This is a genomic window from Pseudomonas sp. MTM4 (assembly GCF_019355055.1).
Taxonomy (GTDB): domain Bacteria; phylum Pseudomonadota; class Gammaproteobacteria; order Pseudomonadales; family Pseudomonadaceae; genus Stutzerimonas.
Genome location: NZ_CP048411.1, coordinates 4301512 through 4358229, shown reverse-complemented (window position 1 = coordinate 4358229; position 56718 = coordinate 4301512). Strand labels below are relative to the sequence as shown.

The window sequence follows — 56718 nt, the reverse complement described above, 5'->3', positions numbered from 1 at the left end:
GCACCGAAGGCCGTCTGCAGTTGCAGCTGTTCGAGTCCGGCGCTCTGTTCAAGCCGCAGGAGACCTTCAACGCGGTCAGCCGCGGCATCCTGCAGATGGGCACCATTTCGCCGGGCTACGCGCAAGACAAAATCAGCCTCGCCGGCATCGCCTCGGGCCTGCCCTTCGCCTTCCAGAATGTCTGGGAAACCGCCTACTTCCATAAGCACATGGGCTTCGAGGACATGCTTCGTGAAGAAGCGGCTCAGCATGGCGTTTACTGGTCGACCGACAAGGTCTACCCGACAGAGATGGTGGTAAAGAAGCCGATCAACAGCTGGGAGGATTTCACCAAACTGAAGATTCGCTCCTCCGGCGCGTTGCAGAAATTCCTCGACGATGCCGGCGCTTCGACAACTTACCTGCCAGGCGGCGAGCTGTATCCGGCCCTTGATACCGGCGTGGTCGACGGTGCCCACTGGGGCGCGGTGCAAGGTGCGGCGAGCATGAGCTTCTACGAGGTGGCGAAACATCACGTCAAGCCCGCCCTCAACATCGCTGGCACCGATGTGATCATCGTCAGCCAGAAGGCGCTGGACAAGCTGTCCGCGCGCGATCAGGAAGTGGTTAAGCAGGTCCTAGACGAGCAGTTCTGGTACCGCACCAACGAGTATTTGTATCAAGAGCAGATCGCACTGAGAAAAGCGATCAGCGAACAGGGTGTTCAGGTCAACACGCTGCCTGACGATGTGCAGAAGCGCCTGAGAGAGGTGGCACAGAAGTCTTGGGAAGAAGAAGGCAAGCGCAGCGACAAGGCCGCAGAAGCCCTGCAAATGCTCAAGTCTTTCCTTGGTGATCTCGGTTATCTGTAAACCCCTCGTCTGATTATTCGCCCGACGCGGCCTTCCACGCCGGGCGAATGATTTGCTTAATCCTTGCTCGTGGGGCTCGTCATGCGCCTGATCCATGCCTACATCAACGGCATCACCTGGCTCAACGAATTCATCGGCCGCCGGGTGGCCTACCTGATTTTCCTCATCTTCGCGCTACTGCTGCTCGAAGTGTTCATGCGCTATCTATTCACGAGTCCGACTTCCTGGACCAACGAATTGGGGCAGATGCTCTTCGGTGCTTATGTGGTGTTATCGGGCGGCTACGTGATGGTGCACCGTGACCACGTAAACGTGGACCTGTTGTATTCATCGTTCGGCCCACGCACTCGCGCTTGGATCGACATTTTCACCTCCAGCATGTTCTTCCTGTTCATGGCCGCGCTGTTGTATTTCGGCAGCTCCATGGCATGGGAGTCGATCCAGAGCATGGAGACCTCCTACTCGGCGTGGAACCCGCCGATCTGGCCGATCAAGGCCATGATTCCCCTCGGTACGTTGCTGCTGTTGTTGCAGGGCATCGCCAAGCTGTTGCAAGACATCCTCATCGCCCTGGGCCGCGAACCGGCCAGCGACACCAAGCACGCGGAGGATGCCCAATGAGCATCGAAGTCACGACGCTGCTGTTCTTTCTCACCCTGATATTTTTCCTCGTGCTCGGTCTGCCGCTGGCCTTCGTGCTGGGTGGCGTCTCGGTGCTGTTTCTGTACTTCACCTGGGGCGCAGACGCCTTCTATATGGTCGCCTCGCAGATGTGGGGCACGATGGAAAGCTTCACCCTGGTGGCCATCCCGTTGTTCGTCTTCATGGCCATGCTGCTGGAACGAACAGGCGTGGCGCGCGACCTCTACCGCATGATGCACCTGTGGTGCGGTGGCATGCGCGGCGGGCTGGCGATCGGCACGCTGGGCATCTGCGCGGTGTTCGGTGCCATGGTTGGCATCAGCGGCGCCGCGGTGGTGGCGATGGGCACCATTGCACTGCCGGCAATGCTCGAGCGCGGCTACGACAAGCGCATGGTGTTGGGTTGCATCAACACCGGCGGCGGCTGGGGCATCTTAATTCCGCCGAGCATCATGATGATCCTCTACGCCATGATCAGCGGCCAATCGGTCGGCAAGATGTTCGCTGCCGGCGTGCTGCCGGGGCTGCTGCTAGTCGCTCTGACGGTAACCTACGTGCTGGTACGTTCATTCCTGCAACCCCACCTCGCACCCGCCTTGCCAAAGGAAGAACGCGGCAGCTGGCCGGAAAAATTCCGTGCCGTACGCGCCGTGCTGCTGCCGATCGGGATCGTGGTAATGGTGCTCGGATCGATCATCGGCGGCGTGACCACACCGACCGAGGCGGCGGCGATGGGCGTGCTCGGTGCGCTGATCTCCGCGGCGCTGTATCGCAAGCTCGACTGGCCAGTGCTCCAGGAAGCGGCCATCCGCACCTTCAAGCTGACAGGTATGATCGCGTGGATTCTGTTCGCGGCCCACGCCTTCAGCTCGGCCTATCAGGGCATGGGTGCGCAGTCGTTGATCGAAGGCTTGATGATGGATCTGCCGGGCGGGCGCTGGGCGATCGTCATCTTCATGATGGCCATCGTCTTCGTCATGGGCATGCTGCTCGATCCGGTGGGGATCATGCTGATCACCCTGCCGGTGTTCCTACCGATCATCGCGTCGCTCGGCTTCGATCCGATCTGGTTCGGCGTGCTGTTCGTGATCAATATGGAAATCGGCTACATGACGCCGCCGTTCGGGTTCAACCTGTTCTACCTCAAAGGTATCGTCCCGCCCGGCATCACCATGAAGGACATCTACTGGTCGGTGATACCTTTCGTGATCGTCAACATCATTGGCATGGGCCTGATCATGGCTTTTCCCCAGATCGCGACTTATCTGCCGAACACGCTGTTTTGATACAGGGCCGATGAACAAAAAAGCCGGAGCAGATGCTCCGGCTTTTTCATGCGCGTCGCTCAGATGATGTTGGCGTAATCCGCTTCGATCCGGTCCAGGCTCAGGTGGTTGAGGAAGTTGGAAAAGCACATCCAGGCCGACAGCGCGTTCAAGTCTTGGAACTGCTGAGGCAGGTACTTGGGCGGTACCACCATGCCCTCGTCCACCAACTGGCGCAGGGTGCGCATGTCTTCCAGGGTGGTCTTGCCGCAGAACAACAGCGGAATCTGCTCCAACCGACCTTTGCGCACCGCAAGCTGAATGTAGTTGTAGATCATGATGAAACCCTTCAGATAGGACAGGTCCTTGGTAAAGGGCAAACCATTCGGGAGCGAGCCGCGGAAAACCCGGCTGGCGTTGCTGTAGCACTCGTCCTCGGCGTAGCCCTGGTCGCGGAAGAAGGCGAACACGTCGAGGAAGTCCGCGCCCTCCTCGGCCATGTGGATGGCGCGGGTGCGGTTGGTCAGCTTACGCAGACGCGTCGGGTAGGAGGCGAAGGCGATGACTTCCATCAGAATCGCCAGGCCTTCCTGCGTCACGGTAGAAGACGGCGGGCCCTTCGCAAGGAAGGTGCAGATCGGCTGGTTCTGCCCGTTGAGCGTGGTGCCCACATGCACAAGGCCTTCGTGCACCTCCAGCGCACGCACGTCGCGCTCGTTGAACATCGCATCGCTGCGGATCTTGATGTAGTCGGCGCCGGCTGCGGCATCGGCGAGGATGCCGTCGGACTCGAACACGCGGATCACGCCCTCGCCTTCGCCGAATACCAGGTCCAACCGCCGCTGTAGCATCTCCACCGCCTGCGGGGCGTCCAGCGTCTTGGCTTCGTCCTTGAGATCACCCCGGTCGGCGATGTTATTCAGGTAATCGGAAAGCATCAGGCCGAGGTCGGATAAGGTCGGGTCGCCGGCATGGAAGGCATCCGAAGCGGCGCCGTAGAGTTCCTGGGAGATCAGACCGAAGTCGGCAGTACCGCGCGCTTCGAGCATGCGGATCACCATGCGGTATTCCTTGCACATGCGGCGCATGATCTGCCCGACTGGGTTGAACTGACCCAGCTGACGGGTGATGTCACGCTCGATGTTCTGGAACTCTTCCTTCTTGGCGCTGGAATCAAAGGCCAGTGGTCGGCCTTCGTAATAGGCGCGATCGACCTTGGGCAGCTCGCGCCCCCCTGCGGCGAAAAAGCCCTGACGGACATTCTCGTCCCACTTCACCGCATCGAGCACCCGCACAGGGGTTTGTGCCTCGACGATGCGGTCGGACAACGCACGAACCGTGCTCTGGTACTCATCGAGATTGTTACGGGTATTCATCCGTACCTCGTCAGTGATCCGTAGCCTTCAACTTATACATCAGCGGACCCTCGCGATCCGTGTCCGGTTCGCGAACAGCCTCGCCAGCGATATAAAGCTGTCGGCAGGCGGTGACCGATCTGAAGCCATCGAGCCGGTGGCGATAGATGCAGACGCCATGCGGCAACTGCAGTGATGCGGAGGGTTGGCGTTCGGTGCGGTGCATTTCCGGTTCCGGTGCGACCGCCAGATACATACAGCGGAACAGCACCCGCTCGGCGAATCTCACCGAGCGGGAACAGCCGAGGTCAGACCTCGGGACGCATGTGCGGGAACAGGATCACGTCGCGGATCGACGGCGAGTTGGTCAGCAGCATCACCAGGCGGTCAATGCCGATGCCCTCGCCGGCGGTCGGCGGCATGCCGTATTCCAGCGCGCGGACGAAGTCAGCGTCGAAATGCATGGCTTCGTCGTCGCCGGCGTCCTTATCACGCACCTGCGCATGGAAGCGCTCGGCCTGGTCCTCGGCGTCATTCAGCTCGGAATAGGCGTTGGCAATCTCGCGGCCGCCGATGAACAGCTCAAAGCGGTCGGTGACGCTCGGATCGTCGTCGCTGCGCCGGGCCAGTGGCGAGACTTCGAACGGATAGCGAGTGATGAAGTGTGGCTGCTCCAGCTTGTGCTCGACCAGTTCCTCGAAAATCATCACCTGCAGCTTGCCCAGCCCCTCGAAGCCCAACACCTTGGCGCCGGCCTTCTTGGCGATGGCGCGTGCGGTATCGACGTCCTGCAGGTCGGCGGCGCTGATGTCCGGGTTGTATTTGAGGATCGAATCGAACACCGACAACCGCGCAAAGGGCTCGCCGAAGTGGAACACCTTGTCGCCGTAAGGGACGTCGGTGGTGCCCAGAACCAGCTGCGCCAGTTCGCGGAACAGCTCTTCGGTGAGATCCATGTTGTCTTCGTAGTCGGCGTAGGCTTGGTAGAACTCGAGCATGGTGAACTCGGGATTGTGCCGGGTCGAAACGCCTTCGTTACGGAAGTTACGGTTGATCTCGAACACGCGCTCGAAGCCGCCCACCACCAAACGCTTGAGGTAGAGCTCCGGCGCGATGCGCAGGAACATCGGCAGGTCCAGCGCGTTGTGATGAGTCTCGAACGGCTTGGCCGCAGCGCCGCCTGGAATGGTCTGCAGCATCGGCGTCTCGACTTCGAGGAAGTCGCGCTCGTTGAGAAACTTGCGGACGTGGCCGATCACTTGCGAACGCACGCGGAAGGTGTGGCGGGTTTCCTCGTTGACGATCAGGTCGACGTAGCGCTGGCGGTAGCGCTGCTCGGTGTCGGTCAAGCCGTGGTGTTTGTCCGGTAGCGGACGCAGCGACTTGGTCAGCAACCGCACGTCGGTCATCTCGACATAGAGGTCACCCTTGCCGGAACGCGCCAGCGTGCCCTCGGCGGCGATGATGTCGCCCAGGTCCCAGTGTTTAATGGCTTCTAGCGTCTCGGCTGGCAGAGTCTTGCGATTGACGTAGACCTGGATGCGACCGGTCATGTCCTGCAACACCATGAAAGCGCCGCGGTTGAGCATGATGCGCCCAGCGACTTTTACCGGGATCGCCGCTTCTGCCAGCTCTTCCTTGGTCTTATCCGCGTACTTCAGCTGCAAGTCGTTGCAATAGCTGTCGCGACGGAAGTCGTTGGGGAAGACATTGCCCTTGGCGCGCTCGGCGGCCAGTTTTTCCTTGCGCTGAAGGATCAGGCTGTTTTCTTCCTCTTGGATGGCGTGCTGGTTCAGCGGTTGTTCGCTCATAGTTTCAAATGCCTGGCGCGTAATGGTGAATCGAAATGGGTGATCTCGTAGGTGGGGCTGGAGGACGTAGGGTGGGCCGAGCGGCGTTCCGCTTCAGCCCACCAGTATTGCCCGTTCCGGTGGGCTGAAGCCCACCCTACGCTCCGGAATCGCTTCGGCCAGACGCTCCCGCGTCGGGAAGGTCCGTGGCCATCGAATGTTCTGCCTTACAGCCCTTGTTTCAGGCTGGCTTCGAGGTACTCGTCAATATCCCCGTCCAGCACCTTGTCGCAGTCGCTGCGTTCTATTCCGGTACGCAGGTCCTTGATCCGCGAAGCATCGAGCACGTAAGAACGAATCTGGTGGCCCCAGCCGATGTCCGACTTGGTGTCTTCCAGCGCCTGGGAGGCGGCGTTGCGCTTCTGCATCTCCTGCTCGTACAGCTTGGCCCGCAGCATTTTCATGGCGGTGTCCTTGTTGGCGTGCTGGGAACGTTCGTTCTGGCAGCTGACCACAGTGTTGGTCGGCACGTGGGTGATGCGCACTGCCGAGTCGGTGGTGTTGACGTGCTGACCGCCGGCACCGGATGAACGGTAGGTGTCGATGCGCAGGTCCGCCGGGTTGATCTCGATCTCGATGTTGTCATCGATTTCCGGCGAAACGAACACAGCCGTGAACGAGGTGTGACGGCGATTACCGGAGTCGAACGGGCTCTTGCGCACCAGGCGGTGCACGCCGATCTCGGTGCGTAGCCAACCGAAGGCATATTCGCCCTTGATATGCAGCGTGGCGCCCTTGATGCCGGCAACTTCGCCCTCGGACAGCTCCATGATGGTCGCGTCGAAGCCGTGCTTGTCGGCCCAGCGCAGGTACATGCGCAGCAGCATGTTGGCCCAGTCCTGAGCCTCGGTACCGCCGGAGCCGGCCTGGATATCGAGGTAGGCGTTGTTGGGGTCCATGTCGCCGCTGAACATGCGGCGGAATTCCAGCCCTTCGAGGATGCCGCGCAGACGGTCCAGCTCGGCGGCGACGTCGTCTACCGCACCCTGGTCGTCTTCTTCGACGGCCATGTCGAGCAGGTCACGGGAGTCGGCCAGACTGCTTGTGAGGTCGTCGATGGTTTCGACGATCAGTGCCAGGGTGGCGCGCTCACGGCCCAGATTCTGGGCGTACTCAGGGTTGTTCCAGACGTTAGGGTCTTCGAGTTCGCGGTTTACTTCGACGAGACGATCATGCTTTTGATCGTAGTCAAAGATACCCCCGAATTGACTGGGTGCGGTCGGACAGGTCCTTGATGCTGTTGAGGATCGGGTTGATTTCCATAGATAGGCAGCTCTCAAGCGGACGTTTTGAAAAGCCGACGATTATAGCGCAGCAGACTGCGGCTGACAGCCCGTGCGGGATCGCTGGCGCGATGAATGTCAAGCTCGGTTGAAAAGCCAAAAATGGTGGGGGCCATAATCAGGCCCCCTGACCGACATTAGGCCGAGACGCCGCGCACCTGGCTTTCCAGTTCGGCTTTCAACCCTGCGTCGAGCTTGAGCTGACGGGCCAGTTCGTCCAGGTAGGCGCGTTCCATGAAGTGCTCTTCGTCGACCATCAGCACACTGGCCAGATACATTTCCGAGGCCATTTCCGGCGTGGTGGCGGCAGCGGCGACTTCGACCGGATCCAGCGGCTTGTTCAGCTCCGCTTCGAGCCAGTGCTGCAGCTCGGGGTCGCCGGTCAGCTGTGCGAACTCTGCCTCGATCATCTTGCGCTCCTGATCGTCGACATGACCGTCAGCCTTGGCCGCCGCGACCAGTGCTCGGAGGATGCCCCGACTGTGCTCTTCCACCTGTTCGGGCGGCAGCCGATCGACCGTCTTCGGTTCGGCCTGCATAGTGCTCGTTCGCGCCGCGCCGGCCTGCTGCGCCTGCCAGTTGCCATAGGCCTTGTAGGCCAGCATGCCGAGTGCGGCCAAGCCGCCATAGGTGACAGCCTTACCGCCCATGCGGCGCCCACTCTTGCTTCCCAGCAACATCCCGAGCGCTCCGGCCGCCATCGCGCCACGCCCGCCACCGCCGCCACCTAGAATCCCACCGAGGGAACCACCCGCTCCCGAGAGAATGCCGCCGAGCGAACCGCCGCCCGGGGGATTCGATTGCCGCGAAACCGACCCCTGCTGTTTCTGCAGTAGATCCTGACCGGACTTAAGCAACTGATCGAGCAAACCGCTGGTTTTCATGAGTGTCTCCTGCAAAAAAGAATGAACCGGATTCAATCGAGCGAATCGGGAACCTGCCGAATCGGCGTATTTCGATGGGCGGCGCGCACGTATTGCGCAGGCCAGGGCACTGAGTTATCACGCAGATCTTCGGCGGCATGCAGCGGCCAATACGGATCGCGTAACAGCTCGCGGGCCAGCAGGATCAAATCGGCCTGCCCAGTGCGCAGAATGTGTTCGGCCTGGACCGCCTCGGTGATCATCCCGACGGTACCGGTGGCGATACCCGCCTCGCGCCGGACCTGTTCGGCGAACTGCGTCTGGTAACCGGGCCCAACTGGAATCTCGGCATTGACGGCGGTGCCGCCAGAAGACACGTCGATCAGATCCACGCCTATGGCTTTGAGGCGACGGGCCAGTTCGACGGTTTCTTCGGCGTTCCAGCCGTCCTGAACCCAGTCGGTCGCCGACAGCCGGACGAACAATGGCAACTCTTCCGGCCACACGCCCCTCACCGCCTGAGTCACTTCCAGTAGCAGTCGAATGCGGTTGTCGAACGAGCCGCCGTAGCCATCCTGGCGCTGGTTGGACAAAGGCGACAGGAACTGATGCAGCAGATAGCCGTGGGCAGCATGCACTTCGGCGATCTTGAAGCCCGCCGCCAGCGCGCGTTCGGCGGCGCGCACGAAGGCCTGAATGACCTCCTTGATCCCCGCCTCGTCCAGCGCAGTAGGCACAGCATGCTCCGGATCGAAGGCAATGGTGGACGGGCCGACCGGCGTCCAGCCGCCAGCAGCGATCGGAACGCTGCCGTGCCGCCCAAGCCAAGGCTGCCAGGTGCTCGCCTTGCGCCCGGCATGGGCCAACTGAATCCCGGCAACCGAGCCTTGAGCATGTAGGAAGCGCGTGATTCGGCGCAGCGGCTCGACATGGTCGTCAGACCAGATGCCGAGATCTTCTGGAGAAATACGCCCGTCGGCGGTAACGGCGGTCGCCTCGATGATGACCAGGCCCGCACCGCCTACCGCGCGGCTGCCCAGATGCACCAGATGCCAGTCGTTAGCCATACCGGCCTTGGCCGAGTACTGGCACATGGGCGAAACAGCAATGCGGTTGGGCAACGTCAACTGGCGCAGAGTGAGTGGTTGGAAAAGCTGTGTCATGGAAACCTCGACTGCGTTGGATGCGGGTTGGACATCCCTCAGTACAGACTGTTTCGACGATCTTGCCTGGTCACGGCTGCGCTTGGTGAATGAATCGGTGACGGCGTGTTGCGGGGTTGATGGTGGACTGGATGTGGCTGCGGGCTAGAAGCGCATGCGTGTTTGGCGTGGGCTCTGCGTAGTGGGTTGCCACGCTCCATCGCCCCAGCCCTCTCCCCGGTGGGGCGAGAGTTAGATCGGTGTTGTTTCGAACGGCTGCGTGCCTAGCCTGATTATGCTGGAGTGATCGTTTCGCGTGAGGGCAATTTATGCGGCTGCCTTACTGCCCTCGTTCGGTCCAACGCTATAGGCCATGCGAACTCGGACCAGTCCCCTGAGGGAGAGGGCTAGGGTGAGGGGAAAAGGTCGTCACGACACCCAGGCGGCGGATGCCCACGCATCAAAACGCAATACTCAACGCGCCGCGATATGCGCGACCAACAACTGCACGCTTTCGCGCCCGCGAAATTCGTTGACGTCCAGCTTGTAGGCCAGATCGGCCCAACGCACATTTGGGTTGGGCCAGATGTCCCGGTCGATATTAAAGGCGATGCCATCTAGGCTCAGAGAGCCGCATTCGCTCTTGAGCACCAACTTCAGGTGCTTTTCGCCGACCAGGCGCTGTTGCACCAACTGAAACACCCCATGGAATACCGGCTCGGGGAAATGCTGCCCCCAGGGTCCCGCATTGCGTAGCGCCTTGGCCAGCTCCAGATGAAATTCTTCGATGCTGAGCTGACCATCGGTCAGCAATCGACCGGTGAGGTCGTCCTCGCACAACTGGCGCCGAACCTCGGCATCGAACGCCGCCGCAAAGGTGTCGAAGTTGGCTTGCGGCAACGACAGACCGGCCGCCATTGCATGGCCGCCGAATTTGCTGATCAGACCGGGATGGCGCGCTGCGACTGCATCCAGCGCATCGCGAATATGGAAGCCCGGCACCGAGCGCGCCGAGCCTTTTAGAATCCCGTCCCCCGCATCGGCGAAGGCAATCGTTGGCCGGTAATAGCGCTCCTTCAGACGCGAAGCGAGGATGCCAATGACGCCTTGGTGCCAATCCGACTCGAACAGACAAAGGCCGAACGGCATATCGTCGTGCGGCAAATCCTTGAGCTGCTCCAGTGCCTCGCGCTGCATGCCCTGCTCGATACCCTTGCGGTCCTGGTTGAGCTGGTCGAGCTGTACGGCCATGTCGCGCGCCAGTGCTTCGTCTTCACAGAGCAGGCATTCGATGCCCAGCGCCATGTCGTCCAGGCGCCCCGCCGCGTTCAGCCGTGGGCCGAGGATGAAACCAAGATCGGTTGAAGTGATGCGCTTGTGGTCACGTCCGGCGACTTCGAGGATCGCACGCAAGCCGGGGCGCGCCCGCCCCGCGCGAATCCGTGCCAAACCTTGATGCACCAGGATGCGGTTGTTCGCATCCAAAGGGACCACGTCGGCGACGCTGCCCAGCGCCACCAGATCCAGCAGCTCGGCCAGGTTCGGCTCGGCCCAACCATTACGGTTGAACCAGCCCTTTTCACGCAGCGCCGCGCGTAGAGCCAACAGCACGTAAAAGATCACCCCGACGCCAGCGATGCACTTGCTGGGGAACGCGCATTCCGGCTGGTTGGGATTGACGATGGCATCAGCCGTCGGTAGCTCGTGCCCCGGCAGGTGATGGTCGGTCACCAGCACCTTGAGCCCCGCCGCCTTGGCCGCAGCCACGCCGTCCACGCTGGAAATGCCGTTGTCCACCGTCACCAGCAGGTCGGGCTGACGCTCGAGCGCCACGGCAACGATTTCAGGCGTCAGGCCGTAGCCATATTCGAAGCGATTGGGGACGAGATAATCCACATGCGCCGCACCCAACTGGCGCAAGCCGAGCACGCCAACCGTACTGGCGGTGGCGCCGTCCGCATCGAAATCGCCGACGAACAGAATACGCTGACGCTGCTCAAGCGCCTCGGCCAATAGCGACACGGCCGCATCGATGCCCTTCAGTTGGCCATAGGGAATCAGCCGCGCCAGACCCTTATCCAGTTCGGCTACCGACTGAACGCCGCGCGCCGCGTACAGGCGCGTCAGTAGCGGAGGCAGGTCGCCCAGGTCAGGCAGGGTCGCAGGCAATGAACGGTGTTCTATACGCATTTTTCGGTCAACAAATCGAAGGGACAGGAGAACTCAACGCTCGCCGAGCAGCCATTGCAGGGAAACTTCGAACTGGCCGCGCTCGTCGGTGATGAACAGCGTGCCGTCACTGATCATCACGCCCCACTGAATACTGCGCGGCAGATCCTTGACCAGCTCGGCGAGACTGTCCGACTCGATGGCGGCGATGGACAGGTTCTTCAACCCTTTCACCGCATCGACCACCTTGCCCTGCCAGACTCGCAGGTTGCCGTAGGCCACCAGGCTGACACGCTCGGCACGCCGGGAGCACCAGGTCAGGCGTTCGGCATCCGGCTGGCCGACTTCAATCCAGTGCAACACGCGGCCATCCAGGCTCTTTTCCCATAGCGCCGGCTCGTCCACATCGGAAAGCCCTCGGCCGAAGGCCAGCTGCTCGCCGTACCACAGCGCATAGGCGATCAGCCGGATACCCAGGCGCTCCTCGGTTTCGGACGGATGGCGCGCCACGGTGAAGCGCAGGTTTTCGTAAACGCCGCGATCGAGATCGGTCAGGTTGAGTTCGACCTTATAGGGAGTCGCTTGCAGGGCCATGGGAGCGTCACCTGGAAAAAGGGGCGCAGTCTAGCAAACCGCGGCGGCAGGCTGCTGGCTTAACAGGCCGTTGAAAACGTAGGCGAGGCAGGCAAGACAAGGCGCAACGACCAACGGGAGTAACAGCCGCAGGCTGGCCCGAAGGGTGAGCGTAGCGAATCAGACAGGCGAGAGACACGGAGTCTAGTGGTCTAGGTGAGCAATACCCACTTCGTTCGCCCTCCGGGCCGCGCTAAAGCGCGTTAGCCGCAAGCGGCTCGCCGAGCCTGTTTTTAACGCAGTACTGCCAACGCAGGTAGTTTTTCAGCGGCCTGTTAAATGGCCACCCGGACACAATTACGCCCCGCCGCCTTGGCCTCATAAAGGGCCCGATCTGCTTCGCCCATTAGGCGGTCCAGGCTGTAGCCGGCACGCGCCGTATCACTCACGCCAATGCTGACACTAAGGATGCCGGACTGACTGAATGGCAGGTTGGCGAACTCGCTGCGGATGCGCTCGGCCACGTCGCGGGCGACCCGGGCATCGGCATCCGCCAGCAGGCAGGCGAATTCTTCACCGCCTATTCGTCCGAAGACATCCTGCCGGCGCATGCGCGACTTCATCACCTGACAAAAGCTGATCAGCGCATGGTCGCCGGCCTTGTGGCCAAAGGTGTCATTGAGGCGCTTGAACTGATCCAGGTCGCAGAGCAGCAACATCACCTGCTGTCCAGAGTCGCGACAACGCAGCAACAGCCGCTCGCCATGCTCGACGAAGGCCCGCCGATTGCCGACTCCAGTCAACGGATCGCTGAGCGACGCCTGGCGGTACTCCAACTCGGCTCGCTCGCGCACCATAGCCAAGGTCACGAAGGCGATGCCCACTGCGTAGAGCATGGTTTCGAAGATCACCAGAGCGAAGAAGTTGAACTGCCCGGACGCCTCGAAGGGACGGCCATGATCGAATGGGATGCGCAAGGTATAGACCGCGATATGCATCGCCATCAGCACCAGGGCCGGGTGCAGGGAAACCTGGATCACCTGCCGGCTACGCCACAGTTCCGCCATGGCCAGGCCTATATAAATGATGGTGAACAGCGACAGCGTAGCGATCCGCAACCGCAGCGCATCCGCATCGAAGAAGGCCGGAAACAGACAGAGACCCGCCCAGATCAGTGGAGCAGCAACGATCCCTTGCCAGTGCGGCTCGCGACCGGCGAACACGCGCATTGCCGTCCAGTTGAAGGCCAGCGCCAACACCAGCAGCGAGTTACCCAAGACGATAGGCATCCAGTCGATGCCCATGTTGCGCAGCGCGCCCAGCGCCGTGGAGACGACACCGAGAAAAAGCGTCAGGCAGAGATAACCGAGCGTCGGCTCGCGACGGCCGCTACGCCAGGCCAGGAACATCAAAAGCGCCACCAGCAGCATCACATAGATGTCGGCGACGATGAGGGTTGGGACGCTTAACTGCATGCTGGCACCGGCCTAGCGCCCACCCGGTCGATCGACCCGGATTCTAAAGCGCGAAGAACTTCGCAATTTTAGCGACTCGCCATGCCAATGTCCTGCAATCGGGGAGGCGAAAGCTGACCGTTTGGGTGAAAAACCGCTCGGCCGAGATGCTTTGACAATCATTCTCATTCTGTTTAGCATCGCCGACATCAAACAGGCTCAACGGGTATTTTTATGTACGTCTGTCTTTGCCAAGGTGTAACCGACGGTCAGATCCGTGACGCTATCTATGAAGGTTGCTGCAGCTATCGTGAAGTGCGTGAAGCTACGGGCGTAGCGACTCAATGCGGGAAATGCGCCTGCGTCGCCAAGCAGGTCGTCCGCGAGACCTTGAGCGATATCCAGAGCGCCAACGCCCCCCTCGCCTATCCGGTCGGCTTCGCACCCGCCTGATACAAAATAGTTTTCCCGAGCCGGGCACATGCCCGGCTTTTTTCTGCCTGCAAATCAAGACGTTGCCATCGAGTCGCGGAACAGACTTATTCTTATTCCGGTTTACCCTTTAACATTCAATGACTTAGGTTTGACAGGACCTATCTTCGTGGCCAGACTGCGCGCAATACGCACATGATTCGACGCAGGACACCGACATGAAAGGCGACAAGCTAGTCATCCAGCACCTGAACAAAATTCTCGGCAACGAACTGGTCGCTATCAACCAGTATTTTTTGCATGCCCGCATGTACGAAGACTGGGGTCTGGGCAAGCTCGGCAAGCACGAGTACGAAGAATCCATCGACGAGATGAAGCATGCGGACAAGCTGATCAAGCGCATCCTCTTTCTAGAAGGCCTGCCCAACCTGCAGGACCTGGGCAAGCTGCTGATCGGCGAAAATACCCGTGAAATGCTCGATTGCGACCTCAAGCTGGAACAGGGCGGCGTGCAAGATCTCAAGGTCGCCATCGCTTACTGCGAAAGTGTCGGAGACTACGGTAGCCGCGAATTGCTTGAAGACATCCTTGAGTCAGAGGAAGAGCACATCGACTGGCTGGAAACCCAGCTGAGCCTGATCGACAAGGTCGGTATGGAAAATTACCTGCAGTCTCAAATGGACAAGTAACCATCCTTCTGCTGTAAAAACGGGAGCCATCGGCTCCCGTTTTCGTTTTTGGTGCGAGCCACGATGAGCGCGTCCGGTGGCGGATACCGAAGCTTCCAGCGCCTCGAAATACAGAGTAGCAGCCACAAAAAACCCGCCGTTTGGCGGGTTTTGACAACGCGTCGCGATCAGGCGCCGGCTTTTTCCACAGCCTGCTTGATCAGCGGCTGCAGCTCACCTTTCTCGAACATTTCCAGAATGATGTCGCTACCACCGACCAGCTCGCCATCGACCCACAGCTGCGGGAAGGTCGGCCAGTTGGCGTACTTCGGCAAGTTAGCGCGAATCTCTGGATTCTGCAGGATGTCGACGTAAGCGAACTTCTCGCCGCAGCCCATAACGGCCTGTGTCGCGCGGGCGGAAAAGCCGCACTGCGGCGCGTTGGGCGAGCCTTTCATGTACAGCAGCACCGGGTTCTTTTCGATCTGCTCTTTGATGGTTTCGATGATATCCATGGGGCACCTCGGCTAGTCACGGTTGGCGCGCATTGTACAGAACAGCGCCATAAAAGCCGAGTCGCGGGCTCGGCTTTTATCCCCAATCGCTTGCGACCGCTCGCTTGTAGCCCGTATTTCTGGCGCGCCCAGGCCGATTTGCGCCCGCGAAGGCTTTCTGGATAAGATCGCGCCTTTCCCGTTTCGTCGCTTCCCGTGCGACCCCTGTCGTAGGCCTTCTCTTTTCCGTAGAAAACTCTCCGGCCTCGACTGCGGCAATAAAGGTAGTTGATATGAGCGCAAGACACTTTCTCTCACTGATGGACTGCACGCCCCAGGAGCTACTCGGCCTGGTCCGTCGCGGCATCGAGCTGAAGGATCTGCGCCAGCGCGGCATTCTGTTCGAGCCGCTGAAAAACCGCGTCTTGGGGATGATCTTCGAGAAGGCCTCGACACGGACCCGATTGTCCTTCGAGGCCGGCATGATTCAACTCGGCGGCCAGGCGATCTTTCTTTCACCGCGCGATACGCAGCTGGGTCGCGGCGAACCGGTCAGCGATTCGGCCATCGTCATGTCCAGCATGCTCGATGCTGTGATGATTCGCACCTTCGCCCATGCCACGCTCACCGAGTTCGCCGCTCACTCATCGGTACCGGTCATCAACGGGCTGTCCGACGATCTGCATCCCTGCCAGTTACTGGCCGATATGCAGACCTTCCACGAACACCGCGGCAGCATCGCCGGCAAGACGGTAGCCTGGATCGGCGACGGCAATAATATGTGCAACTCTTATATGGAAGCGGCCATCCAGTTCGATTTCCAACTGCGTATCGCCTGCCCGGAAGGCTACGAGCCTGAAGCCGAGCTGCTGGCACGGGCCGGTGATCGCGTCCAGCTGGTCCGCGATCCACGTGAGGCCGCCGCAGGCGCTCATCTGATCAGTACCGATGTCTGGGCTTCGATGGGACAGGAAGACGAAGTGGCCGCCCGTATCGCCACCTTCCGCCCCTATCAGGTCAACCGTGCCTTGCTCGACGTCGCCGCCGACGACGTACTGTTCATGCACTGCCTGCCCGCCCATCGTGGCGAAGAAATCAGCCACGACCTGCTCGACGACCCTCGCTCGGTAGCTTGGAACCAGGCCGAGAATCGCTTGCACGCCCAGAAGGCGCTGCTTGAATTCCTTGTCGAGCCGGCCTTTCACCACGCATGAGTTCACAACCGCTCCTGCACCTTCGCAATCTTGACTGCGGCTATGGCGGCCAGAGCGTCGTGCAGAGCCTCAACCTGCATCTCAATCGCGGTGATATCGGTTGCCTGCTCGGGCCATCCGGCTGCGGCAAGACCACGACACTACGCGCTATCGCCGGCTTCGAGCACGTCAACGAAGGCGAGATCCAGCTGGGCGACGCCGTCATTTCGCGGCAAGGCTTCACGCTCGCGCCGGAAAAACGCCGGATCGGCATGGTGTTCCAGGATTACGCTCTGTTCCCGCACCTGACCGTTGCCGAGAACATCGCGTTCGGCATCCGCAAGCATCCACACCACACACGTATCGTTCGCGAAATGCTCGATCTGGTGCATCTGGCACCGCTCGGCCAGCGCTATCCGCATGAGCTGTCCGGTGGCCAGCAGCAGCGCGTCGCCTTGGCCCGCGCACTCGCACCCGAGCCGGAGCTGTTGCTACTCGACGAACCCTTTTCCAACCTCGACGGCGACCTGCGGCGTCGTCTGAGTCATGAGGTGCGAGAGATCCTCAAAGCTCGCGGCACCAGCGCCATCCTCGTCACGCACGACCAGGAAGAAGCCTTCGCGGTCAGCGACCAGGTCGGGGTATTCAAGGATGGTCGCCTGGAACAGTGGGACACACCGTACAACCTTTATCACGAGCCGCTGACGCCCTTCGTTGCGAGCTTTATCGGCCAGGGTTATTTCATTCGTGGTCAACTGATCGATCCCGAAACGGTACAGACCGAACTCGGCGTCATTCGCGGCAACCGCGCCTACACCATGCCGGCCGGCAGCTCCGTGGATGTCCTGCTGCGCCCGGATGACATCGTTTATTCGCCACAAAGTGCGCTCAAGGCACTCATCGTCGGTAAGACCTTCCTCGGCGCCTCGACCCTGTATCGCCTGCAATTGCCGACCGGCAATCAGCTCGAAGGCATCTTTCCCAGCCATGCCGATTACTCGACCGGGCAGGAAGTCGGTATCGGCATCGCTGCCGATCACTTGGTGGTGTTTCCCGCGCAGGGCAGTATCGCTGCTCATGAAAAGCTGCCGGAAGCAGGCGTGCGCCGGTACAGCAGCGGCATTTGACCCTCAGGCGCGCCGATCAACCGTCCAGCGACTTCACAGCCTCTCCACCACGCGTCTTGAGGCGGCGCATCCGGAAGAAGTCGCTCAGCGCTTCACTGCACTGCTCCGCCATCACGCCACCTTCGACCAGCACTCGATGGTTGAGAAAATCCTGAGAAAAGAACTGGCCGCGACTGATCGCTACGCCAGCCTTGGGCTCCGTGGCGCCATACACCACGCGCTGAATGCGCGAATGCACGATCAGTCCGGCGCACATGCTGCAGGGCTCCAGCGTCACGTACAGCGTACTGCCTGACAGACGATAGTTCTGTACCTGTAACGCCGCGTCGCGGATCGCCACCATCTCGGCGTGAGCACTGGGATCGTGCCGGGATATCGGACAGTTGAAACCCCGCCCGATGACCTGCCCGTCCTGCACCAGCACCGCGCCCACCGGCACCTCGCCCAGAGCAGCGCCCTGTGCTGCCAGCGCAAGCGCCTCGCGCATGAAAAGCTCGTCGCGTGAGCGGTCAATGATTTGTGGTTTTTTCATAGTTCAGGCTTCAGGCTTCAGGCTTCAGGCTTCAGGCTTCAGGCTTCAGGCTTCAGGCTTCAGGCTTCAGGCTGATCAGCGTGCGGCCAGCGTCAGATGACAGTCAAACATTTAGCACCTGGCTGTCGCCTATATCCTGCGCCTATACCACCTCGATTGCCGCCATCAGCCCCGTCTCCATATGGTCAATCACATGGCAGTGGAACATCCAGACGCCCGGATTATCGGCCACCAGCGCGACGCGGGCGGTTTCGTTCTTGCCCAACAGGTAGGTGTCGGTGAACCAGGGTTCGATCTTCTTACGATTGGATGAGATGACCTTGAAGGTCATGCCGTGCAGATGGATCGGGTGCTGATATTGGCTGAGATTGCGTAATTCGAGGATGTAATGGCCGTTGCGTTTCAGGCTCGCAATGGGCCGATCCGCACATGTCTTGTCATTGATGTCCCAGGCCTGGCCGTTGACCTGCCAGAAGGTGAACGCATCGCCCTGTCCTGCATCGCTGGATAGCGTACCGGCCCACTCGAAATTGAAGCGCAGGGTTTCGGCCTGTTGCAGGTCCGGCTCGGCAATCGGGTTGGGCGGAAGCGGAGCGGGCCACTCTCCCTCGATCTCGCCAGTACTGATTGATGCGAGAGTCGCCAGCCGCAGAGGCCCGTTGCGCAGCGAAAGCTGCTCTCCTGCAGGCGGTACCTTCAACGCCAGGTCGACGCGCATGCCCGGCCCCAGCCAATAATCCTTGCCGAACGGACGCGGCTTGATCGGATTGCCATCGAGCGCATAGATACGTGCCTCGCCACCGGAGAGATTCAGTCGATAGGTCAGGGTGTTATCGAGGTTGAGAATGCGCAAGCGCACCACCTGCCCGGCGGGTAGTTCAAGCGTCGGCGCATGCTCGCCATTGACGCTCGAGAGTACGCCCGGTGTGCCGCCGCGGGCGGCTTCGCGCGGTACGCTGAAATCAGTGAAGGCGCCCTGCTTGTCCACATGCCAGCTCTTCAGGCTCAAGGTGCGCTCATGGCGAAAACCACTCGGTTCGCGCTCCTCGACGATCAGCGGCCCAACCAGCCCGCGCCCCAGCTGCTCGGCGCTGGTGGTATGAGGGTGGTACCAAAAGCTGCCTGCATCATGCACCTGAAACAGATAGTCGAACGACTCGCCCGGTAGAACGGGCAACTGCGACACATAGGGAACCCCATCCATGTTCAAAGGCAGACGGATGCCGTGCCAATGGATAGTAGTCGGCTCCGGCAACTGATTGATGAAGCGCACTCGCAGCCAATCACCCTGTCGCGCGCGCAACTCAAAGCCCGGCGCCTGCCCGCCGTAAGCCCAGGCGGGCGTGGTATGGCCAGGTACCAGTTCGACATCCAGCGGCGCGGCGATCAGTTCGTAATCGTGCGTGGTGACCTCGGCAGGTCGCCCCAGCCAATAGCGGGCACCACCGGCACCGAGGCCGACCACGCCGAGACCGGCCAAGCCGGCAAGGATTTGTCTGCGGGTGAAGGACATGAGTTGCCACGTCTGCAAAAAAGATGAGAGATTTTCTCACTTGCTAGCCGAATCCGCGAGCCGAGTTTCCATACGGCCGTCGCTTGCGGCGCGACATGATGTCCCGTCCAGCGCTTGGGGATTCATTGCGAGCCCTGGGGCGCTATGCTGTCGCGCTTGATCGACCAACATTCCTACGAGGCGTTTTCATGCGTTACCGATCTTTGAGTGGACTGCTGTTTTCTCTCCTGCTCGGCAGCCTGCCTGCCCTATCCCAGGCCGACGGCAGCCATGCTCACGGCCACGATCACTCGACACCTGACCGGCCCGAACACACATCGACCGGGCATGCCGGCGATCCGGCACGCATCAGCCGTACGGTAGATGTCAGCATGGATGACCGGATGCGTTTCGAGCCCGCGCACCTGGCGGTCGAGGCCGGCGAGACTGTGCGCTTTCGGGTAAAAAACAATGGTCAGCTGCCGCATGAGATGGTCATCGGCACGCTCGCCGAACTGCAGGCGCATGCCGAACAGATGCGCACCATGCCGGACATGCCCCACGACGAACCCAACGCCGTCGCGCTAGAAGCCGGTCAGCAGGGCGACCTGCTGTGGCATTTCAGCCAGCCCGCTACGCTGGACTTCGCCTGCCTGATTGCCGGCCACCTCGAAGCGGGGATGAAAGGGAGCATTAGCGTTCAGTAATACCCTGGTCGTCCGTCACCCTTGCCGTACCGGCTCCTCGAGGCTCAATCTGCGGCGATCTCAATGCGGAGGAACAGCCTTTTATGCCAATCCGATACCGCTTGAGGAGAGAGGCAGCTTGCGGACGCGCTGGCCTGTAGCGTTGTGAACGGCATTGAGCAACGCAGGGGTGATGAGCACCGTGGAAATCTCGCCGATACCGGTAGGCGCTTCGGTACTGGGCAGGATATGCGTCTCCATCACCGGGGTTTCGTTCATGCGCAGCACGCGGTAATCATGGAAGTTGGATTGCTCGATGCGCCCGCCCTTGATCGTGATGTTGCCGAACAGCGCTGCAGACAGGCCGAACAGGGTTCCACCCTGCACCTGTGCTTCCACGGTCGCTGGCGATACCACTCGACCGCAATCGACCACCGTGACCACGCGCTCGGTGCGCACCTTGCCTTCGGAATCGAGACTGACTTCCACGACCTGCGCGGCATAAGTCTGGAACGCGAAGGTCAGCGCTATGCCGCGTCCACGCCCATCCGGCAGAGGGCTGTCCCAGCCGGCCTTTTCAGCCACCGCTTCCAGCACCCGCAACGCACGGGGATGGGCCTGGAGCAACGGCTTGCGGTAGGCAATCGCATCCTCACCCGCCGCCTGCGCCAGCTCGTCGATAAAGCACTCCACCGGAATGGCGTTCTGCATATGCCCCACGCCGCGCCACCAACTGGTCAGCAGCCCCTCGGGTGGCTCTTGGCGTACGAACTGAACCAGCAGGTTGGGAAATTCATAAGGGCCTGCCGCATCACGGATAGCGTCGACATCAATGCCATCGGTAAAGGCACCAGGCGCGAAGCGGGCCATGATCGATGAGCCGGTAACGCGGTGATGCCAGGCCAGCGGACGCCCCTGCTCGTCGAGCGTGGCGCTCAGGCGGTTGTAGTGGTAGGGCCGATAGGCGCTGTGCTGCATATCTTCCTCGCGGCTCCAGATCACCTTGATCGGGCCGTCGACTTCACGGGCGATACGCACCGCCTGGATCACATAGTCGACCTCAAGCCGCCGCCCGAAACCACCACCCAGATACTGGTTATGTACTTGCACCTTCTCCACGGGCAGGCCCGCCACTTGCGCAGCCGCCGCCTGCGCGCGTGTCGGCACCTGGGTGCCCAGCCAGATTTCACAATTTTGAGGGCCTAAACGCACGGTGCAGTTCATCGGCTCCATCGTGGCATGAGCCAGCAATGGCTGCTGGTAGACCGCCTCGAAGGAGCGGTGCCCCTTGGCCTCGGCGGCAGCACGTACCTGCGCCACATCGCCCTCCTGACGAGCCGTCACCCCTTCCTGCCGCGATGCCGCCGCCAGCTCGTCCAGCATGGTCTGGGTCGAATAATCACCGGCTGGCCCCTCTTCCCACTGCACCTGGGCCGCGGCCAAGCCTTTTTGGGCAGCGGCCATGTGATCGGCCACGATGGCCACCACATCATCGAGCCGTACTACTTGGCGCACGCCGCGCACGACCAGCGCCTTGTCCTGTTCCAGACTTTTCACCCGCCCGCCGAAGAATGGGCTAGAGGCTACCGTGACCACGCGCAGCCCCGGCAGTTTGACGTCTATCCCGAATTGCGCACTGCCATCGACCTTTGCCGGGCCGTCCAGTCGCTTCAGGTCGCTGCCGATCAGGCGGAACTGTTTTGGGTCTTTAAGGGCTATCTGCTCGGGCACCGGCAACTTGGCTGCTTCTGCGGCCAGCGCGCCGTAACGCAATTGCCTGCCGGTGGGTTCATGCACGACGCTGCCGTCTCGGGCAATGCAGGCCTCCACCGGCACGCCCCAGGCGTTTGCCGCAGCGGCCACCAGCATCATGCGGGCGGCGGCGCCGGCCTCACGCATCGGCAACCAGGCCGTGCGTACCGAATCGGAGCCGCCGGTGATCTGCTGCCCGCCTGGAGCGGGGGCGTAGAGCAGATCGTCAGCCGCCGCATGCTCTAGGTGCACATTGGCTGGGTCGACTTCCAGTTCTTCGGCAATCAGCATCGACAGCGATGTGTAGGTGCCCTGGCCCATCTCGACACGGGGCATCACCAGGGTCACGGTGTTATCGGTGTCGATGCGCACAAAGGCGTTGAAGGTGGCGTTGGCCGGGCTGGTTGTCTCCAGAGCCTTGGCAATCGCCAACGGCACTTCGACGCTCAGCAGCAACGCGCCGCCCACGCCCGCCGCCTTGAGAAAAGTACGCCGCGACAGGCCCGCCGGACCGGGAAGAGAAGTGTCCTTGCGCATCTCACGCCTCCTTTGCATTGACTTGAACGAGGCGTGACGCCTGCTTGACCGCCGTATGGATCCGCTCGTAGGTTCCACAGCGACAGATATTGCCGGCCATGCCGTTGCGAATCTGCTCATCAGTTGGCGAAGGGGTCTGCGCCAGTAACGCCGCTGCCGACATTATCTGCCCAGGCTGGCAATAGCCACACTGCACCACGTCCACGTCCAGCCAGGCTTGCTGGAGCGCCTGCCCCTCCTCCGATGCGGTCACGCCCTCGATCGTCGTGATGGTTTTGCCAACAGCGTCTTCGACCGGCGTGACGCAGGAGCGAATGGCCGCGCCGTCCACATGCACGGTACAAGCCCCGCACAGCGCCGCGCCGCAGCCATATTTGGTCCCTGTCAGGCCCAGCACGTCACGCAGCACCCACAACAAGGGCGTATCGCTGTCGACGTCGGCACTATGCTGCTTTCCGTTGATCGTGAGAGTGAAGCTCATGGTTTGTCCCTACAAAATGAAAGTCGAATCAAGGCCGGCTGCCGCCATGCACCTTTATGTCTCTAACTGGGCATCAATCCGCAATTTTGCATTGGCCACGGAGAGGGTCCGTGGCAGCTCGACGCCATTCTTCACCGCCAGTACCTCGGCCATCACGCTCACCGCGATCTCGGCGGGCGTCTTGCTGCCGATGTAGATGCCGACGGGTGCATGCAGATGCGCCAGGGATTGCTCGGTCTCGCCGAAGTGCTCGATGAAGCGCTGCCTGCGGCTGTCGGTATTGCGCCGCGAGCCAATGGCCCCGACATAGAAGGCCGGGCTGTGCAGCGCCGCCAGCAGGGCCAGGTCGTCGAGTTTGGGGTCGTGACTCAGTGCCACGATGCAGGTACGCGTATCCGGCTGCAGCGCCCGCACCGCATCGTCGGGCATTTGCCTGTCGAGCTGTACTCCTGGCACGGACCAACTGCCCAGGTATTCCTCACGCGGATCGCAAACCGTCACCGCGAAATCATTGAACAACGCCATCGTGGCCAGGTATTCGGCCAGCGCGCCGGCACCGATCAGCAGCATGCGGTATTGCGGCCCCAGGGTGCAGATCAGGCTAGTGCCATCGAAATGCAGCGCCTCGGGCGCCGTCACCGGTGTCAACGTCACCGCGCCGGTCGCACAATCGACCTTGCGTTGGACGAGGGTTCCAGCCTCCAGCTGCCGTACCAGCGCATCGAGCCTGGCCAGATCGGGAACACTTTCCAGCAACAATTCCAGCGTACCGCCACAGGGCAATCCGAAGCGATGCGCCTCGTCCGCCGTGACGCCGTAGCGCTCCAGCCTGGGTGTGCTCCATGGAATTTCGCCCTCACCGAAAGCGCGCGTATAGCGGTGAATCAGATCGTCCTCGATACAGCCGCCGGAAACCGAGCCTACGCAGCGACCATCCTCTCGCATCGCCATCATCGAGCCCACCGGGCGCGGCGACGAGCCCCAGGTTCGGACCACCGTCACAAGCATCAGCCGCTGCCCGGCGGCGCACCAGTCGCGTGCGGTGCGCAGCACTTGGACATCAATACTTTCCATACAGATTTCCCATCAATGATTGCCTGTGGCGAGCAGTTTTTCGGCCCACGCCAGATCGTCCAGTGTGTCGATATCGGTGACGATGCCCGGATCATCCAGGTGCAGTATCTGCGCCGTTCCGGCCTGCCGATGCGCACGTACCACGGCAGCGGCGCCCCTATCGCCACAGAGCGTGCTCAACGCAGCAAAGCATTCTTGGTCGAACCCGACCGGATGCCCCTGTTGCTGCTGATACAGCGGCAATACCACAGCATGCGTCGCCAGTTCCCGAGCCACCTGCAGCAGGCTGTTCACATCAAGCAACGGCAGGTCGCCAGGCAGGATAAGCCAGCCAGCGGCATCGGCTGTCGCCCGAACCCCGCGCGCGATGGAGTCGCCCATTCCCGCAACCTCTGAGGCTTCGCCCTCTTCAGGTCGCACCAGATGCCAGGGCAGACCCGACAATGCAACGGTACACAGCACCCGCTGCAACACCGGCACGCCCCCCAGCGGCGCATCGAGCTTGTGCGTCGTCCCGCCGGATTGCACAAAACGCTCGCCTCGCCCGGCGGCCAATACGATCACGGTGGGTAGCTGTTGCATAAGCACATTCCCTACTCCGCCGAACGCAGACTCATCGTTATGCACGCAATGCTCCCAGCTGACGCACTCTCATGGCCAAGCCTCACGTGCAAAACTGAACCCAGGCCTGCATCTTTGTTTATGAGTGATCGCCGCATCCTACTCACCGCTCACGAACGCGAAATCAGCAACGTCAGGAACGCTGCGATCAACAGCAGCACGGCGCTCGCCACGAAGGTACTCTGGTAGCCGCTCATGTCGAACAGCAGGCCGCCCACGGTCGAACCCAGCGCGATGGACAGTTGAATCACCGCAACCATGAGGCCACCGCCGGCTTCGGCGTCCTTGGGAAAGGTCATGGGGACCCAGGCCCACCAACCCACCGGCGCTGCCGTGGCGATCAGCCCCCAGAACCCCAACAGCGCCACGGCGGCAGCTGTCCAGTTGCCAAAGACGACCAAGGCTATAGCAATGGCGGCCATCAACAGCGGTATGCCGATTAACGTCGGGTAAAAACCGCGCCTGAGTACCGCACTGATGAGAGTGGTACCGATAAAGCCCGCGATGCCCATCACCAGCAGAATCAACGACAGCGTACCCACGTCCACTTGCGTCACTGTTTCCAGAAACGGTCTCACATAGGTGAACAGGGTGAACTGCCCCATAAAGAAGCAGCCGACCGCCAACATGCCGATGACCACGACCCGCCTGCGCAGCAGAGCAAGCGCGCTGAAAGCATGGGTCGAACCGGCTGGGCGCGCCTCGACCGACATGGAGGGCAGGCTGAACCATTGCCAGACCAGGGCAATCAGCGCCACCGGCACCAGGCAGAAAAAAGCGCCACGCCAGCCGATGATCGACCCCAGGTAGGCACCCAGCGGCGCGGCTAGGACCATCGCCAGCGCGTTACCGCTGTTGAATATAGCCAGTGCACGAGGTACCTCACTGGCTGGCACCAACCGCATGGCGGTGGCTGCCGACATCGACCAGAACCCGCCGACGACGATGCCGATCAACGCACGGCCCACCATATAGGTGAAATAGTTCGGTGCCAGCCCGATGATCGCACCGGATAGCCCCATCACCCCAGTCAGCACCAGCAGCAACGCCTTGCGGTTCATGCTGCCGGCCAGCACGGAAATGAACAGGCTGGTCACCACGGCGAAGGCACCGGAAATCGCGATGCCCTGCCCGGCCATGCCCTCGGTTATGTGCAGCTCGCTGGCAATGGGCGTCAGCAGGCTGACGGGCATGAACTCCGAGGCGATCAGCGCGAACACGCACAAGGTCATGGCGAATACGCCACCCCAGGAAGCCGGTTGATTTTCTGAGTCGCCCTGATGCTGCGTGTTGCCTGCAGAGGCGTCGGATGTATTGGAAGCCATGAAGTTCTCTTGCTGTCCTGCTGCGTATGGGAACGCGTCAGGTACAGAAGGTTTGGAAGGATTCAGGTGTCAAATTCTTACCTAAATGAGTCACCCTTACTATCTAATGGATTCTTAATGAGCATATAAGCGCCACTAATCAATGCCCCGCGAGTACTGCCGCCATGATGAAACGAAACCTCAATGATCTGCTGTCATTCGTGACCGTGGCCCGTGAAGGCAGTTTCACCCGTGCCGCCGCGGTGCTCGGCGTCACCCAGTCAGCGCTGAGCCAGGCCATCAGCGGTCTTGAAACCCGACTGGAGATACGGCTGCTCACCCGCACCACACGCAGCGTCTCACCGACGGTGGCGGGCGAGCGCCTGCTGCAGGCCATCGGTCATCGTTTCGATGAGATCGAGGCGGAATTGGATGACCTGACGGAACTGCGCGACAAGCCCGCCGGCACGGTGCGCATCACCTGTGGCGATCACGTCCTGCGCACCACGCTGCTACCCAAGCTCACGCCCCTGCTGCTCGACTATCCGGATATCAAGGTGGAGTTCGATGTGAGCTATGGCTTCCGTGACATCGCGGCGGATCGTTTCGATGCCGGCGTGCGCCTGGGTGAGGCCATCGACAAGGACATGATCGCCGTCCCCATCGGACCCAAGCTGCGTATGGCTGCCGTGGCTTCACCGGCTTATCTCGCCAGTCATCCCAGGCCCAAGAGCCCGCGTGATCTGGTGAATCACAATTGCATCAACATGCGCAGGCAGTCTTCGGGCGGGCTGTATGTCTGGGAATTCGAGCGGCGCGGCCAACAACTGAATGTGCGCGTGGGTGGACAACTGGTTTTCAACACCTCACCCATTATGGTGGATGCCGCCCTGGCGGGGCTGGGCATTGCCTTTCTGCCGGAGGAGGAGTTCATCCCACACCTCGAAGAGGGCCGGCTCATACGGGTACTGGAAGACTGGTGCGAACCGTTCGACGGCTACTACCTCTACTACCCAAGCCGTAGGCAACCATCGCCGGCTTTTTCCTTGGTTGTCGATGCGTTGCGCATCACCTGAGCTGCGGAATCGAAGCGCCGCTGAGGTTCGCTGGCAGGCGATAGGCCGCGTACCCGAAGCTCACTCGCCCAGCGCAGCGCGAGCAGACACTTACTCAACCCGTGAATGGACCAGCTACAAAACGAAGAACTCCGGCTTGGGATGGGCTCAGCCAGCGCTGGCCTCGCGATTCACTTGCAACTTATCTCGCAACTGCTCTGCGCTTGTACCGATACCTCCACACACAATCACCACGACGCGGCGCGCCTGCGGAAAGCAATCCTTCACCCTGGACAAGCTGGCGATCGACACGCCACAGGCGGGCTCCGTCAGCAGGCGATGTGCGTCCAGCAGGTCTGCGCTGCCTTGAAACGCTTCGCTATCCGATAAAACCAGGCTTTTGATGGATAGTTCACTGGTCAACTCAACGGAGCGCTTACACACCATTCTCGCGCCCAGGGAAGTTGCACGACTGTGAATGGCCGGAATCTCAACCGGGTAGCGATGCTTCAGCGCAGCCGCATACGAGGCTGCACCCTCGGTCTCGGCTGCCAGGATGCTGACGTCATCCCAGCCCGCTCGCAGCAACCCTTCGCCCACTCCAGCCAGCAGTCCGCCGCCCCCGACAGAGCAAATGATCACGTCGGGTTTGGCGCACTGCTTCGTGAGCTCATCGATCATCGAGGCATGCCCTTCCCACAAAAGTGGATGATCGAACGGATGGATGAACACCGCGCCCGTACCAAGGAGTGACTGGGCATGGGCGTTTGCCTCCTGCCAGGAGCTGCCGTGAACGATAACCCTGGCGTCCTCGCTTTGGATCAGCTCCTTGGCTTTCAGCGTGGTGGTTTCGGGGACCACCACCGTGACCCCTACCCCCAGCTGTCGCCCCGCATAGGCGACTGCGTAACCTGCATTACCGCCGGAAGAGGAAATAAAGTGCGTAGCGCCGCTGCGCAGCAAGGTTTCGCAGGCGTGCCCGACACCCCGTAGTTTGAAGGAGCCACTTGGCTGCACACTTTCAATCTTGAGCATTACCTCCAGCCCTGCCATTCGGGAGAGCGCGGTTGAGTAGATGGTTGGCGTCACTACATGCATTGGCATTGAAGTCTTCCTTTGTTATTACGGCCCGCTGACGGAGCAGGCCAGATAAAGGCACGCGAGGCACGTCCGATGCTGGTACCTCCAGGCCTTGGTCACTGCGGATGACTGGCTTTCCACTGCCGGGGTGATTGCCCCGATTGCGCCTTGAACGCGCGTGAGAGTGCGGCTTCGCTGCCATAGCCAACTTCGGTCGCGATCACCTTCAAGGAACGTCCGCGCCGCAAGGCCTTCTGGGCCAGTCGCACGCGCCAACCTTGCAGATACTGCCCAGGCGTAGTGCCGACCGTCTCGCGGAACGCCGTGGCGAACACGCTGCGCGACATGCCGGCAACGTTCGCCAGCTCGTCCAGCGTCCACTCCTGCGCCGGCGCTTCGTGCATCGCCACCAGCGCGTTGCGCAAGCGCGGATGCGACAACCCGGACAGCAGCCCTCCGTGCACTTCGCCGCTTTCCATCAGCTGGCGCAACACCTGAATCATCACCACCTCGAACAGACGCTCGACCAACGCGACGCGCCCGCAGCGCTGCTGGAAGGCCTCTTCGAACAGTAACCCCAGCACCGGTTCGGCGCCGTCAATGGCTGCCAGCGGCAGGCAGACGACATCCGGCAGTGCTAATGCAATGGGATTGCCTGCGCCGCTATCGAATGACAGGTTGGCGCAAACCATGTCCGCACCGCGCTCGGGGTCGGTGACGAAGCGATGCGTCAACGGCCGCGGGAACAGCAACAGGCTCGGTCGTTCGACCTGCAGCTGTTCCCTGCCGTACCACACTTCCACCGCACCGCTGCGCACCAGGTGCAACTGTCCATGTACGCCATCGCTTTGCAGCGTGTTGATGCCGCACAGTGCACCCGCATTGAACACCTGCGCGCTCACCGGAAAATGCGTAATCAGTGCTGCAAGTCGATCAACCATATTCGTCCACCGTCGGCGCAGTAAGGCCGTTCATTCAATCTTTGAGAAAGCTCAGCAGATCCTGGTTGAAGCGATCCTTGTGGGTATCGGTCAGACCATGGGGAGCGCCAGGATAGACGATCAGCTTCGCTCCTTCGATCTGCGCGGCTGACGCCTTTCCGGAGATATCGAGCGGCACGATCTGGTCGTCGTCACCATGGATCACCAACGTCGGTACGTCGAATTTCTTCAGATCCTCGCGGAAGTCCGTGGCCGAGAACGCGGCGATGGAGTCGTAGGTATTCTTGTGGCCAGCCTGCATGCCCTGCGCCCACCAGCTGTCGATCAGCCCTTGCGAAACCTTGGCGTCCGGTCGATTGAAGCCGTAGAACGGGCCGGATGCGATGTCGAGGTAGAGCTGCGAGCGGTTTTCCAGCGAGCCCTTGCGGATGCCGTCGAAGACTTCCAGCGGCAGGCCACCCGGATTGTCGGCAGTCTGCAGCATCAGCGGCGGTACGGCACTGATCAGCGCGGCCTTCTTGACCTTGCCGGTGCCATGGCGGCCGATGTAGCGCGCCACTTCGCCGCCGCCGGTGGAGAAGCCGACTGCGGTGATGTCCCTGAGGTCAAGGGCGTTGATCACAGCCGCCAGGTCGTCGGCGTAGTGATCCATGTCATTGCCGTCCCACGGCTGACTGGAGCGGCCATGACCGCGGCGGTCGTGAGCAACCACTCGGTAGCCCTGGTCGGCGAGGAAGATCATCTGCGATTCCCAGCTGTCCGAGCTCAGCGGCCAGCCGTGGCTGAAGGTGACGACCGGGCCGTCTTTCGGGCCCCAGTCCTTGTAGTACAGGCGCACGCCGTCGGCGGTGACGATGTAGTTGCCGTCCACGGTGGCGCTGGCGGCGATCTGCGCCGGTGTTTCTGGCTGCGCGGCATTGGCGGTGACACCGGCCTGCAAGGTGATTGCGAGCATGCTGGCAGCAAAGGTGCGGGTGGTGGTGTTCATGACGATATCTCCAGTGTTCGATCGAAAGGATGGAAGTGGTTGTGCAATCAGTCGGCGATGAGCAGCGTCACGTCGATGTTTCCGCGCGTCGCGTTGGAGTACGGGCAGACGATGTGGGCCTGGTCGACCAGCGCTTGCAGCACCTCGCGGTCGATGCCGGATGCGGCGATGGTCAGTTCGGCCTCGATGCCGAAACCAGTGGGGATCTGGCCGATGCCGACTTTGCCGGTAACGTTAGTGCTCGCGGGCAGTGCGACTTTCTGCTTGCTGGCGACGAACTTCAGCGCGCCGAGGAAGCAGGCCGAATAGCCGGCGGCGAACAGTTGCTCGGGGTTAGTTCCGGCGCCGCCTGCGCCGCCCAGCTCGCGCGGCGTAGACAGCTGCACGTCGAGCACGCTGTCGGAGGAAGTGGCGCGGCCTTCGCGGCCACCTGTGGCAGTAGCAGTGGCGGTGTAAAGGATTTTATCGATGGACATGGTGGTAGTTCCTGTTCAGTTGGGTGGCCGGCTGGTGTTGTCCGGTGAGATGAATTCTGCACGCCACCAGAAACTATTGGTGATGAGAAGTCCATGAAACTTGATCAGGAGTATTTTTACCCGATTGGCTTTTCGTTTTATTCCACTGTTCAGATCGCCACACCACCGGCGACATTGATCGTCTCACCAGTGATGTAGCCCCAGATGGGCCGGCAAGGAAGCAGACGGTCTAAGCGACCTCTTCCAGCGTGGCAATGCGCCGGATCGGGTGCATGTCCAGGAGGGCGTCCCGGATTGTCGGGTTACCGACGACTTGCGCAGCCATATCCGTGGGCATGATGCTCGGCTGAACGACGTTCACGTGATATTGCGAGGACCGAGATCCCATGCAGCCCCTTTCGCGTATCCAACGAGCGCTGCCTTGGTCCCGGCATAGTCGGCGGCCCCCGGGAAAGGCACATTGGTCCCGAGCCGAGAGCCGATGAAGATGATTCGACCACCATCAGTCAGTTCGGGCGCCGCCGCACGGGAGATGACGACCGGCCCCATGACATTGACCTGCCATTGCCGGTTGTAGTTTTCACCATCAAAGGCTGGGTTCAGCCGCGACGTTGGAGGCAGTTGCCGAGCAAGCGCCCTCCACGTGGCCGGCGCGCGACTCCACCATTCCCGGGTAGCCGCTGGCAAGTCCGGATAACGCTCACAGAGCGATCAGCACCGAGCCCAAGCATAAAAAAAGCCCGCTTACGCGGGCTTAGTGTTATTTCATGCTACTCGGCAGCTAGTATTTGCCAAGTGCCGATCACTCCCACTCAATCGTCGCCGGCGGCTTGCTCGATACGTCGTAGGTGACGCGGGAGATGCCTTCGATTTCGTTGATGATGCGGTTGGAGACCTTCTCCAGCAGCTCGTAGGGCAGGTGCGCCCAGCGTGCGGTCATGAAGTCGATGGTTTCCACGGCGCGCAATGCAACGACCCAGGCGTAGCGGCGGCCATCACCGACTACACCGACCGATTTGACCGGCTGGAACACCACGAAGGCCTGGCTGGTTTTGTGGTACCAGTCGAAGTTGCGCAGCTCTTCGATAAAGATATGGTCGGCGCGGCGCAGCAGGTCGGCGTATTCCTTCTTCACCTCGCCGAGGATGCGCACGCCCAGGCCCGGGCCCGGGAAGGGATGGCGGTAGACCATGTCGTAAGGCAGGCCCAGTTCGAGGCCGATCTTGCGCACTTCGTCCTTGAACAGCTCGCGCAGCGGCTCGACCAGCTTGAGGTTCATTTCCTCGGGCAGGCCGCCGACGTTGTGGTGCGATTTGATCACGTGGGCCTTGCCGCTCTTGGCGCCAGCCGACTCGATCACGTCCGGGTAGATGGTGCCCTGAGCGAGGAACTGGATGTTGTCGAGCTTGCTGGCCTGGGCATCGAAGACGTCGATGAAGGTGCGACCGATGATCTTGCGCTTCTTCTCCGGGTCGGCTTCGCCAGCGAGGTTCTCCAGGAACTGCGCTTCGGCATCGGCGCGGATCACCTTGACGCCCATGTTCTGGGCGAACATGGCCATCACCTGGTCGCCTTCGTGCAGGCGCAGCAGGCCGTTGTCGACGAAGACGCAGGTCAGCTGGTCGCCGATGGCCTTGTGCAGCAGTGCGGCGACCACCGAGGAATCGACGCCGCCGGACAGGCCCAGCAGTACGTTGGCGCTGCCCACTTGGGCGCGGACCTGCTCGACCAGGTCTTCGACGATGTTCGACGGCGTCCACAGCGCCTCGCAACCGCAAATTTCCAGCAGGAAGCGCGACAGGATGCGGCCGCCCTGCTTGGTATGGGTCACTTCCGGGTGGAACTGCACGCCGTAGTAGCGGCGGGCCTCGTCACCGATCGCGGCGATCGGGCAGCTCGGCGTGCTAGCGATGATATGGAAGCCTTCCGGGATATCGGTGACCTTGTCGCCGTGGCTCATCCAGACGTCGAGGCCGAAGACGCCGTCGTCGTCCATGTGGTCCTCGATGCCGTCGAACAGCTTCGACTTGCCGACCAGGTCGACCCGCGCATAGCCGAATTCACGCACATCCGAACCCTGCACCTTGCCGCCCAACTGCTCGGACATGGTCTGCATGCCATAGCAGATGCCGAACAGCGGCACGCCCAGATCGAACACCGCCTGCCGCGCCCGAGGGCTGCCCTCCTCGTGCACCGACTCGGGGCCGCCGGCGAGGATGATGCCGCGCGGGGCGAAGGCACGGATGTCCTCGTCGCTCATGTCCCAGGGATGCAGCTCGCAATAGACCCCGAGCTCGCGCACGCGGCGGGCGATCAGTTGGGTGTACTGGGAACCGAAGTCGAGGATCAGGATGCGGTGGGCGTGAATGTCGGGATGAGACATGGGGCTTTCCTTCGGAAAAAGCTTGAAGCTGAAAGCCAGAAGCTGGAAGCAGAGGCCCGAAGTCGCGACTTCAAGTTTCCAGCTTCCAGCTCCCAGCGCCTGTTAATCGAGGCTGGATCAACCGACCCGGTAGTTGGGCGCCTCTTTCGTGATCTGCACGTCATGCACATGGGACTCGGCCATGCCGGCACCGGTGATACGCACGAACTGCGGCCGCGAACGCATCTCGTCGACGGTGGCGCTGCCGGTGTAGCCCATGGAGGCGCGCAGGCCGCCCATCAGTTGATGGATGATCGCCGACAGTGAGCCTTTGTAAGGCACGCGGCCTTCGATGCCTTCGGGTACCAGTTTCTCGGCACCGGCGGAAGAGTCCTGGAAGTAGCGGTCCGAAGAGCCCTGAGCCTGGGACATGGCGCCCAGCGAGCCCATGCCGCGGTAGGCCTTGTAGGAACGGCCCTGGAACAGTTCGATTTCACCCGGGGCCTCTTCGGTACCGGCGAACATCGAGCCCATCATCACCGCGTTGGCGCCTGCAACGATGGCCTTGGACAGATCACCGGAGAAGCGGATGCCACCGTCGGCGATCATCGGTACGCCGGTGCCTTCCAGCGCGGCGGAAACGTTGGCAATGGCGGAAATCTGCGGCACGCCGACACCGGCGACGATGCGCGTGGTGCAGATCGAGCCCGGGCCGATGCCGACCTTGACCGCATCGGCACCGGCCTTGACCAGGTCCAGCGCGGCTTCGGCAGTGGCGATATTGCCGCCGATCACCTGCACTTGTGGGAAGTTCTGCTTCACCCAACGCACGCGATCGATCACGCCCTTGGAATGGCCGTGGGCGGTGTCTACCACAACCACGTCGACGCCAGCAGCTGCCAGCGCCTCGACACGATCAGCAGTATCCGCACCAGTCCCCACGGCAGCGCCGACACGCAGGCGGCCCTGCTCGTCCTTGGAGGCCAGCGGGTAGCTCTTGGCCTTCTCGATATCGCGGAAGGTCACCAGGCCGCGCAGATGGAAGTTGCCATCGACCACCAGCATCTTCTCGATGCGGTGCTCGTAGAGCTTGACCTTGATTTCTTCCAGCGGTGTGCCTTCTTCGACGGTGATCAGGTCCGCCTTGGGCGTCATGATCGCTGCCACGGTGTCGCCGGTATTGGGCGTGAAGCGCAGGTCGCGGCCGGTCACGATGCCGACCAGCTCCTTACCGGAAACCACCGGAAAACCGGAGAAGCCCAGCTCGCGCGCCTTGCGCAGCAGCTCGCTGATCTTGGTCTCGGGCGTGACGGTCGCCGGGTCATGGACGATGGCCGTCTCGTGACGCTTGACCTTGCGCACTTCGGCAGCCTGCTGCTCGATGCTCATGTTCTTATGGATGATGCCGATGCCGCCTTCCTGCGCCATGGCGATGGCCAGGCGGGCTTCGGTGACGGTATCCATGGCTGCGGAAACCAGGGGAATGTTCAGCTCGATCTCGCGGGTCAGGCGAGTCTTGAGGCTGACATCCTTCGGCAGAACTTCGGAATATCCCGGGATTAGGAGAACATCATCGAACGTCAGAGCTTCTTGGCTGATACGCAGCATGGCGGGGGCTCCCAGGCGGGAAAAAGGAAGCGCGGCATTATACCCACCCACACCATCACGCTCAATGCGGTTGTGAGGTCCGCCGCGCGCACTCCGCTTCGCTGCATTGGCAAAATGACCGATCGGTCACAACTGCTCGACCACTAGCGCCACTCCAAAACCAAGGCGTGCGGCGAACTCGTCAAGGAAGGACTGGCTGAAGCCGGCCTCACCCCAACCATTGAAGATGAACCCGAGATTGGAGAAACCGCAGGCCGGAATGAAAAGAAAGCCGTTAATGTCGTCTTCATAACCGCATTCCGGGCAGGTAAAGGTGTCGGTCTGCGCGGGCATCCACTCGTCGAGACTCTCGAACAACGCCTCACCGATCTCGCGGCGACATTCAGGGCAACCCGCCTCCTCGGCAAAATCGTGAGTCGGCGTATAGATGCAGCGCTTGGTCACAACCTCCAAACCATTGATCGGCTGGTCGAACGGCAGCCGTTCCGGATGCAGGACCACGGCGCGCGCGCCCGGCGCGATCGCATAGGCCATGCCGCTGGCACCGCGACCACAGGTGGTCGGCAGCGCCTCGACGATGCGCCGCTCGACGAGCCAGCGAAGGACCTTTCGCGCCCTGGCTTCATGGCCAGGAAAGGTGGAAATACGCGGCACGATGATCGCTTGGCTGTGGCTCATGATGGGCTTGGGTCGAAGGTGGAGGAAAGCCGCGCAGCTTAATACGCTGCCCGCTCAGGTCAATCGCGCCCGGTCGGAGCCGAGCGCGCGCGCCGTCCACCTTCAGCCTCCAGCGCTCTTCGGGGTCATTTCCCGTATCATCGCCGCCATGCTCAAAGATCCCTTTCAACGCTTGAATCTCGACCGCGAGATCCTCACCGTCAGCCAGCTCAACGGCCGCGCGCGGCTGCTGCTGGAGGACGTGTTCGCCCAAGTCTGGGTCGAAGGCGAGATATCCAACCTTGCCAAGCCGGCTTCCAGCCACATCTATTTCACGCTGAAGGACAAAAACGCCCAAGTGCGTTGCGCGCTGTTCCGGCAGAACGCCTTACGAGTGCGCCAAGCGTTGCGCGACGGCTTGGCCGTGAAGGTGCGCGGACGGGTGTCGCTGTTCGAGGGTCGTGGTGACTATCAGTTGATCCTCGACAATGTCGAGCCGGCGGGCGACGGCGCGCTGCGTCTGGCCTTCGAAGCGCTGAAGGAAAAGCTCGGTGCCGAGGGCCTGTTCGATGCTGACAGCAAGCGCGCCCTGCCCGCACACCCACAGCGGATCGGCATCGTCAGCTCGCCGACCGGCGCGGTGATCCGCGACATCATTTCGGTGTTTCGCCGCCGCGCGCCCCATGTGGCACTGACGCTGGTGCCGACACCGGTCCAGGGCCGCGAAGCGACTACACAGATCGTCCGCGCCATCGAGCTGGCTGATCGCGGCGGCTTCGATGCGTTGATCCTGGCCCGCGGTGGCGGCTCGCTGGAAGATCTCTGGTGCTTCAACGAAGAGGTCATCGCCCGCGCCGTAGCCGCCTGCCAGACGCCGATCGTCAGCGCCGTGGGCCACGAAACCGACGTGTCCATCGCCGACTTCGTCGCCGATGTGCGTGCACCGACACCCTCTGCCGCGGCCGAATTGCTGGCACCCAGCAGCACGGATATTTCCCAGCGCCTGGCAAGCCTGCGCCAGCGTCTGTTGCTGCGCATGCAGGACCGGCTTCATCGCGACAGCTCTCGGCTCGAGAACCTGACCAAGCGTCTGCGCCATCCCGGCGAACGTCTGCAACAGCAAGCCCAGCGCATCGACGACCTCGAACAACGCCTGCTGCGCGGTATTGACCGTCGCCTCTGCGCGGGCCAGGAGCGCTTTGCCCGCCTTGATACCCGCCTGGGCGCACAGCATCCGGGGCGCACCTTGAAGCTGCTGCGCCAGCGTCTTGAGCATCTGTCCGAGCGCATGCCGCGTGCCATGCAGGAAAGGTTAAAGACCCGCCGCCAGCAGCTGCAGGGCCTGGCGCAGACGCTCAATATCGTCAGCCCGCTAGCAACCCTGTCGCGCGGTTACAGCATTCTGCTGGACGAACACGGCCATGCCGTCCGCCGCGCCAGCCAGACGCAGCCCGGCCAGCGCCTCAAGGCCCGTCTCGGTGAGGGTGAGCTGGATGTGCGAGTGGAAGATAACCACCTCGAGCCGGTGACACTGCCGCTGCTTTGAACGAGCAAGCCCGGCGGGAAATACCTGCCGGGCTTTAGTCCCTTACCTCGCCGCGCCTTGCTCCTCGATCCGCTTGAGCAATAGCCCCGTGACGCGCCGGTCCTTGACCTCGGTGACGTGCAATCGCCAGTCGGCGTGCTCCACCTGGTCGCCGATCACCGGTAGGCGATCAAGCAGGCTCATCACCAGCCCGGACAGGGTCTGGTAGTCGTCGGTCGCCACCGCACGAAAGCCGAGGCGCTCGCGCAGCACGGCGAGATTGACCGCGCCGTTGATGCGGTAGCCACCCTCCACCGGCTCGATATCCGGTCCCTCCACCTCGCTGGCATCCGGCAGCTCGCCGGCGATCGCTTCGAGAATATCGGTCAAGGTCAGCAGGCCTTCGAAGCCGCCGAATTCGTTGACCACGAAGGCGATGTGGGTCGAGGCATGGCGCATTTGTTCCAGGGCGCTAAGCACCGTACAGCTGTCTGGCAGGTTGATGGGCGCACGCACCAGCGGCTCGATCTCTGGCGCCTCGCCATTGAGCAGCGTCTTGAGCAGCTCCTTCTTGTGCACATAGCCCAGCGGCTCGTCCGGCGAATCGCCACGGGCCACCACAAGACGCGAGTGCGGCGAGTTGAGCAGCGCCGTCTGGATAGTCGCGGGCTCGCCGTCGAGGTTGATGCGGTCCACCTCCATGCGATCGGTCATCACTGTGCGAATGGACTGCTCGGCAAGATTGAGCACGCTGCTGATCATCACCCGCTCGCGTCGGTTGAACAGCGAACCCGTCTCCGCCTGGCCGCTCCGATCCACCATGTCGGCGATCTCGTCATCCACTTCGTCGGCTTCCAGTTTGCCGCCGAGCATACGCAGCACGGCGTGGGCGGTGCGTTCGCGTAGCGGGCGGGCGCCCTGCAGGCTGCGCTTGCGACGCGAACGGGCCAGCTGGTTGAAGAACTCGATGGCGATGGAGAAGCCGATGGCCGCGTACAGGTAGCCCTTCGGAATGTGATAGCCCAGGCCTTCGGCAGTGAGGCTGAAGCCGATCATCATCAAAAAGCCCAAGCAGAGCATGATCACCGTCGGCCGCGCATTGACGAAGGCGGTCAGCGGCTTGCTCGCCAGCAGCATCAGCGTCATGGAGATGACCACGGCGATCATCATCACCTGCAGATGCTCGACCATGCCCACAGCGGTGATCACCGCATCGAGGGAGAACACCGCGTCGAGCACGATGATCTGCGCTACCACCGGCCAGAAGCGGGCGTAGGCCTTGCTGCCAGTGTGCTGGTGCATACGGCCTTCCAGCCGCTCGTGCAGTTCCATAGTCGCCTTGAACAACAGGAACAGGCCACCGCCGAGCATGATCAGGTCGCGCCCGGAGAAACTTTTGCCGAAGAGTTCGACCAACGGCTCGGTGAGCGTCACCAGCCAGGCGATGCTTGCCAGCAGGCCCAGGCGCATCACCAGCGCCAGGCTCAAGCCGATGACGCGCGCACGGTCGCGCTGCTCGGGCGGCAACTTGTCCGCGAGGATGGCGATGAAGACCAGGTTGTCGATGCCCAGGACGATTTCCAGGACGATAAGCGTGAGAAGGCCCAGCCAGGCCGTAGGATCAGCGATCCATTCCATGTTTGCGGTCTCCTGTGGTGGACAGGTGGCGCACTACGGCGCAAGCGGTGCACGCGTGGGATAACGCGACATCGGAGGTTGGAATGATCGAAAAATAGCAGCTGGAGAGCGCCGCGATCGTCATGGCCGACGATCGCGGCTGGGTACAGGGAATGTTCATGGAGCCCTTGGGGTAGATACGGGACCGAGAGAATAGTCAGCAGCGAGGAGCGCGTCACGACCGATTGGTTACGAGTGTTTTCAGACGACCGCGCCGTGGAGCCCTACGCCGTATACCCTTCCCCCCGCCAGGCGTTTACGCGAGGATGGCCATTTCTCCCAGCGGATCCGCCCATGCCACGCGTCATCGTTTTCCTGCTTATGCTCGTGCTCACTCTTCCCGCCCACGCCGAGGGCTTCATCACCCGTCTGTTGAACAAGCCGGTGCCAGGCGGTGTGGCAGTGGTCGAACTGGGCGACGGCGTCGCCACGCCGCAGGTGCGCTACCAGGGCAAGCCGGCATTGGTGATCAGGGAGGACGGCCAGCGCTGGATTGCCATTCTCGGCATCCCGCTCACGATCAAACCCGGAGCGCAGCAGGTGGACGTCAATGGCAGCCCACGCAGCTTTCAGGTCGAGCACCGCGAATACCGCGCCCAGCACATCACATTGAAGAACCAGCGCCAGGTCAATCCGAACCCCGAGGACCTCAAACGCATCGAGCGGGAATTGGCCGAGCAGACCGAGGCCTATCGTCAGTTCAACCCCAACCAGCCCAGCAACCTGTTGTTCGACAAGCCCGTCGACGGCCCGCTTTCCTCGCCTTTCGGTCTGCGTCGTTTCTTCAATGGAGAAGAACGCAACCCGCATTCAGGTCTGGATTTCGCCGCCAAAGCCGGCACACCGATCAAGGCACCGGCGGCCGGAAAAGTCATCCTCACTGGTGACTATTTCTTCAATGGCAAGACGGTCTTCGTCGACCATGGCCAGGGGCTGATCAGCATGTTCTGCCACCTGTCCGAGATCGGGGTGAAGGTCGGCGACCCGCTCGGTCGCGGCGAAATACTGGGCAAGGTCGGCGCCACCGGCCGCGCCACCGGGCCGCACCTACACTGGAACGTCAGCCTTAACGACACACGTGTCGATCCGTCGATATTCATTGGCGCGTTCAAACTCTGAACCGCAACAAAAAGGAGCTACCGACATGCGTATCAAAGCCACGGAATCCACCCTGCTGATCATCGACATCCAAGAGCGCCTGCTGCCGGCCATCCTGGACAGCGCCGCCATGATCGAGAACACCGCCTGGCTGCAGCAGATCGCCCGACGTGTCGAGGTGCCGGTGCTGATCACCGAGCAGTACAGCAAGGGGTTGGGGCCGACCGCAGCCGTACTTCGCGAAGGCGTGGAGGCCGAGTCCATCCTGGAAAAGATGGAGTTCTCCTCCGCCGCAGACGGCGAACTGTTCAAGCGTCCCGGCGGGGATCGCAAGCAGTTCGTGGTCTGCGGCTGTGAGACCCATGTCTGCGTCATGCAGACCGTGCTCGACCTGTTGGAGCACGGCTGCCAGGTGTTCGTGGTCGAGGAAGCGGTCAGCTCGCGCCGCGCCTCCGACAAGGAGCTGGCGTTGCAGCGCATGCGTCAGGCCGGCGCGCAGATTGTCTCGCGCGAGATGGTTGCCTTCGAATGGATGGAGCGCGCCGGCACCGACCTGTTCAAGTCCATCAGCCGTGAATTCATTCGCTGAGCCGAACGGCAGCTCGTACCCGTCCACTGCCGGGACTGCACTGGCGGATTTTGTTAAGGTCCGCCTCCTTGCAGCACGTCCCGCTGTATCAAGTACCGATGGAGTATTGAATGACTGACGAGTTTGCCGGCTGGCTGGACTGGCTCAGAGCCCACCCCGAACTGCAAACGCTGGTCGCCTGCGCCGCGCTGATCTTTGCCGCCTGGCTGTCCAACTGGATCGTCAAGCGGATCCTGGTGCGTGGGCTCTATGGCCTGCTGCGCCATGCGCGCGATGCCGAATTGCAGGATTTCGGCATCATCAAACGGCTGTCCAATATCGTCCCGGCACTGGTGCTGTCGATCGGCGTGAGCGCCGTTCCAGGCCTGCCGGAAGCCGCCGTGACCGTGGTGCAAAACGTCTGTGGCGGTTTTATCGTGCTGACCATCGCCCTCGCCCTGGGCGCGGTGATGGACATCATCAACCTGCTCTACCAGCGCCGCTCCGACGCCCATCTGCACCCGATCAAGGGCTACCTGCAGGTCGTCAAGATCGTGCTCTACGCCATCGCCACCATCCTGATCATCGCCACCCTGATCGACCGCTCGCCGCTGATCCTGCTTTCCGGTCTCGGTGCCATGGCTGCGGTGCTGATGTTGATCTTCCAGGACACCTTGCTGTCGCTGGTGGCCAGCGTGCAGATCACCTCCAACGACCTGATCCGCGTCGGCGACTGGATCGAAATGCCGCAGCTGAACGCCGATGGCGACGTGATCGACATTGCCCTGCACACGGTCAAGGTGCAGAACTGGGACAAGACCATCACCAGCATTCCGACCAAGCGCTTCATTTCCGATTCGTTCAAGAACTGGCGAGGCATGCAGGAGAGTGGTGGCCGCCGGATCAAGCGCAGCCTCTTTCTTGACCAGCAAAGCGTGCACTTTCTCAGTGAGGAGGAATGCAAACACCTGCATCGTTTCAGCTTGCTCGAAGACTATCTGGGCGAGAAGCAGCGCGATATCGACGCCTGGAACGCCAGGCTGGCCGAGCGTGGGCAAGAGCCGGTGAATACCCGGCGCATCACCAATATCGGCACCTTCCGCGCTTACGTCGAACGTTATGTACGCAGCCACCCGGGCATTCATCAGAACATGACATTCATCGTGCGTCAGATGGCGCCCACAGCCGACGGGCTACCGCTAGAGATCTACTGCTTCACCAACACCGTGAGCTGGGTGCCGTACGAGGCGATTCAGTCGGATATTTTCGATCACCTGCTATCGATCCTGCCGGAGTTCGGCCTGCGGGTGTTCCAGCACCCGAGCGGGGCGGACATGATGGGTTGGAGCGAGTCGCTGACGCAGGGTGGCGCACCGGCGCTGCCGCAGCCAGAAAGGCATTCGGCTGAAGCGGCCGGCTAGCTGTAGCGTCACGAAGACTCAGGCGCTGCCCATGCATCATCCCTGATACATGGGCAACAATCCGCTTCACAACCCCAGCCTACGTCCAAGGCGGAAAAGCCCCGCCTTCCTCCAAGCGACCAATCAGAAGCTCATATCGGCCCGCGCCCACCAGGTGCGGCCCGGCTCGTTGATGCGCTCATCCGCCGACAGGCCGATACCGGCATTGCCAGCCTGGTTGAGGTGCTCGCTGTAGGCCTTGTCGAACAGGTTGTCGATACCGGTGCTGAGCTTGAAGTTCTGGTTCAGGCGATAGGCGCCGTTGAGCGAGAACACGCCGAAGCCCGAGCTTTCGTCGAAGTCCTTGCTGGTCACGTTACCCTTGTTCTCGGCCACGCGATTCTGCGCCGCCACCACACGCCAGAGACCGGCCGCGCTCCAGTCGCCCTGCTCGTAGGTCAGGCCCAGCCGCCCCTCCAGTGGCGGCATCTGTGGTAACGCCTCGCCATCGGAGCTGTTCTTGCCCCAGGCGTAGGCCAGGCTGGCATCGGTTTTCCAATTGGAATTCAGGCGATAGCTGGCGCCCAGTTCGCCGCCCATGATGCGCGCGTCGATGTTGTCGGCGCTCGATGTGGACATGCCCATCATGTTGGTCTGGTAGCTGAACAGGATGTAGTCGCGAACCTGGCCGACATAGGCCGACGCCCAAGCATCGAGCGGGCCCTGGCTGTACTGCAGACCGAAATCCAGCTGGGTGGTCTTTTCGGGCTGCACATTGGCGAAGGCATCGGCACCGCCCGAGAACAGTTCCCAGTAATCAGGGAAGCGCTGGGTATGACCAAGGCCCACATAGGCCGTTGCGGGAAGCGATTGCAGATCATGCTCGTAACGCAGGAAGCCGCTCGGCAGGTTGTCACTACGGCTGTCGCCTGCCGACGGGCCTGTGCTGCGGTAATCCTTGGCGGCGGCATGATCCAGGCGTGCGCCGCCGATCACCCGGCGGTCGTCACCCAGCTCACGGGTGAGTTCACCGAACAAGCCGTAGTTGTGGAAATCGGCATCCTGGTCCCAGGCGAAGCGGTCATGCTCGGTCAGCGTGCCGGTCATCATGTCGTAGCTGGAGTTGCGCTTGCGGTGCTCGTTGCGCTGCGCATCGACACCGGCCACCAGCTCGTAGGCGCCCCACTGCCAGGTTGCGGCAAACCGCCCGCCCAAGGTGCGCCGGTCGACATTGCTGGCCATGGGATTGGCCATCATGCCCATGCCTGAAGGCGTGCGCAGGCTGTAGTTGTCCATCACGTGATCGGCGTAGTTATAGTAGACCCGTGCCTCGATCTTCTGCAGCACCTCGCCGAGGTTGTCCCGCTCGAAACGCAGGGCGATGCTCTCGCGCTCGAACTGGCTGCCATCCATACCGCGCCCCGCGTAGCGAGCTTCGCCGTCGCCGCGACCGACCGTCAGCTCCAGCAACGTGTCTTCGTCCGGCGTCCAGCCAAGCACCAGGTCGGTACTCCACTTGTCCCAGCGCGAATGAACCCGGTCGCCATTACCGTCCTGGTAATCGTCCGAATCCGAACGATTGGCCAGTAGGCGGATATAGCCCCGCTCGCTGCCCGTGGCGGCATCGATAGTGCGATCGAAACGACCATCGGAGCCCACTAGAAAGCTGGCATCGATGCGCCCGCCCAACTCGCTGAAGCTTTCAGGTTCGCGCTCGAAGAGAATCGTCGCCGCCGAGTTGCCAGCGCCCCAGAGCACGGTCTGCGGCCCCTTGATGACAGTCAGCGAATCGTAGTTCTCCGGGGTGATGTAGGAGCTGGGCGAGTCCATCCGGCTCGGACAGGCACCGAGCATCTCGGCACCATTGGCCAGCAGCTTCAGGCGCGAGCCGAACATGCCGCGAAACACCGGATCGCTGTTGGAGCCGCCGCCACGCACGGCGGAGAAGCCGGGGATGGTCTGTAGGTAATCGCCGGCATCACTGGCCGGAACGGGCTGGCGCGGGATTTTCGGATCGGTGACCACGGTCAGAGGCGATTGCTGACCGACGCCTGTGATGACCATCGGCGCGAGTTCGACGGAGCTATGATGATGAGCGTGATCGCCCTGCTCGGCCGCCAGCGCAGCATTGGCCAGCACTCCCAGCAGAGCGGCATGGACGGCCTGCCAACGTAGGCGGGATGATCGGATCGAAAAGCTATTGGACAGGCAGGCACGGGCCTGACGGCCACGAGTATTACGGGTCATGTGAATTCCCACTTCAATGTTTGGGTATAGCCGTGGCGACACGGCTCCAGGCATCAGCTGTGGAAAAACGGGGGAGCGCGTGCGTAGCCGCTGCTGCGACGCAACGCCGGGATCAGCGGCGCGTCGGGCAGGGAGAGGAAATGCTCGGGCTCATGCCGAGGCAAGGCCAGATCGAGGGCAAGCGTCAGCGGCGGGTTGAGCGTCAGCAGTTCGCAATAACCGCAGAGCTCCAGCGCCGCCAACCAGGCGGGTTCAGTGCCCAATGCCTGCCGGTGATGACCGTGTGCCGGCGAGGACTCATGGCCGGCATGCTGATGGTGCTCGCCGATCGGCGCAGCGGCGGTTTGCGCCGTCTGTATCGCCGAGTACAACGGGCCGACATGAATCATCAGCATGGCGAACAGGCCAAGCCAGATACTTGATGTCGAAAGCCGTTTGCGTGTCACCGGCAAATCCTTGGTTAACAGTGCCCTGGCTCTGCTGAACCGGTACCTGATGATCGCACGCTCGGTTTGCCGAAGCGGCTGCGACATGAAGCCGCAAAAGTTTCGAGCAAGCAAGCGCAAGCAAGAACGAAATTATCGGCAGTAAATCTCGCACAACTTATCTATCAGAGCAGTTCATACCAATTTTTTGGCAACTGTTGCACGACTCAACCAGAAAGGACTAAGTTTTCACCATAACCAGCCGGCAAAACCGGTCCCGATTGCTGTCGCCACGAGCGAGCCCCAAGGAAACGCCATGACCATGCTCAAAGATCCGTCGAAAAAATATCGCGCCTTCGCCCCTATTGATATCCCTGATCGCACCTGGCCGTCGAAGACCATCACCCAGGCGCCGATCTGGCTCAGCTCCGACTTGCGCGACGGCAATCAGTCACTGATCGAGCCGATGGATGCGGCGAAGAAGATGCGTTTTTTCAAGACGCTGGTCGCCGTGGGGGTCAAGGAAATCGAGGTGGGCTTCCCCTCCGCCTCGCAAACCGATTTTGATTTTGTGCGTGAACTGATCGAAGGCGGCCACATTCCCAATGACGTGACCATTCAGGTGCTGACCCAGGCACGCGAAGACCTGATCACCCGCACCTTCGAATCGCTCAAGGGCGCCAAGCAGGCCATCGTCCACTACTACAACGCCACCGCACCGAGCTTCCGCCGCATCGTCTTCAATCAGGACAAGGCCGGCGTGGTGAACATCGCGGTCAGTGCGGCGCAAGTCATCAAGCGCCTGGCCGCCGCGGTGCCAGAGACCAACTGGCGCTTCGAGTATTCGCCGGAGGTATTCAGTTCCACCGAGACCGATTTCGCCATCGAGGTGTGTAACGCGGTGATCGAGGTCTTCCAGCCGACGCCCGCGCAGAAGCTGATCCTCAACCTGCCGGCCACCATCGAGGCGGCCACCCCGAATATCTATGCCGATCAGATCGAATACTTCGGTCGCCGTATTGCCAAGCGTGACAGCGTGCTGATCAGCCTGCACACCCACAACGACCGCGGCACCGGCGTGGCGGCCACCGAACTGGGCCTGATGGCCGGCGCCGATCGCGTCGAAGGCTGCCTGTTCGGCAATGGCGAGCGCACCGGCAACGTCGATCTGGTGACCGTGGCGCTGAACATGTACACCCAGGGTGTCGATCCGCAGCTGGATTTCTCCGACATCGACGCCGTGCGCAAGGTGGTCGAGGAATGCAACCAGTTGCCGGTGCACCCGCGCCATCCTTACGTCGGCGATCTGGTACACACCGCCTTCTCCGGCTCGCACCAGGATGCGATCCGCAAGGGCTTCGCCGTGCAGAAGGCCGACGAGCTGTGGGAAGTGCCTTACCTGCCGATCGACCCGGCGGACATCGGCCGCAGCTACGAAGCGGTGATCCGCGTCAACAGCCAGTCCGGCAAGGGCGGCATTACCTATCTGCTTGAGCAGGAATACGGCATCAGCCTGCCACGGCGCATGCAGATCGAGTTCAGCCAGGTGGTGCAGAAGGAAACCGACCGCCTCGGCCTGGAGATGAGCGCCGCGCAGATCTATGCACTGCTGGAAGCCGAATACTTGCAAGCCGTCACGCCCTACGCGCTCAAGGGTCATCGCCTGCAGGAAGAGAATGGCACCAGCGCGCTTGAAGTGGAGGTGATCAACGAAGGCGCAACCCTGAACCTGCGCGGCATCGGCAAGGGCCCGCTGGAAGCACTGGTCGCGGCACTGCCGGTCAAGCTGGAAATCATGGACTACCACGAGCACGCCATAGGTGCCGGCAGCAATGCCAAGGCCGCGGCCTATATCGAAGTGCGCCTGGATGGTGAGCGCCCGTTGCATGGCATAGGCATCGACGAGAACATCACCACGGCGAGCATCCGCGCCCTGTTCAGCGCATTGAACCGCGCGGTGCGTGAGGCCGAGGCGAAGGCAGCCTGATCCAGCCCGGCGAGCCCCAACGGGCTCGCCACTGCCCACAGAGTGCGCTCCGCGCACCGCATTTATCCGAGCCCAGTGGTGCGCAGAGCGCACCCTACGAGACGCGGGGGTATGGGTGACCGGCGTCGCTATCAAATGCGAGAAGGTTTCGTCCGAACCTCCCCGCCTTCCAACGAACCATAACCGTGCGGCAACCCGCTTCCGTGTATCCAGCTGCTCGTAGGGGGCGCAGAGCGCACCCTATGAAACGTGTCGCTTCGTTGCTTCAATCCTTTCGACAGTAATCTGTCATTCATCGCGAGAATCGTGCAAACGACGTCGCCGCCATCGGTATAAGCTTGGCCTCTAGCCCGGACATGCAAACACAGGAGCCGCCATGAGCAACGCCATCGGTTACGCCGCCCTTGACCCGAGCACACCGCTCGCCCCTCATTCGTTTTCGCGCCGCGCTGTCGGGCCGAACGACGTACAGATCGACATCCTTTACTGCGGTGTCTGCCACTCCGACCTGCACACCGCGCGCAACGAATGGAACAACACCCTTTATCCATCCGTGCCAGGCCACGAGATCATTGGCCGCGTTGCCGCGGTCGGCTCGGCCGTATCGCATTTCAAAGCCGGTGATCTGGCCGGCGTCGGCTGCCTGGTCGACAGCTGCCGTAGCTGCTCGTCCTGCGCCGAAGGGCTGGAGCAGTACTGCGAGAACGGTTTCACCGGCACCTACAACGGGTCGGCGTTCGGCGGCAGCGAGAACACTCTCGGTGGTTATTCGGACGTCATCGTGGTGGACGAAAAATTCGTATTGCGCATTAGCCACACCGATAATCTTGCCGCCGTCGCGCCGCTGTTGTGTGCCGGCATCACCACCTATTCACCGCTACGCCAGTGGAAAGTCGGCCCGGGGCAGAAGGTCGGCGTGGTCGGCCTCGGCGGCCTTGGCCACATGGCGGTGAAAATCGCTAACGCCATGGGCGCAAAGGTCGTGCTGTTCACCACATCGCCGGACAAGCGGGAAGACGCCCTGCGCCTGGGTGCCTCGGAAGTCGTGGTATCGAAAAACAAGGACGAGATGGCTGCGCATCTGAACAGCTTCGACTTCATCCTCAACACCGTGGCCGCACCGCACAACCTCGATGCCTTCATGGCGCTGCTCAAGCGCGATGCCACCATGACCCTGGTGGGTGCACCGGCTTCTCCCCACCCGTCGCCAAACGTCTTCGGGCTGATCTTCAAGCGCCGCCGACTGGCCGGCTCGTTGATCGGCGGTATCGCCGAGACTCAGGAGATGCTGGATTTCTGCGCAGAGCACAGCATCGTTTCGGATATCGAGATGATCCGCATGCAGGACATCAACGAAGCCTACGAGCGCATGCTCAAGAGCGATGTGAAATACCGCTTTGTCATCGACATGGCCTCGCTCAAGTCCGCCTGAGCCTACCGCTGGCGCGCCGGACCCGAGCACGCCAGCCACCGCCACCGAACGCACGCCGGGTCTTCCCTCTTTGCAGCCGAGCCGCTAAGGTCGCCGGCCTTCTGCTGAGGAGCCGGCATGCTTTACCTGATCTTCGTAACCCTGCTCTGGGCGTTTTCTTTCAACCTGATCGGCGCTTATCTGGCCGGCCAGGTGGACAGCTATTTCGCGGTGCTTACCCGCGTGGTTATCGCCGGACTCGTGTTTCTCCCGCTCACCCGTTGGCGCGGCGTTGCGCCGGGCTTCATCGCAGGCGTAACGCTGGTCGGTGCGCTGCAGTTCGGCGTGACCTACCTGTGCCTGTATCTGAGCTTCAACGTCCTGACGGTAGCCGAGGTATTGCTGTTCACGGTCCTCACACCGCTGCACGTCACGCTGATCGACGACGCGCTCAATCGACGCTTCAATCCTTGGGCGCTGCTGGCCGCGGCGGTCGCGGTACTCGGCGCGGGCCTGATCCGCTATGACGGGATTTCCAGCGATTTTCTCGGCGGTTTCCTATTGATGCAATTGGCCAATTTCACCTTCGCCGCCGGGCAGGTTGGCTATAAGCACCTGGCGCAACGCTATCCATCGGATGTCCCGCTCTATCGGCGCTTTGGCTATTTCTTCCTCGGTGCATTGGTAATCGTGCTGCCGGCCTGGCTGCTGTTCGGCGATGCCGACAAATTGCCTGGAACGGCAAACCAATGGGGCGTACTGGTATGGATGGGTGTACTGGCCACGGCGTTAGGTCAATTCTGCTGGAACAAGGGCGCAACCCTGGTGGACGCCGGCACGTTGGCAGTGGTGAACAATCTGGCGGTACCGGTGGGGCTGATTCTGAATCTGTTGATCTGGGGTACGGACACAAATCTGCTGCTACTTGCCATCGGTGGGCTAATCATCCTCGCCTCTCTGTGGATCAATCGGCTGGGTCGACGCAGGCTTAATGCCATCATGTAACTTATTGTTCTATATAGATTTTTCATAGATTGCAGGTAATATGACGCGCCCCGCATGGATGCGACTCTCAGCCAGTCGTCGAGATTCCCATGCGTCGTTACAGCCTGCTTCTGCTTGCCCTTCTTTTATCCACTGTCGTTCATGCCGAAGCGCCGCGAACCTTCTACGCGGCGAAGAAGATCGCTTGGACCATCTATGCTGAGCGACCAGTGGATTTCTATTGCCGCTGCGCCTTCAAAGGCAAGCAGATCGACCTGGCGAGCTGTGGCTACATCCCTCGCAAGCAGCCTAAGCGCGCCGCACGCGTCGAATGGGAACACATCGTTCCCGCTTGGGTGATCGGCCATCAACGTCAATGCTGGCAACAAGGCGGTCGCAAGCGCTGCACCTCGACCGATCCGGTTTTCAGCAAGGCCGAGGCCGATTTGCACAATCTGGTTCCGGTGGTCGGCGAGGTCAACGGAGACCGCAGCAACTACGGCTTCGGCATGCTCAGCGAGAAGCCGAACCAGTACGGCGCGTGCCGGTTCGTGGTTAATTTCAAGCAACGCACCGCGATGCCGCCGGACTATAGCCGTGGCACCATCGCCAGGACCTATCTCTATATGAGCGAACGCTACGGATTGCGTCTGTCGAAACAAGACCGGCGCCTCTTCGACATATGGAATCGCCAGTACCCGGTGAGCGAATGGGAGCGATGGCGTAACAACAGCGTCGCGTGTGTACAGGGCAATGCTAATCGCTATGTCGGCACCGTCGACCTACGTCGCTGTGCGAAGTCGATTTCTCGCTCGGCAACGGTAAGCGGCAAACGAGGCTAGATCAGCGCGGCGTGCGTTAGCCGGAAGCTCGGAAGCTCGGAAGCTCGGAAGCAAGCGTTAGGTTTTGCTGGAGCGAACAGCACGCATATTGCGCGCCGCCACGCGGGCACTGCATTCTCTGGCCTTGTTCGACTGGCGCTGCTCGGTGCGCTGCTACCGGTTCCGTGCTCGCCTCTACAACCATGAGATTGCGTGCCTCAAACATCCGGAAACGGCTGGATAAACGTCATGCTTTATCGATTCGGCGCCGATGCAGTGTTGCTTCTGCACCTGGGCTTCATCATCTTCGTGTTGTTAGGAGGCCTGCTGGTAGCCTGGAGGCGCGGCTTCCTGGTGCTGCATTTGCCGGCGGTAGCATGGGGCATTTTCGTAGAGCTGACGGGCGGCCACTGCCCTTTGACCCATTGGGAGAATCTGCTGCGGCGGCTAGCGGGCAGTGCCGGGTATGAGGCGAGCTTCGTAGAGCATTATTTGCTGCCGTTGATCTACCCGGATTGGTTGAGCGTACCCGTGCAATACCTGCTGGCTGCCGTGGTACTGCTGGCCAATGTGCTGATCTATGGCTGGTTGGTGGCGCGCTGGCGGCGCAGCACCACGAATACGCCGGGCCCGCGCTGCTAGAACTTCAATTCGAACACGTCGCCGTCGTGGTATGCAGGGAATTTCTCTCGGAACGCCGCCAGGTCACGGGCGCGTAATGTCGTACGGAATACGCCATCGGAATCACCCGCTTCCAACAACGGATCGCCTAGATAATCCAGCACTTGGCTGTCGCCGCTATACGGATAGCCATTGCCGTCTTTTCCAACGCGATTCACCGCCGCGACGTAGCAGAGGTTTTCGATGGCGCGCGCCGGAAGCAGCCGATTCCAGGCATTGCGGCGTGCGGCGGGCCAGTTGGCCGTGTACAGCAGCAGATCGGTGTCGCGAGGATCGCGGCTCCACACGGGGAAGCGCAGGTCGTAGCAGATCAAGGGCCGCACACGCCAACCCTTGAGCTCGAATAGCGCCTGCTGGTCGCCAGCGGTGTAGTGCTTGTGCTCGCCAGCCATGCGGAACAGATGGCGTTTGTCGTAGTGCGATATCTCGCCGTTCGGCCGCACCCAGAGCAGACGATTGCGGTGACTGCCGTCCGCGGCCTCGATGATGACACTGCCGGTGATCACCGCGTCCATACGTGCCGCCTGCTCTCGCAGCCAGCTGTAGGTCGGACCTTCTTCCGGCTCGGCCAGCTCCGACGAATTCATCGAGAAGGCCGTGGTGAACATTTCCGGCAACACGATCAGATCGGCACCGCGAGCCTGCTCCAGCAACTCATCGAAGCGCGCATGATTGGCGCTGGCGTCCTGCCAGACGAGTGTGGTCTGGATCAGCGCCAGTTCGAGATCGGGCAAGTCGTTCAGATCGCGCATAGTCGTTCGGCTGCCTGGCGCAGCGTCTCCTCTCGTTTGGCGAAGCAGAAGCGGACCAGCCGCGATTGGGCTGGAGGCGTCTGATAAAAAACCGAAATCGGGATGCTCGCCACGCCGTGTTCACGCGTGAGCCACTCGGCCATGGCGACGTCGTCGAGATCCGGACGAATCGCCGAGTAGTCGACCAACTGGAAATAAGTGCCCGCCGCGCGAGTGAAGCTGAACCGCGAGCCGGCCAGTAGACCGCAGAACAGATCGCGCTTTGCCTGATAAAACGCTGGCAGCTCACTCAGGTGCTCGGGATGGGCGGCCATGAAATCCGCCAATGCCCATTGCAACGGCGTAACGCCGGTAAAGCTGACGTACTGGTGCACTTTGCGTAGTTCGGCGCTCAATCCGGCTGGCGCCACTACGTAACCAGTCTTCCAGCCGGTGACGTGGTAGGTCTTGCCGAAGGAGCTGACGACGAATGCGCGCTGATACAGCTCTTCATGGCGCAGCACACTGGCGTGCTCGCGACCGTCGAATACCAGATGCTCATAGACCTCGTCGCTGAGCAGATAGATATCCCTGTCGCGCATCAACTCGGCCAGACGGTCCAGATCTGCGGCCTCGATCAACGCGCCGCTGGGATTGTGCGGCGTATTCAGCACGATCATGCGGGTACGTGGCGTGATCGTATCGGCCAACTTCTGCCAATCGATGGTGAACTCCGGCAGGCTCAGCGGCTGATGAATGCAGATGCCACCGGCCAGTTCCACAGCCGGCTCGTAGCTGTCGTAGCAGGGATCGAAAACGATGACTTCGTCGCCCGGGCGCACCACCGCGTGAATGGCGCAAAAGATCGCCTGGGTCGCGCCCGGCGTAATGGTGACTTCGCTATCGGCGCACACCTGCCGTCCATACAGACGTGCGACTTTCAACGCCACCTGCTCGCGTAATGCCGGCAAACCGGTCATCGGTGCGTACTGGTTATGTCCGGCCATAACGTGACGAGCCACCGCTTCGCGCAGTGCATCGGGCCCATCGAAATCCGGGAAACCTTGAGACAGATTCAGCGCACCGGTCTGAGCCGCAAGCTGCGACATGGTGGTGAAGATGGTGGTGCCGACGTTGGGCAATTTACTGATGAGCATGACGGGCTTCCAACAGGCCTGCCGTACGGGGCTTCGACAGGGGGCAAACAGCATAGCCGATCAAGGCCGCTCGAGACGAGGGTGTCCAGAATGACAACCTCGGCTGTACAGTTGGTGCGGCCGCGCGCAACGCCAGCCCCACAGCCCGTTGCCTGCTGATACTCACCAAGGAGTTCGCTATGCCTATCCAACCTGCCAGCCATTCCTGGAACGACCTGCGCGACCAGGCCGAACGGGCGCTTAGGAAGGAGCCGATCCTGGAAAGCATTGTTCAGCAGGTCGTGCTCAATCATCCGGATTTCGGCTGCGCACTCGCCTATCGCGTCAGCCGCACGCTGGCAGATACGTCGGAACAAGCGAATGCGCTGTTCGACCGCTTCGCCAGCGAGCATCGAATGGCCCCGCTGCTAGGCGAAATGGCCTGGCGCGACCTGCAGGCGATCGTCAGTCGCGATCCTGCTTTCGACACCGCGCTGGAAGTGCTCCTGTTTTCCAAGGGGTTCCTTTCCCTACAGGCCTACCGTATCGGGCATCGGCTGCATCAACAGGATGAGCGAATGCTGGCGATGTTCATCCAGGCACGCTGCAATGAACGTCTGGGCATCGACATCAATCCGGCCAGCCGGCTGGGCAGCGGAATCATGCTCGACCACGGTACGGGAATCGTCATCGGCGAAACGGCCGAGGTGGGCGACGACGTTTCAATCCTGCAAGGCGTGACGCTGGGCGGTACCGGCAAGGAAAGCGGCGACCGTCATCCGAAGGTGCGCAGCGGAGTGCTGATCGGCGCGGGCGCTAAGATCCTGGGCAATATAGAAATTGGCGAAGGCGCCAAGATCGGTGCGGGCAGCATCGTGCTGCACCCCGTTGCGCCCCACATAACCGTGGTGGGCAACCCGGCTCGCCAGGTTGGCAAGCCGAGGCACGCACGACCAGCCCTGGATATGGACCAGACGTTCGACGAGAGCTAGGGTCTGTTGCCATTTCGTGCGCGACCGCGCCGGAGCCTATGGAATCAGCGCTTCTTGTCCCGACGCTTCTTCTCGGCCTTCTTGTGGTGCGACATGAGGCGGCGCTTCTTGTTTACCTGACGATCGGTGAGGGTGTTTTTCTTGCCCTCGAACGGGTTTTCACCGCCCTTGTATTCGATGCGGATCGGCGTGCCGACCAGCTTCAGAACGCGCCTGTAGGTATTTTCCAGGTAGCGCGTGTAAGACTTGGGAATCGCGTCGACCTGGTTGCCGTGAATAACGATCAGCGGCGGGTTGGCGCCCCCCAAGTGTGCATAGCGCAGCTTGATTCGACGGCCAGCGACCATGGGCGGCGCATGCTCGCGCACGGCATCCTCAAGGATCTGGGTCAGACGGCTGGTGGGCCAGCGAGTAACGGCCGAGGTGAACGAGGCCTGCACAGACTTATATAGATTGCCAACGCCGGTGCCGTGCTTGGCTGAAATGAAGTGGATGTCGGCGAATTCGACGAAAAATAGCCGGCGCTCCAACTCCTTCTTCACGTAATCCTTTTCACCGAGCTCCATGCCGTCCCACTTGTTCAGCGCGATGACCAGGGCACGCCCGCTGTCCAGCACGAAGCCGAGCAGGTTGAGGTCATGCTCGACCACGCCTTCGCGCGCATCCATGACGAAGATCACCACGTTGGCATCCTGGATCGCCTGCAGTGTCTTGACCACGGAGAATTTTTCCACCGCCTCGAAGATCTTGCCACGACGCCGCACGCCTGCGGTGTCGATCAGGGTGTACTTCTCCTCGCCACGCTCGAAGGGAATGTAGATGCTGTCGCGGGTGGTGCCGGCCTGGTCATAGACGATGACCCGCTCTTCGCCAAGCATGCGGTTGACCAGCGTTGATTTGCCGACATTGGGGCGCCCGATGATGGCGATCTTGATGCCGTCCTTTTCGCTCGGCCCGGGAATACGCTTGAGCTCCTCGCCCTCGGCAACCGTCTCGCCCTCACCCTCGTCGCCCTCGGTTTCTTCTGCGTTGTCCTTCGGAAACGCGCCGAGTGCCTGTTCCAGCATATGACTGATACCGCGGCCATGGGCTGCTGCGATCGGCAGCGCATCGCCGAGACCCAGCGGGCTGAACTCGGCCCGTGCGATGTCGGGATCGATGCTGTCGACCTTGTTCACCACCAGGAAGTGGCGCTTGTTCATCCGGCGCAGATGCTCAGCGATCATCTGGTCGCCCGGCGTCATGCCGGCGCGCGCGTCGACCATGAACATCACCGCATCGGCTTCCTCCATGGCTTGCAACGACTGCTCGGCCATCTTGGCATCGATGCCTTCTTCGTCCCCGGTCAGACCACCGGTATCGATAACGATATAGGTGCGGCCCTGCCATTTGGCCTCGCCGTACTGGCGATCCCGGGTCAGACCGGCGTACTCCGCGACGATGGCGTCACGGCTTTTGGTCAGGCGATTGAAAAGGGTGGATTTACCGACGTTCGGGCGGCCCACCAGGGCGATTACGGGAACCATACGGCTCTCCACTGCGATATTTCAGAAAACACGAAGGCCGCTGCAAGGCAGCGGCCGAATATTAAGCGTTCCGCCCAGGCGGAACAGCAGGCTATGACGGGGCGGTCAATCCGCCTGGCGAATGGTCAACGCGACCAGCTTCCCGCCATTGCCGTAGGCATACAGCCAGTCACCCTCGACAACAGGCCGCGCACGCACACCATCGCTATCGATGCGAGTACGCGCCACGAAGCGACCATCGACCTGACTCAGGAAATGCAAATAACCTTCCTTGTCGCCGACCGCCACATAGCTGGAAAATACGGCTGGCGCGGATAGCTGGCGGCGAGCGAGCTCGTCGTTCGTCCAGAGCACCGTAGTCGAACGTTCATCGATTCCGATAACCGAGCCATCAGCCTGACTGAGATAGACGCTACCGTAGCCCATCGCCACACCGGACGAGGTGGAGGTATCCCGCTGCCAGAGTATGCGGCCGCTTTGCAGATCCAGCGCAGCGACGCGCCCTTGGAAGGAGGCGACATACAAGGTTTCGCCTGAAAGCAGGAGGCCGCCGTCGATATCGACGACGCGTTCGAGTTCGGAACGGCCTTGCGGAATAGCTACACGCTGTTCCCAGACCGGCAGACCACGACGAGTATCCAGCGCCACGACTTTGCCGCTGGAAAGCCCGGCGATGGCCAGTTGATTGGTCAGTAGCGGAGCGCCGGTACCGCGAAGAGTCAGCACCGCCGGGGTGCTTTCGTAACTCCAACGCTGCTCACCGGTGTCTATATCCAACGCGATGACGCGGTCATCCTGAGTCTGAACGACCACCACGTCTCCATTGACTGCAGGTGCGGCGAGAATCTCGCTGCTAACCCGACTGCGCCAACGCTCTTCACCGGTCGAGACATCGAGCGCCAGGACTTCGCCGCGCAGGGTGCCTACCAGCACCAAGCCGTAACCAGCACCCACCGCGCCGGAGATCGGCATCTCCAGATCACTTTTCCAGTTGACCTTGCCGGTCATGCGATCCATCGCTACGACGAGCCCTTCGACGTCAGCGGCGAATATCTCGTCACCGTAGACGACAGGTGTTAGCAGATTGTAGGTCTCACCCTGGCCTTCACCGATCGAACGATCCCACTGCTTGCTCAGCTCGATCTCGGCATCGAACTTGACCAGCTCGGCGGGTTCGGGTTCTTTCTTGTCATTGCTGCTGCAACCAGCAGCCAGGACGGCCAAGGTCAGCAGTGCGGCAGTTTTCCAACGCATCAATTCATGCCTCTCCACGAGCCAGGTCGTCCAGTTTCAGCTGCAGACCGCCGATTGCGGCATCTTGTGACAGCACTTCTTTGGCCTTGGTATAGGCAGCATGGGCTTCGTCATATCGCCCCAGCCTGACCAGCAGATCGCCTCGCAACTCTTCACGACTGGCAGCAAATGCTTTCAGAGCCTCGCCTTGCAGCAACGCGAGCCCCTCTTCGGCCTTATCCTGTGCGGCCAGAATGCGAGCGAGGCGCTGGCGGGCCAGTTCTTCGAGCGTCTTGTCGGCGGGCTTGTCTAACACACTCCGCAACTCTGTTGCGGCTTCATCGAGACGGCCGGACTCTACCGCCACTTTGGCTACGAAGAGGCTGCCGTACTGCGCGTACTGCGTGCCGGCAAATTCTTTCTGCAGCAGATTGCCCAGGCGCGAAACTTCGGCGGTATCCACCGCCCCCTCATTCAGCGCGGCATTGAGCAGCTGTTGATAGACGGCCGAGGCGTTATGCGCCTGATTGAGTTGATGCTTTTGCCAGAACTGCCAACCAAACACCAGCACCAGCGCGAGTATGCCTCCCAGTAGCAAAGGCTTGCCGTTACGCTGCCACCAGTCCTTGATTTGCGCCAGCTGTTCTTCTTCGGTACCCGAGGTCACACCGTCACTCCTTTCAATCGCTGAATTCAGACCTGTCCGATCAATCCAGACAGGCAGCCAGACGCTCGGGTAGAGCATCCCAGGCAATGCTTTGTTGTTCGCTGTCGTCGCGCAGCGGCTTGCAACCTACCACGCGCGCGGCCAGTTCGTCGTCACCCAGAATCAGCGCGAAACGTGCCCCGCTCTTGTCAGCCTTCTTGAACTGACTTTTGAAGCTGCCGCCGCCGGCGTTGACCAGCAGGCGAAGACCAGGCAAGGCGTCACGAAGGCGCTCGGCCAGAGCCAGCGCGGCAAGCTCAGCAGGCTCGCCGAACGCGCAGATGAATGCGTGCGCTGGCTGGTTGAGCTCTTCCGGGACCAGCTCAAGCGTTTCCAGCAGCAGCACCAGGCGTTCGATGCCCATTGCAAAGCCCACGCCCGGCGTTGGTTTACCGCCAAACTGGCTGACCAGGCCGTCGTAACGGCCACCCGCACACACCGTGCCTTGCGACCCCAGTTTGTCGGTTACCCACTCGAATACGGTGCGGCCGTAGTAATCCAGGCCACGCACAAGCTTTGGGTTGATCTGATAAGCGATGCCTGCTGCTTCGAGACGGGCCTTG

53 protein-coding genes (2 of these 53 cut by a window edge) are annotated in these 56718 nt (G+C 61.5%); 19 read left to right on the top strand and 34 right to left on the bottom strand.

The genetic code is table 11. The features are described from left to right. The 3 genes from dctP to GYM54_RS20055 all read left to right on the top strand — a co-directional run. Positions 1 to 851 carry the 3' portion of a TRAP transporter substrate-binding protein DctP gene (dctP, locus tag GYM54_RS20065; RefSeq protein ID WP_197445438.1) on the top strand. Its footprint begins 187 nt before the window's first position, so only the last 851 of its 1038 coding nucleotides appear in the window; the start codon falls outside the window, past its left edge; its stop codon occupies positions 849 to 851. A gap of 81 nt (positions 852 to 932) precedes the next feature. After that, a complete protein-coding gene (locus GYM54_RS20060) occupies positions 933 to 1472 on the top strand; it encodes a TRAP transporter small permease subunit (RefSeq protein ID WP_131648077.1) in 540 nt (179 codons plus the stop codon). After that, a complete protein-coding gene (locus GYM54_RS20055) occupies positions 1469 to 2779 on the top strand; it encodes a TRAP transporter large permease subunit (RefSeq protein WP_131648076.1) in 1311 nt (436 codons plus the stop codon). The genes GYM54_RS20060 and GYM54_RS20055 overlap by 4 nt, the downstream gene beginning before the upstream one ends. A gap of 59 nt (positions 2780 to 2838) precedes the next feature. Here the strand turns inward: GYM54_RS20055 and GYM54_RS20050 are convergent, their stop codons facing one another. The 9 genes from GYM54_RS20050 to GYM54_RS20010 all read right to left on the bottom strand — a co-directional run bounded on the left by GYM54_RS20050 (position 2839) and on the right by GYM54_RS20010 (position 13468). Continuing rightward, positions 2839 to 4134 carry a flavohemoglobin expression-modulating QEGLA motif protein gene (locus GYM54_RS20050; protein ID WP_131648075.1) on the bottom strand — a complete coding sequence of 432 codons (1296 nt, stop codon included), beginning with the start codon at positions 4132 to 4134 and terminating at the stop codon, positions 2839 to 2841. Between the two features lie 10 nt (positions 4135 to 4144). Beyond that, positions 4145 to 4339, bottom strand: coding sequence for a hypothetical protein (locus GYM54_RS20045; RefSeq protein ID WP_181101590.1), 195 nt, complete (start codon positions 4337 to 4339; stop codon positions 4145 to 4147). Between the two features lie 82 nt (positions 4340 to 4421). After that, positions 4422 to 5924 (bottom strand): lysine--tRNA ligase, encoded by a 1503-nt coding sequence (gene lysS, locus GYM54_RS20040; protein ID WP_197445439.1) that lies wholly within the window; start codon positions 5922 to 5924, stop codon positions 4422 to 4424. A 206-nt stretch (positions 5925 to 6130) separates the two neighbouring features. Next, positions 6131 to 7226 (bottom strand): peptide chain release factor 2 gene (prfB, locus tag GYM54_RS20035; RefSeq protein ID WP_181101594.1). Its coding sequence is split into 2 segments (ribosomal slippage): positions 6131 to 7153 and positions 7155 to 7226, totalling 1095 coding nucleotides; the frame shifts between segments, so codons are not numbered across the junction. Between the two features lie 157 nt (positions 7227 to 7383). Continuing rightward, on the bottom strand, positions 7384 to 8130 hold the full coding sequence (locus GYM54_RS20030; protein ID WP_197445440.1) for a tellurite resistance TerB family protein: 747 nt from the start codon (positions 8128 to 8130) through the stop codon (positions 7384 to 7386). A gap of 32 nt (positions 8131 to 8162) precedes the next feature. Then, positions 8163 to 9272 (bottom strand): NADH:flavin oxidoreductase/NADH oxidase, encoded by a 1110-nt coding sequence (locus tag GYM54_RS20025; protein ID WP_197445441.1) that lies wholly within the window; start codon positions 9270 to 9272, stop codon positions 8163 to 8165. Between the two features lie 453 nt (positions 9273 to 9725). Then, entirely contained in the window at positions 9726 to 11441 is a 1716-nt protein-coding gene (gene recJ / locus GYM54_RS20020) for a single-stranded-DNA-specific exonuclease RecJ (RefSeq protein ID WP_197445442.1), read from the bottom strand. A 33-nt stretch (positions 11442 to 11474) separates the two neighbouring features. Further along, complete coding sequence (locus tag GYM54_RS20015; RefSeq protein ID WP_131648068.1) at positions 11475 to 12014, bottom strand: YaeQ family protein; 540 nt, start codon at positions 12012 to 12014, stop codon at positions 11475 to 11477. Between the two features lie 314 nt (positions 12015 to 12328). Beyond that, positions 12329 to 13468: a GGDEF domain-containing protein gene (locus GYM54_RS20010; RefSeq protein ID WP_181101604.1), complete on the bottom strand. Its 1140-nt coding sequence runs from the start codon at positions 13466 to 13468 to the stop codon at positions 12329 to 12331. Between the two features lie 213 nt (positions 13469 to 13681). Between GYM54_RS20010 and GYM54_RS20005 the strand changes: the two genes are divergently transcribed. After that, a complete protein-coding gene (locus GYM54_RS20005) occupies positions 13682 to 13900 on the top strand; it encodes a bacterioferritin-associated ferredoxin (protein WP_131648066.1) in 219 nt (72 codons plus the stop codon). Between the two features lie 197 nt (positions 13901 to 14097). Beyond that, positions 14098 to 14568 carry a bacterioferritin gene (gene bfr, locus GYM54_RS20000; protein ID WP_197445443.1) on the top strand — a complete coding sequence of 157 codons (471 nt, stop codon included), beginning with the start codon at positions 14098 to 14100 and terminating at the stop codon, positions 14566 to 14568. A gap of 167 nt (positions 14569 to 14735) precedes the next feature. Here the strand turns inward: bfr and grxD are convergent, their stop codons facing one another. Beyond that, entirely contained in the window at positions 14736 to 15062 is a 327-nt protein-coding gene (grxD, locus tag GYM54_RS19995; protein WP_131648064.1) for a Grx4 family monothiol glutaredoxin, read from the bottom strand. Positions 15063 to 15334: 272 nt separating this feature from the next. Between grxD and argF the strand changes: the two genes are divergently transcribed. Both argF and GYM54_RS19985 read left to right on the top strand, forming a co-directional pair. Then, a complete protein-coding gene (gene argF / locus GYM54_RS19990) occupies positions 15335 to 16255 on the top strand; it encodes an ornithine carbamoyltransferase (RefSeq protein WP_197445444.1) in 921 nt (306 codons plus the stop codon). Beyond that, positions 16252 to 17361, top strand: coding sequence for an ABC transporter ATP-binding protein (locus GYM54_RS19985; RefSeq protein WP_197445445.1), 1110 nt, complete (start codon positions 16252 to 16254; stop codon positions 17359 to 17361). The genes argF and GYM54_RS19985 overlap by 4 nt, the downstream gene beginning before the upstream one ends. Positions 17362 to 17377: 16 nt before the next feature. Here the strand turns inward: GYM54_RS19985 and tadA are convergent, their stop codons facing one another. Together tadA and GYM54_RS19975 are read right to left on the bottom strand one after the other, a co-directional pair. Then, positions 17378 to 17893, bottom strand: a complete 516-nt coding sequence (gene tadA / locus GYM54_RS19980; protein ID WP_197445446.1) for a tRNA adenosine(34) deaminase TadA — start codon at positions 17891 to 17893, stop codon at positions 17378 to 17380. 142 nt (positions 17894 to 18035) lie between these two features. Continuing rightward, positions 18036 to 19406 (bottom strand): multicopper oxidase family protein, encoded by a 1371-nt coding sequence (locus GYM54_RS19975; RefSeq protein ID WP_197445447.1) that lies wholly within the window; start codon positions 19404 to 19406, stop codon positions 18036 to 18038. A 188-nt stretch (positions 19407 to 19594) separates the two neighbouring features. On the opposite strand from GYM54_RS19975, the gene GYM54_RS19970 reads away from it, so the two are divergent. After that, positions 19595 to 20092 (top strand): plastocyanin/azurin family copper-binding protein, encoded by a 498-nt coding sequence (locus tag GYM54_RS19970; protein ID WP_197445448.1) that lies wholly within the window; start codon positions 19595 to 19597, stop codon positions 20090 to 20092. Positions 20093 to 20173: 81 nt separating this feature from the next. On the opposite strand, the gene GYM54_RS19965 is transcribed toward GYM54_RS19970, so the two are convergent. The 5 genes from GYM54_RS19965 to GYM54_RS19945 all read right to left on the bottom strand — a co-directional run bounded on the left by GYM54_RS19965 (position 20174) and on the right by GYM54_RS19945 (position 25768). After that, positions 20174 to 22360 carry a xanthine dehydrogenase family protein molybdopterin-binding subunit gene (locus GYM54_RS19965; protein ID WP_197445449.1) on the bottom strand — a complete coding sequence of 729 codons (2187 nt, stop codon included), beginning with the start codon at positions 22358 to 22360 and terminating at the stop codon, positions 20174 to 20176. A 1-nt stretch (position 22361) separates the two neighbouring features. Continuing rightward, the gene (locus tag GYM54_RS19960) at positions 22362 to 22841 is read right to left on the bottom strand and encodes a (2Fe-2S)-binding protein (protein WP_181101618.1); all 480 of its coding nucleotides are present in this window, start codon (positions 22839 to 22841) and stop codon (positions 22362 to 22364) included. A 54-nt stretch (positions 22842 to 22895) separates the two neighbouring features. Then, complete coding sequence (locus GYM54_RS19955) at positions 22896 to 23915, bottom strand: XdhC family protein (RefSeq protein WP_197445450.1); 1020 nt, start codon at positions 23913 to 23915, stop codon at positions 22896 to 22898. Between the two features lie 12 nt (positions 23916 to 23927). Continuing rightward, positions 23928 to 24497, bottom strand: coding sequence for an NTP transferase domain-containing protein (locus GYM54_RS19950; protein WP_131648050.1), 570 nt, complete (start codon positions 24495 to 24497; stop codon positions 23928 to 23930). Positions 24498 to 24646: 149 nt separating this feature from the next. After that, the gene (locus GYM54_RS19945) at positions 24647 to 25768 is read right to left on the bottom strand and encodes an MFS transporter (protein WP_181102020.1); all 1122 of its coding nucleotides are present in this window, start codon (positions 25766 to 25768) and stop codon (positions 24647 to 24649) included. 257 nt (positions 25769 to 26025) lie between these two features. Between GYM54_RS19945 and GYM54_RS19940 the strand changes: the two genes are divergently transcribed. Continuing rightward, on the top strand, positions 26026 to 26916 hold the full coding sequence (locus tag GYM54_RS19940) for a LysR family transcriptional regulator (RefSeq protein ID WP_181101620.1): 891 nt from the start codon (positions 26026 to 26028) through the stop codon (positions 26914 to 26916). 147 nt (positions 26917 to 27063) lie between these two features. Here GYM54_RS19940 and GYM54_RS19935 read toward each other — a convergent pair whose 3' ends face one another. The 8 genes from GYM54_RS19935 to GYM54_RS19900 all read right to left on the bottom strand — a co-directional run bounded on the left by GYM54_RS19935 (position 27064) and on the right by GYM54_RS19900 (position 35028). Further along, a complete protein-coding gene (locus GYM54_RS19935) occupies positions 27064 to 27999 on the bottom strand; it encodes a pyridoxal-phosphate dependent enzyme (RefSeq protein WP_181101622.1) in 936 nt (311 codons plus the stop codon). A gap of 92 nt (positions 28000 to 28091) precedes the next feature. Continuing rightward, a complete protein-coding gene (locus GYM54_RS19930) occupies positions 28092 to 28916 on the bottom strand; it encodes an AraC family transcriptional regulator (RefSeq protein ID WP_197445452.1) in 825 nt (274 codons plus the stop codon). 34 nt (positions 28917 to 28950) lie between these two features. After that, positions 28951 to 29904, bottom strand: coding sequence for an alpha/beta fold hydrolase (locus GYM54_RS19925; RefSeq protein ID WP_181101626.1), 954 nt, complete (start codon positions 29902 to 29904; stop codon positions 28951 to 28953). Between the two features lie 47 nt (positions 29905 to 29951). Then, positions 29952 to 30380: an organic hydroperoxide resistance protein gene (locus tag GYM54_RS19920; RefSeq protein WP_181101628.1), complete on the bottom strand. Its 429-nt coding sequence runs from the start codon at positions 30378 to 30380 to the stop codon at positions 29952 to 29954. 357 nt (positions 30381 to 30737) lie between these two features. Beyond that, entirely contained in the window at positions 30738 to 30929 is a 192-nt protein-coding gene (locus tag GYM54_RS22155; RefSeq protein WP_374105176.1) for an SDR family NAD(P)-dependent oxidoreductase, read from the bottom strand. Positions 30930 to 31182: 253 nt separating this feature from the next. Further along, entirely contained in the window at positions 31183 to 32763 is a 1581-nt protein-coding gene (gene guaA / locus GYM54_RS19910) for a glutamine-hydrolyzing GMP synthase (RefSeq protein WP_131651223.1), read from the bottom strand. 117 nt (positions 32764 to 32880) lie between these two features. Then, positions 32881 to 34350, bottom strand: a complete 1470-nt coding sequence (gene guaB, locus GYM54_RS19905) for an IMP dehydrogenase (RefSeq protein WP_131651222.1) — start codon at positions 34348 to 34350, stop codon at positions 32881 to 32883. Positions 34351 to 34476: 126 nt separating this feature from the next. Then, positions 34477 to 35028, bottom strand: coding sequence for a sugar ABC transporter ATPase (locus tag GYM54_RS19900; protein ID WP_131651221.1), 552 nt, complete (start codon positions 35026 to 35028; stop codon positions 34477 to 34479). A gap of 148 nt (positions 35029 to 35176) precedes the next feature. On the opposite strand from GYM54_RS19900, the gene xseA reads away from it, so the two are divergent. Next, the gene (gene xseA, locus GYM54_RS19895) at positions 35177 to 36553 is read left to right on the top strand and encodes an exodeoxyribonuclease VII large subunit (protein ID WP_181101649.1); all 1377 of its coding nucleotides are present in this window, start codon (positions 35177 to 35179) and stop codon (positions 36551 to 36553) included. 42 nt (positions 36554 to 36595) lie between these two features. Here the strand turns inward: xseA and GYM54_RS19890 are convergent, their stop codons facing one another. Beyond that, positions 36596 to 38170 (bottom strand): TerC family protein, encoded by a 1575-nt coding sequence (locus tag GYM54_RS19890; RefSeq protein ID WP_181101651.1) that lies wholly within the window; start codon positions 38168 to 38170, stop codon positions 36596 to 36598. Positions 38171 to 38503: 333 nt separating this feature from the next. Between GYM54_RS19890 and GYM54_RS19885 the strand changes: the two genes are divergently transcribed. The 3 genes from GYM54_RS19885 (at position 38504) to GYM54_RS19875 (ending at position 41296) form a co-directional block, all read left to right on the top strand. Continuing rightward, entirely contained in the window at positions 38504 to 39328 is an 825-nt protein-coding gene (locus GYM54_RS19885; protein WP_181101654.1) for a peptidoglycan DD-metalloendopeptidase family protein, read from the top strand. 25 nt (positions 39329 to 39353) lie between these two features. After that, complete coding sequence (locus GYM54_RS19880) at positions 39354 to 39896, top strand: hydrolase (protein WP_181101656.1); 543 nt, start codon at positions 39354 to 39356, stop codon at positions 39894 to 39896. 110 nt (positions 39897 to 40006) lie between these two features. Then, positions 40007 to 41296 carry a mechanosensitive ion channel family protein gene (locus tag GYM54_RS19875; RefSeq protein ID WP_181101658.1) on the top strand — a complete coding sequence of 430 codons (1290 nt, stop codon included), beginning with the start codon at positions 40007 to 40009 and terminating at the stop codon, positions 41294 to 41296. A gap of 123 nt (positions 41297 to 41419) precedes the next feature. Here the strand turns inward: GYM54_RS19875 and GYM54_RS19870 are convergent, their stop codons facing one another. Together GYM54_RS19870 and GYM54_RS19865 are read right to left on the bottom strand one after the other, a co-directional pair. Further along, on the bottom strand, positions 41420 to 43522 hold the full coding sequence (locus tag GYM54_RS19870) for a TonB-dependent copper receptor (protein WP_181101660.1): 2103 nt from the start codon (positions 43520 to 43522) through the stop codon (positions 41420 to 41422). 53 nt (positions 43523 to 43575) lie between these two features. Continuing rightward, positions 43576 to 43968 carry a DUF2946 domain-containing protein gene (locus tag GYM54_RS19865; RefSeq protein ID WP_257626590.1) on the bottom strand — a complete coding sequence of 131 codons (393 nt, stop codon included), beginning with the start codon at positions 43966 to 43968 and terminating at the stop codon, positions 43576 to 43578. A 295-nt stretch (positions 43969 to 44263) separates the two neighbouring features. On the opposite strand from GYM54_RS19865, the gene leuA reads away from it, so the two are divergent. The 5 genes from leuA (at position 44264) to GYM54_RS19840 (ending at position 49792) form a co-directional block, all read left to right on the top strand. Further along, on the top strand, positions 44264 to 45934 hold the full coding sequence (gene leuA, locus GYM54_RS19860; protein ID WP_181101664.1) for a 2-isopropylmalate synthase: 1671 nt from the start codon (positions 44264 to 44266) through the stop codon (positions 45932 to 45934). Positions 45935 to 46310: 376 nt separating this feature from the next. Continuing rightward, positions 46311 to 47366 carry an NAD(P)-dependent alcohol dehydrogenase gene (locus GYM54_RS19855; protein ID WP_219232600.1) on the top strand — a complete coding sequence of 352 codons (1056 nt, stop codon included), beginning with the start codon at positions 46311 to 46313 and terminating at the stop codon, positions 47364 to 47366. Between the two features lie 117 nt (positions 47367 to 47483). Then, positions 47484 to 48350 (top strand): carboxylate/amino acid/amine transporter, encoded by an 867-nt coding sequence (locus GYM54_RS19850; protein WP_181101666.1) that lies wholly within the window; start codon positions 47484 to 47486, stop codon positions 48348 to 48350. A gap of 89 nt (positions 48351 to 48439) precedes the next feature. Continuing rightward, a complete protein-coding gene (locus GYM54_RS19845) occupies positions 48440 to 49171 on the top strand; it encodes an endonuclease (RefSeq protein WP_181101668.1) in 732 nt (243 codons plus the stop codon). Between the two features lie 228 nt (positions 49172 to 49399). Next, entirely contained in the window at positions 49400 to 49792 is a 393-nt protein-coding gene (locus GYM54_RS19840) for a DUF2784 domain-containing protein (RefSeq protein WP_197445454.1), read from the top strand. Here GYM54_RS19840 and GYM54_RS19835 read toward each other — a convergent pair. Then, entirely contained in the window at positions 49789 to 50583 is a 795-nt protein-coding gene (locus tag GYM54_RS19835; protein WP_181101672.1) for an amidohydrolase, read from the bottom strand. The genes GYM54_RS19840 and GYM54_RS19835 overlap by 4 nt on opposite strands. After that, a complete protein-coding gene (locus GYM54_RS19830; RefSeq protein WP_181101674.1) occupies positions 50571 to 51719 on the bottom strand; it encodes a pyridoxal phosphate-dependent aminotransferase in 1149 nt (382 codons plus the stop codon). Before GYM54_RS19830 ends, GYM54_RS19835 begins: the two co-directional genes overlap by 13 nt. 179 nt (positions 51720 to 51898) lie before the next feature. Here GYM54_RS19830 and cysE point away from each other — a divergent pair, with 179 nt between their 5' ends. Continuing rightward, entirely contained in the window at positions 51899 to 52690 is a 792-nt protein-coding gene (gene cysE, locus GYM54_RS19825) for a serine O-acetyltransferase (protein ID WP_197445455.1), read from the top strand. A 44-nt stretch (positions 52691 to 52734) separates the two neighbouring features. Here cysE and der read toward each other — a convergent pair whose 3' ends face one another. The 4 genes from der to hisS form a co-directional block, all read right to left on the bottom strand. Continuing rightward, complete coding sequence (gene der / locus GYM54_RS19820) at positions 52735 to 54216, bottom strand: ribosome biogenesis GTPase Der (protein ID WP_181101678.1); 1482 nt, start codon at positions 54214 to 54216, stop codon at positions 52735 to 52737. 105 nt (positions 54217 to 54321) lie between these two features. Next, the gene (bamB, locus tag GYM54_RS19815; protein ID WP_181101680.1) at positions 54322 to 55470 is read right to left on the bottom strand and encodes an outer membrane protein assembly factor BamB; all 1149 of its coding nucleotides are present in this window, start codon (positions 55468 to 55470) and stop codon (positions 54322 to 54324) included. Positions 55471 to 55474: 4 nt separating this feature from the next. Beyond that, positions 55475 to 56116, bottom strand: coding sequence for a tetratricopeptide repeat protein (locus GYM54_RS19810; protein ID WP_181101682.1), 642 nt, complete (start codon positions 56114 to 56116; stop codon positions 55475 to 55477). Positions 56117 to 56156: 40 nt separating this feature from the next. Beyond that, on the bottom strand, positions 56157 to 56718 hold the end of the coding sequence (hisS, locus tag GYM54_RS19805) for a histidine--tRNA ligase (protein ID WP_181101684.1). The gene runs 722 nt beyond the window's last position; 562 of the gene's 1284 nt are visible here — the last part of the coding sequence; its start codon lies beyond the right edge, outside the window — the gene reads right to left on this strand; the stop codon is at positions 56157 to 56159.

Bases quoted from the DNA above. Each gene is read 5' to 3' on its own strand.
- GYM54_RS19870 (WP_181101660.1), bottom strand. From the start codon at position 43,522: ATGACCCGTAATACTCGTGGCCGTCAGGCCCGTGCCTGCCTGTCCAAT.
- bfr (WP_197445443.1), top strand. From the start codon at position 14,098: ATGAAAGGCGACAAGCTAGTCATCCAGCACCTGAACAAAATTCTCGGC.
- GYM54_RS19840 (WP_197445454.1), top strand. From the start codon at position 49,400: ATGCTTTATCGATTCGGCGCCGATGCAGTGTTGCTTCTGCACCTGGGC.
- cysE (WP_197445455.1), top strand. From the start codon at position 51,899: ATGCCTATCCAACCTGCCAGCCATTCCTGGAACGACCTGCGCGACCAG.
- GYM54_RS20030 (WP_197445440.1), bottom strand. From the start codon at position 8,130: ATGAAAACCAGCGGTTTGCTCGATCAGTTGCTTAAGTCCGGTCAGGAT.
- xseA (WP_181101649.1), top strand. From the start codon at position 35,177: ATGCTCAAAGATCCCTTTCAACGCTTGAATCTCGACCGCGAGATCCTC.
- GYM54_RS22155 (WP_374105176.1), bottom strand. From the start codon at position 30,929: ATGGGGCCGGTCGTCATCTCCCGTGCGGCGGCGCCCGAACTGACTGAT.
- der (WP_181101678.1), bottom strand. From the start codon at position 54,216: ATGGTTCCCGTAATCGCCCTGGTGGGCCGCCCGAACGTCGGTAAATCC.
- GYM54_RS20055 (WP_131648076.1), top strand. From the start codon at position 1,469: ATGAGCATCGAAGTCACGACGCTGCTGTTCTTTCTCACCCTGATATTT.
- bamB (WP_181101680.1), bottom strand. From the start codon at position 55,470: ATGCGTTGGAAAACTGCCGCACTGCTGACCTTGGCCGTCCTGGCTGCT.
- GYM54_RS19970 (WP_197445448.1), top strand. From the start codon at position 19,595: ATGCGTTACCGATCTTTGAGTGGACTGCTGTTTTCTCTCCTGCTCGGC.
- guaB (WP_131651222.1), bottom strand. From the start codon at position 34,350: ATGCTGCGTATCAGCCAAGAAGCTCTGACGTTCGATGATGTTCTCCTA.
- grxD (WP_131648064.1), bottom strand. From the start codon at position 15,062: ATGGATATCATCGAAACCATCAAAGAGCAGATCGAAAAGAACCCGGTG.
- GYM54_RS20045 (WP_181101590.1), bottom strand. From the start codon at position 4,339: ATGCACCGCACCGAACGCCAACCCTCCGCATCACTGCAGTTGCCGCAT.
- GYM54_RS20025 (WP_197445441.1), bottom strand. From the start codon at position 9,272: ATGACACAGCTTTTCCAACCACTCACTCTGCGCCAGTTGACGTTGCCC.
- GYM54_RS19885 (WP_181101654.1), top strand. From the start codon at position 38,504: ATGCCACGCGTCATCGTTTTCCTGCTTATGCTCGTGCTCACTCTTCCC.
- GYM54_RS19920 (WP_181101628.1), bottom strand. From the start codon at position 30,380: ATGTCCATCGATAAAATCCTTTACACCGCCACTGCTACTGCCACAGGT.
- GYM54_RS19875 (WP_181101658.1), top strand. From the start codon at position 40,007: ATGACTGACGAGTTTGCCGGCTGGCTGGACTGGCTCAGAGCCCACCCC.
- GYM54_RS19945 (WP_181102020.1), bottom strand. From the start codon at position 25,768: ATGACCTTGTGCGTGTTCGCGCTGATCGCCTCGGAGTTCATGCCCGTC.
- GYM54_RS19930 (WP_197445452.1), bottom strand. From the start codon at position 28,916: ATGGTTGATCGACTTGCAGCACTGATTACGCATTTTCCGGTGAGCGCG.
- GYM54_RS19900 (WP_131651221.1), bottom strand. From the start codon at position 35,028: ATGAGCCACAGCCAAGCGATCATCGTGCCGCGTATTTCCACCTTTCCT.
- GYM54_RS19855 (WP_219232600.1), top strand. From the start codon at position 46,311: ATGAGCAACGCCATCGGTTACGCCGCCCTTGACCCGAGCACACCGCTC.
- GYM54_RS20015 (WP_131648068.1), bottom strand. From the start codon at position 12,014: ATGGCCCTGCAAGCGACTCCCTATAAGGTCGAACTCAACCTGACCGAT.
- GYM54_RS19965 (WP_197445449.1), bottom strand. From the start codon at position 22,360: ATGCGCAAGGACACTTCTCTTCCCGGTCCGGCGGGCCTGTCGCGGCGT.
- GYM54_RS19925 (WP_181101626.1), bottom strand. From the start codon at position 29,904: ATGAACACCACCACCCGCACCTTTGCTGCCAGCATGCTCGCAATCACC.
- recJ (WP_197445442.1), bottom strand. From the start codon at position 11,441: ATGCGTATAGAACACCGTTCATTGCCTGCGACCCTGCCTGACCTGGGC.
- leuA (WP_181101664.1), top strand. From the start codon at position 44,264: ATGACCATGCTCAAAGATCCGTCGAAAAAATATCGCGCCTTCGCCCCT.
- GYM54_RS19960 (WP_181101618.1), bottom strand. From the start codon at position 22,841: ATGAGCTTCACTCTCACGATCAACGGAAAGCAGCATAGTGCCGACGTC.
- GYM54_RS20060 (WP_131648077.1), top strand. From the start codon at position 933: ATGCGCCTGATCCATGCCTACATCAACGGCATCACCTGGCTCAACGAA.
- tadA (WP_197445446.1), bottom strand. From the start codon at position 17,893: ATGAAAAAACCACAAATCATTGACCGCTCACGCGACGAGCTTTTCATG.
- GYM54_RS19890 (WP_181101651.1), bottom strand. From the start codon at position 38,170: ATGGAATGGATCGCTGATCCTACGGCCTGGCTGGGCCTTCTCACGCTT.
- GYM54_RS19940 (WP_181101620.1), top strand. From the start codon at position 26,026: ATGATGAAACGAAACCTCAATGATCTGCTGTCATTCGTGACCGTGGCC.
- GYM54_RS20010 (WP_181101604.1), bottom strand. From the start codon at position 13,468: ATGCAGTTAAGCGTCCCAACCCTCATCGTCGCCGACATCTATGTGATG.
- GYM54_RS19835 (WP_181101672.1), bottom strand. From the start codon at position 50,583: ATGCGCGATCTGAACGACTTGCCCGATCTCGAACTGGCGCTGATCCAG.
- GYM54_RS19830 (WP_181101674.1), bottom strand. From the start codon at position 51,719: ATGCTCATCAGTAAATTGCCCAACGTCGGCACCACCATCTTCACCACC.
- GYM54_RS19850 (WP_181101666.1), top strand. From the start codon at position 47,484: ATGCTTTACCTGATCTTCGTAACCCTGCTCTGGGCGTTTTCTTTCAAC.
- GYM54_RS19975 (WP_197445447.1), bottom strand. From the start codon at position 19,406: ATGTCCTTCACCCGCAGACAAATCCTTGCCGGCTTGGCCGGTCTCGGC.
- GYM54_RS19845 (WP_181101668.1), top strand. From the start codon at position 48,440: ATGCGTCGTTACAGCCTGCTTCTGCTTGCCCTTCTTTTATCCACTGTC.
- guaA (WP_131651223.1), bottom strand. From the start codon at position 32,763: ATGTCTCATCCCGACATTCACGCCCACCGCATCCTGATCCTCGACTTC.
- GYM54_RS19950 (WP_131648050.1), bottom strand. From the start codon at position 24,497: ATGCAACAGCTACCCACCGTGATCGTATTGGCCGCCGGGCGAGGCGAG.
- lysS (WP_197445439.1), bottom strand. From the start codon at position 5,924: ATGAGCGAACAACCGCTGAACCAGCACGCCATCCAAGAGGAAGAAAAC.
- GYM54_RS19935 (WP_181101622.1), bottom strand. From the start codon at position 27,999: ATGCCAATGCATGTAGTGACGCCAACCATCTACTCAACCGCGCTCTCC.
- GYM54_RS20005 (WP_131648066.1), top strand. From the start codon at position 13,682: ATGTACGTCTGTCTTTGCCAAGGTGTAACCGACGGTCAGATCCGTGAC.
- GYM54_RS20050 (WP_131648075.1), bottom strand. From the start codon at position 4,134: ATGAATACCCGTAACAATCTCGATGAGTACCAGAGCACGGTTCGTGCG.
- GYM54_RS19880 (WP_181101656.1), top strand. From the start codon at position 39,354: ATGCGTATCAAAGCCACGGAATCCACCCTGCTGATCATCGACATCCAA.
- GYM54_RS19985 (WP_197445445.1), top strand. From the start codon at position 16,252: ATGAGTTCACAACCGCTCCTGCACCTTCGCAATCTTGACTGCGGCTAT.
- GYM54_RS19955 (WP_197445450.1), bottom strand. From the start codon at position 23,915: ATGGAAAGTATTGATGTCCAAGTGCTGCGCACCGCACGCGACTGGTGC.
- argF (WP_197445444.1), top strand. From the start codon at position 15,335: ATGAGCGCAAGACACTTTCTCTCACTGATGGACTGCACGCCCCAGGAG.